Raw genomic sequence first — 57,671 nt, forward strand, 5'->3', positions numbered from 1 at the left:
GAGCTGTGCCGGAAAACCCATAAAAATCAAGGCTTCCAGTCTGAAATCAAACTGGCATCGACCTTGCGAAATAAAGCGCGTGGCCGCCACGGCCCGACAAAAAAGCAAGGAGACAAAATGTCCGATTTCCCTTCCCGGTATTTCTGAATTCGTCGTCTTTGCAGCGGTCCGCCAACGTGCGCCCGCGCGACGACGTTTCGTTCGCGTGTCGCGCCTCGCGGCGGGTCATCAGCTCATATCCCTCGCAGGAACCATCGTGAAGAAACCTATCCATAAAGTGCTGTACGTCCAGGTGATCGTGGCGATCATCGTCGGCATCGTACTCGGGCATTTCTACCCGAACCTCGCCGTTGACATGAAGCCGCTCGGCGATGGCTTCATCAAGCTGATCAAGATGGTGATCGGGCCGATCATCTTCTGCACGGTCGTGACGGGCATCGCCGGCATGGAGGACATGAAGAAGGTTGGACGCGTCGGCGGCAAGGCGCTGTTGTACTTCGAAATCGTCTCGACCTTCGCGCTGGTGCTCGGCCTCGCCGCCACGCACCTGCTGCGACCCGGCGCCGGCTTCAACGTCGACCCGGCCTCGCTCGACGGCCGCGCGGTTGCGTCGTATGCCGCGAAGGCGCACGGCCAGTCGACGGTCGACTTCTTCATGCACATCATTCCGGACACGCTGTTGTCGGCGTTCGCGCAGGGTGAGATCCTGCAGATCCTGCTGATCGCGCTGCTGTTCGGCGCCGTGCTCGCGACGGCCGGTGAGAAGGGCAAGCCGGTGACCAACTTCATCGAAGGGCTCTCGCACATCCTGTTCGGCATGGTGCGCATCATCACGAAGCTCGCGCCGATCGGCGCGTTCGGCGCGATGGCCTTCACGATCGGCAAGTACGGCATCGGCTCGCTGCTGCCGATGCTCAAGCTGGTCGGCACGTTCTATCTGACCTCGATCGTGTTCGTGGTGGTCGTGCTCGGCGCGATCGCGCGGGCGGTGGGCTTCAACATCCTGCGTTTCGTCGCATACATCAAGGAAGAGATGCTGATCGTGCTCGGCACGAGCTCGTCCGAAGCCGCGCTGCCGCAGCTGATGCTGAAACTCGAAAAGCTCGGCTGCTCGCGCTCGGTGGTGGGCCTCGTGGTGCCGACCGGCTACTCGTTCAACCTCGACGGCACCAACATCTACATGACGATGGCGGTGCTGTTCATCGCTCAGGCGACCAACACCGACCTTACGTGGGGCCAGCAGCTGACGCTGCTCGCGGTGACGATGCTGACCTCGAAGGGCGCGAGCGGCGTGACCGGCGCGGGCTTCATCACGCTCGCGGCGACGCTGGCCGTGGTGCCGACGATTCCGCTGTCAGGCATGGTGCTGATCCTTGGCATCGACCGGTTCATGAGCGAGTGCCGCGCGCTGACGAACATCGTCGGCAACGGTGTCGCGACGGTCGTCGTGTCGGCCTGGGAAAAGGAGCTCGATCGCAGCAAGCTGAACAAGGTGCTGCGCGGCGAGGTGGCGGTCAAAGAGCCGGCCGGCGTTTGAGTCGCGCCTCGCCAACCCTGTCGTGACCAGCGCGGACGCTTAAGCATGAAACCGGCGTCCGCGCGACCTTCCGAGGCGTCTGGCGGCGAGACCGCCGGCAAAAGTCGCGGCCCAGCCCTCGACGCGTCTGGCGGCGACGCCTTGCCGCCCTATGCCACAATGTCCGATGCACATCGTTCGGACTTTGCCAACGTGACCCGCCGCCTGCTGATTCTCTTCGCGCTCGCAGCCGGGCTCGCGGCGGCATGCTGGCTCACCTACAGCCTTGCGTGGAAAAGCGGTGTCGACACGCTGCGGCGCAACGCCGCCGTGCGCGCCGAGCGCACCGCGACCGCGCTCAAGAGCACGCTCGAACGCTACGAATCGCTGCCGTATCTGCTCGCCGAGCATCCGATCGTGCAGGATGTGCTGATCGATCCGAATCCCGCCAACGTCAAGCGCGCGAATCTCTATCTCGAAGACCTGAACCGCCACGCGCGCGCGACGGTCACCTACATCATTTCGCTCGACGGCTACTGCATCGCCGCCAGCAACTGGCGCGGGCCGGGCAGCTTCGTCGGCGCGGGCTATCAGTTCCGGCCGTATTTCGTCGATGCAATGAAAGGCGGCGTCGGCCGCTTCTTCGGCATCGGCACGATTTCGCAGGCGCCCGGCTACTACATCTCGCAGCCGGTGCGGCGCGATGGCAAGATCGTCGGTGTGGCGGTCGTCAAGCTCGATCTCGAATGGTTTCAGGGCGTGGACGCGTCCGAGCCGCTCGTCGTCACCGACGATCATGGCGTGATCTTCCTCTCGTCGGTGCCGGCATGGAAGTACCACACGATTCGGCCGCTGCCCGGCCAGATCGCCAATTCGATCTACCAGGCTCGCCAGTACGCGCAGCAGCCGATCGAGCCGCTACCGGTGACGGTCGAGCGCATACTCGAAGGCAATGCGCAGATCCTGCGCATCGGCGGCGGGCGCTCCGCGCCGCGCTTCCTCGCGTCGCGTCACGCCATGGGCGAGCCGGACTGGCATCTGATCACGATGTCGCCGGTCGATCCGGTCGATGCCGACGCGCGCAAGGCGACCATCGTCACCGGCTTCGGCTATGTATCGCTGGTGCTGCTCGCGTTCTACTGGCGCATGCGGCGCGCGCGCGTGCGCGAAATGATGCGCAGCCGCGCGCTGCTGCAGAAGGCCTATGCCGAGCTGAATCAGCGCGTCGCCGAGCGCACCGCCGATCTGTCCGAGGCGAACGAGCAGTTGCACACGGAAGTCGCCGAGCGTACACGCGCCGAGCAGGAACTGCGCGCCGCGCAAGACGAACTGATCCAGGCGAGCAAGCTGGCCGCGCTCGGTCAGATGGCGGCCGGCATCACGCACGAGCTGAACCAGCCGCTCGCCGCGCTGCGCAGTTTTTCCGATAACACGCGCGTGCTGCTCGAACGCGGCGATCAGGCATCGGCGCGCGAGAATCTCGAAGCGATCGCGGCGCTCACCGAGCGCATGGGCAACATCACGAACCAGTTGAAGCTGTTCGTCGGCCGCGCGCGGCCGCGCAGCGCGCGCGCGTCGATCGTGCGGGCCCTGCGCAACGTCGTCGCGTTGCTGCAAAAGCGCCTGCAGGGCGTCGAACTCGAGTTCGTGCTGATCGATATCGCGGCCGACATCGACACCGACGCCGCCGCTGCGGCAGGCGGCGCGCGCACGCCGCTGAATCTCGCCGACGATCATCCGGAGCTGGTCGCGAATTGCGACGATCTGCGGCTCGAACAGGTGCTGATCAACCTGCTCGGCAACGCGCTCGACGCAACCGCCGGCATGAACCCGCCGCATATCACGGTCGAGGTGGAGGCCGGCGTCGCGACCCTGTCGATCGCGGTCGGCGACAACGGCCCCGGCATTCCCGACGACGTGTTGCCGCACCTGTTCGAACCGTTTTTCACGACGAAGGAAATGGGCCAGGGGCTCGGCCTTGGCCTCGCGATTTCATCGTCGATCGCGCGCGATTGCGGCGGCTCGCTCGTCGCGCGCAACGCGCCGCACGGTGGCGCATCGTTCGTGTTGACGCTGCGTCGTGCGCGTGTGCAGACCAGCCCCTCGCACGATTCGCTGACCGCGGGCTCCTGATTTCACCCCGAAGCATCACCCGGAACACGCAATGAACGACGGCCTGCAAGTGCTGTATATCGAAGACGACGAACTGGTGCGCCGCGCGAGCGTGCAGAGCCTGCAACTGGCGGGCTTCGACGTGGTCGGCCATGCGTCGGTCGAGGCCGCGGCGAAGCTGATCAGCGCGGACTTCTCCGGCGTGATCGTCAGCGATATCCGGCTGCCCGGCGCGAGCGGTCTCGACCTGCTCGCGCAGTGCCACGAGCGCGCGCCCGACGTGCCGGTGATTCTGGTCACCGGCCACGGCGATATCTCGATGGCCGTGCAGGCGATGCGCGACGGCGCCTACGACTTCATCGAAAAGCCGTTCGCGTCCGAGCGGCTGATCGAAACCGTGCGGCGCGCGCTGGAGCGCCGCAAGCTCTTGCTCGAAAACCTCGCGCTGCGCCGTGAGCTGGCCGGGCAGAACGCGGTCGCGCCGCGCATCATCGGCCGCAGTCCGGCGATCGAGCAGGTGCGGCGGCTGATCGCCAACGTCGCGCCGACCGATGCGTCCGTCCTGATCAACGGTGATACCGGCGCGGGCAAGGAGCTGATCGCGCGCAGCCTGCACGAGCTGTCGCCGCGGCGTGACAAGCCGTTCATCGCGGTGAACTGCGGCGCGCTGCCCGAGCCGATGTTCGAATCGGAGATGTTCGGCTACGAGCCGGGCGCATTCACCGGCGCGGCCAAACGGCGGATCGGCAAGCTCGAACATGCGTCGGGCGGCACGCTGTTTCTCGACGAGATCGAGAGCATGCCGCTCGCGCTGCAGGTCAAGCTGCTGCGCGTGCTGCAGGACGGCGTGCTGGAACGGCTCGGCTCGAATCAGCCGATTCGCGTCAATTGCCGCGTGGTCGCGGCTGCAAAAGGCGACATGGCCGAGCACGTCGCGGATGGCTCGTTCCGGCGCGATCTGCTGTACCGGCTCAACGTGGTGACGATCGCGCTGCCGCCTTTGAGCGAGCGTCGCGAGGACATCGTGCCGCTGTTCGAGCATTTCCTGCTGGATGCTGCCGTCCGTTATCAGCGGCCGGCGCCGATGCTCACCGATCGCCAACGTGCGAGTCTGATGCAGCGAGACTGGCCGGGCAACGTGCGCGAGCTGCGTAATGCCGCCGACCGCTTCGTGCTCGGCATCGCCGACGAACCGGTGCTGTCGTTCGGCGAAGACGGCGGGGCCACCCATCCGCTGAAGGAGCGTGTCGAGCAGTTCGAGCGCGCGATGATCGCCGAGGCGTTGGAGCAGGCGGGCGGCGTGGTCGCGGTCGCGGCGGACCGGCTGCAGCTCGGCAAGGCGACGCTCTACGAGAAGATCAAGCGATATGGCCTTGCGGCCAAAGGGGAAGGGGAGCGGTGAGGAGGCGGACGCCGGCGGCGGGAGGTTGCGCCGGCGCGTGGGGATCTGCTTGCGCCGGCTTAAGCCGCGCCAGCCTTCAGCGCTTTCGCGAGCAACTGGTCGAGTTCCGCGAACTGCGGCTCGCCGACATAGCGCTTCAGGATCTTGCCGTCTTTATCGACGACGAAGGTGGTCGGCGTGAGCTGCACGTTGCCGAACCGCTTGGCGGCCGAGCCGTCGTCCATCGCGACCTTGAACGGCAGCTGACGCGTTTGCGTGTAATTGGTCACGTACATCGGCGCGTCGTAGTTCATTGCCACCGCGACGAATTCGAGGCCCTGGCCCTTGAAGCGGTTATAGGTCTCGACCATCTGCGGCATTTCCTTCATGCAGGTGTCGCAACTCGTTGCCCAGAAGTTGACCAGATAAACCTTGCCTTTGAGGTCCGCGGTCGTGAGCTTCTGTCCCGATAGCAGCGTGAAGGTCGCATCGGGTACGCGCTGCTGGCCGGCAAACGCGAAGTAACCGGCGACGGCGAGCGCCATGGCCACGGCCACCGCAATCAGATAGCGAAGCGGGTTCGTGCGCCGGACGGCGGTCGGTGAATTGGAACTCATGGACGGAACCTCGTGAGTCGCGCGCGGCGCGGAACAATGGGGCGGTGTGATGGCCCGCGGGCCGGTACTGAACAGCTTTTGTATTGTAGCTCCAATGGGTTCGGCTGCGCCGAAATGGCGGGACGGCTGCGCTCCGCGCGTCGGCCCGGCAGTCGATCAGCGGATAATGGCGCTTTACGCTCCGAGAAGCCCGCTCTTCCGTCCCATGCTCCGAACCGTTCTTCGCGTCTGCTCTTTAGTTGCCCGCGTTTCTTGCCGTTTTCCGTTGCTCAGCCGATTGTCCGCCCGCAGTGCGGGCGTGTTCCAACCGGCGGGCCTATTTCTCCGCGCATTCACGCGATCCGGTCACGCTCGAACCGTGATCGGCGCGGCGACGGCCGCGTTGGCGCTCGGCGTCGCGCTCAGCGCCTGCTCACCGACCTTCGACTGGCGCACCGTGATGAACAACGACAAGGGCTACACGGTCGACTTCCCAGCCAAGCCGGGCAACGATCAGCGCGCGGTGCAGATCGGCGGCACACCGATGCAGATGGCAATGCAGACCGCCGAAGCGGGCAATGCGGTCTTTGCGGTCGGCACCGTGATGCTGCCCGACGACAGCGACGCGACCCAGCGTGCCGCACTCGATTTCCTGCGCGCGGGACTGGCGCGCAATGTCGGCGCGACGCCCGATGCTCACCCAGCGCAAATCCCGCTGGCGGCGGGCGGCAAGATACCGGGGCTGGAAATGACGGTGAGCGGCGCGGCGGGCGCCAAACACGAGACGCGCACGGTGTATGCGCGGCTCGTCGCGCGCGGCCGGCACGTGTACCAGGCGGCGATCATCGCCGATCAACCGCTGCCGCAAGAGCAGGTCGACCAGTTTTTTTCGTCGTTCCAGCTGTACTGAATGCGGTATTTTTGGCCGGTCGGGCGCACCTCAGAGGGCCGAACGCAGTGAAAGTTCCTTCGCAGGTTTGTACGCTAATTGCCGGTTTACGTTGAGATTTTTGAGTTACGCGCACAGCCTGTGGATAACTCTGTTGAGAAGTCGGCCTCAATGGCCGCAAAAGCCCATCAGGCGGGCCTTCCGGCAAAATCCACAGGCGTAGGGAATTTAAAAAAATACATTGAAATCAATGGCTTGGCGAGATGCGCGTCTGCGCGCTTTTGAGTTGTATCAAAATCTAACAGGATCGCGCGTATGTGAATAAGTCAAGTCTTGACAGTCGTTTTTTCTCCTCATAACGAGCCAAAAGCGCGGCGGTATTGGATTGCCTCGGCGACCTGCGCGGCGCTCGGCATCGCCGCGCCAGTTAGGTCCGCGACGGTGCGCGCGACCTTCAACACCCGGTAGTACGCCCGCGCCGACCAGCCAAAGCGCTCGCCGGCTTCGCGCAGCAGCGCCTCGCCCGCTGCGTCCGGGCGGCATACATCGTCCACTTCGCGTCCGTCCAGCTCGCGGTTGGTCTTGCCTTGCCGGGCCAGTTGCCGCTCGCGCGCAGCGCTCACGCGCTCTGCGATCGCCACGCTTGCTTCGCCGGTGGTGGCGGCGCGTGCCGCGAGTTCGGTGGCGGTCAGTGCTGGAATTTCGAGCTGGATGTCGATGCGGTCGAGCAGCGGTCCCGACAATTTACGCAAATAGCGCGCCGCAACTTCAGGCGTACAGCGGCAGCGCCCGCCCGGATCGCCGCGCCAGCCGCACGGGCACGGGTTCATTGCGGCGATCAGTTGGCAGGCGGCGGGGAAATCCGCTTGCCAGGCGGCGCGCGAGATCGTGATGCGGCCAGCTTCGAGCGGCTCGCGCAGCGTTTCGAGCACCACGCGATCGAATTCGGGAAGTTCGTCCAGAAAGAGCACGCCCAGATGCGCGAGCGTGATCTCGCCAGGCTGCGGCGGATTGCGTCCGCCGACCAGCGCCGCCGCGCTCGACGAATGGTGCGGCGCGCGAAACGGCCGCTGGCGCCACTGCGACGGCTTGAAGCCGATGCGGCTCGCGGACAGTAGCGCGGCGGAGGCGAGCGCTTCGTCGTCGGTCATGGGCGGCAGCAAGCTGGGCAGGCGTGCCGCGAGCATCGACTTGCCGGCGCCGGGCGGTCCGATCAGCAGCACGTGATGGCCGCCGGCCGCCGCGACTTCGAGGGCGCGCCGAGCGGCGCGCTGGCCAATCACGTCGGCCATGTCCGGCGCCGGGGCAGCGGCGTGCTCGTTGAGCTCGGGCGCGGCGACAGGACTAAGACGCGCGTCCGGCGAGCCTGCGAGATGCGCGCATAGCGACGGCAGATCGGCGGCGCCGAACACGTCGACGCCGGGCACGAGCGCCGCTTCCGCCGCGCTCGCGGCCGGCAGGTAAAGCTGTGGGGTATGGAAGGCCGGTGCGGCTAGTTGATCGAGGAGGGCGGGCAACGCAGAACGCGCTTCAGATGAAGCGTCGGCGTCGCCGGCGTTCGCCAGAGCGCCGCGCGCGGTGCCGCAGGCCATCGCGAACGCGCCGCGCATCGGCCGCAGCGCGCCGGTCAGCGAGAGCTCGCCGGCAAACTCGCGATGGAGCAGCGATTCGACGGGAATCTGCCCGCTTGCGGCGAGGATGCCGAGCGCGATCGGCAGATCGAAACGACCGGATTCTTTCGGTAGATCGGCCGGCGCGAGGTTGACGGTGATGCGGCGGACTGGAAAATCGAAACCGCAGTTCTGCAGCGCCGCGCGCACGCGTTCACGGCTCTCGCGCACTTCCAGATCGGGCAGGCCGACGATCGAAAAGGACGGCAGCCCATTGGCGAGGTGAACCTCGACGGTCACTTCGGGCGCACGGCCAGCGGCCGGCGCGCGGCTGCGCACCACGGCAAGCGACATATTCTCTCCCGTCGGACGGCGCGCTCACATCGCGCGCAAATCCCCTAAAACGCTGATGACGTCACGGCCCGCTTGCCTGTGATGGGCGGCACTGCGCAGCGAAGGCTGCGAGCAGCGCTTACGGCGTCTGCGTGAGCGGCAATTTCTGTTCGAGCTCGGCGACGCGGCGCTCGAGTTCTTCGAGGCGCGCGCGCGTACGCACGAGCACCTGGGTCTGCGTATCGAATTCCTCGCGCGTGACCAGATCGAGCTTCGAGAAGCCCTGCGACAGCATTGCCTTGACGTTGCGTTCGACATCCTTGGCCGGCGAATTCTTGAACAGATCGCTGACGCGAGCCTGGAAGTCGTTAAAAACGTCGTTCGGTTGTTTCATCGTGTTCCCCTTGGTGCACAAAAAAAGTGCATGTTTCATTGCGCCCGTGCCCCGTTACGGCGAACGGGCGATCCTGGTGCGCGCGACGTATTGGTTGCCGCGGCCGCGTGAGCGTGTTTGGTGCGCGCCCTCGCGTTCAGAACGTTCGAACACTCTAGCAACGATCCCCCCGGCGCGCCACCGCCCGCCGCGCCGCTGGCCGTTCGGACAAGGCCGCTCGGGCGCGCTGCGCCACGCGCGCGAGGCGCGCTCCGACACAACATGGCATAGGAGTTGCTGTTACTGCCCCGCGCGCGCACTGCCAGGGCGCTTTTCCCGGTAGCGCAGGAGACACCGTCACGGGTACGCCACGGGGCACAACGGATCAGCAATAACTAGCGAGGATTTCATGAAACTCATTACCGCAATCATCAAGCCGTTCAAGCTGGATGAAGCGCGCGAAGCCCTGTCGGCGATCGGCGTGTCGGGCATCACGGTGACCGAAGTCAAAGGCTTCGGACGGCAGAAGGGCCACACCGAGCTGTATCGGGGCGCCGAATACGTCGTCGACTTTCTGCCGAAGGTGAAGATCGAAGCGGCGGTATCGGACGACATCGTCGATCAGGCGATCGAGGCGCTCGAGCGCGCCGCGCGTACCGGCAAGATCGGCGACGGCAAGATCTTCGTCACGCCGATCGAGCAGGTGGTTCGGATCCGCACCGGCGAGACCGGCGCGGACGCACTGTAAAAGACCAGAACATAGCGACACGGACAGCGACAAGAGGAAAACCAAGATGCGCAAACTAATGATGTCCCTGCTGATGGCCGGCTCGCTGCTCGCGGGCGGTGTCGGCACCGCCCTCGCGGACGATGCGTCCGCTCCCGCAGCCGCCTCCGCTCCCGATACGACGGCGAGCGCGCCCGCACCGGACGCCTCCGCCGCAGCCGCTGCCCCGGCGGCCTCGGCTCCCGCCGCCGATGCATCGGCCGCCGCCGCGGCCGCGCCGGCCACCCCGACCGCGCCGTTCTCGGTCGATTCATCGAAGATCAACTCCGGCGACACCGCGTGGATGCTGACCTCCACCGCGCTGGTGCTGTTCATGACGATCCCGGGTCTCGCGCTGTTCTACGGCGGCATGGTCCGCAAGAAGAACGTGCTCGCGACGCTGATGCAAAGCTTCGCGATCACCTGTGTCGTGACGATCGTCTGGACCGTGGTGGGCTACAGCCTCGCGTTCACGCCGGGCAACTCGTTCATCGGCGGCTTCTCGCGCGTGTTCATGACGGGCATGAACTACATCAAGGGCGACAAGGCCACGACGCTGACCGTCAGCCACCTCGCGCCGACGATCCCCGAGACGGTCTACTTCGTCTACCAGATGACCTTCGCGATCATCACGCCGGCGCTGATCACCGGTGCGTTCGCGGACCGCATGAAGTTCTCGGCGATGCTGGTGTTCATGACGCTGTGGTCGATCATCGTCTACTCGCCGATCGCGCACATGGTGTGGGAGCCGAGCGGCTGGCTGGCTAGCGCGGGCATCCTCGACTTCGCGGGCGGCACGGTGGTGCACATCAACGCCGGTATCGCAGGTCTGGTCTGCTGTCTGGTGCTCGGCAAGCGCGTCGGCTATGGCAAGGAAGCGATGGCGCCGCACAACCTGACGCTCACGCTGATCGGTGGCGCGATGCTGTGGGTCGGCTGGTTCGGCTTCAACGCGGGTTCGGCCGTGGCAGCGGATGGCCGTGCCGGCTTCGCGATGTTCGCGACGCAGGTGGCGACCGCCGCGGCGGCGCTCGCGTGGATGTTCGCCGAATGGGCAGCCAAGGGCAAGCCGTCGGTGCTCGGTATCGTGTCGGGCGCGGTCGCGGGTCTGGTGGCGATTACGCCGGCGTCGGGCTTCGTCGGCACGCTCGGGGCGCTCGTGATCGGTATCGTCGCGGGTGTGGTCTGCTTCTGGTCGGCCACGTGGCTCAAGCACAAGCTCGGTTACGACGATTCGCTCGACGCGTTCGGCGTGCACTGCGTGGGCGGGATCGTCGGTGCGCTGCTGACCGGCGTGTTCGCGGTCAAGGACATCGGCGGCGCGGACGGTAACGTGATGCTGCAACTCAAGGGTGTCGCGACGACGCTGATCTACAGCGGCGTGGTCTCGTTTGTTCTGCTCAAGGCAATCGACGCAGTGATGGGGTTGCGTGTCGCCGAGGAAGAAGAGCGCGAAGGACTGGACCTGGTGCTGCATGGCGAGGCGGTCGAATAACGCTTGCGCCGCGGATGGAGCGGGTACGACGGTCACCGCCCCTCCTTTGGGGTGCCGCGTACCTGCCGGCATCGCTGCCATGCGGGGCAGGGCGCCTGCGTGCCTTGGGTTGGGGCCTGGCGCTTACAGCGGCCAGGCCGCGACAGAAGTCGGAGCACCCTTCGTACTTGAGAGCATGCGGGTGTCTGCCAGGTACGCGCCCGTACTGCCGAAGCTCGCTCGGACGAGCGAGGAGGTCGTGCCGGGTTCGAGCAACCGGATTTCCGCCAGCCGATGAAAAAGAATAATCAGCAGCATGTTGTCGTACTGGTTGTTCTCATATCGCAAATCGCCTTTTTGGCAATGTTCGCATTCGCCGAACCTGTCGTCAGGCATAACAGATGGCTCGCCGCAGGATTCGGATTCGACTTTTTATTCGGGCTGATTCTGTCGGTCGGCTTTGTCGGGATGTGGCGCACGCGCGCCGTCGATTCAGATTTTCTCGGATTTCTTCTGGCCAATCCGGTTGATCTGGCGATCGTGATTGCGACCGCCGGTCAGCTTGTGGCCATTCTGCTTGTTTGATGCGATTGGAAAGCGCATTTCGATTTAGAAGCAGCTCGGCGCGAGCTGACCATCCCAGGTGGAATGTCCCGGGATGGAACTCCAATTAAGAAAAAGCTGTTCTATTTTTCTGTAATCGAAAATGGGGCATAAAGACATGAAAAAAACCTTGCTGGCAATCGGGGTCCTCGGCGCATTTTCGGTTTCCGCGTATGCGCAAAACAGCGTGACCCTGTACGGTCTTATCGACACGGGACTCATCTATACCAACAACCAGGCCGGTCATAGCAATTGGCAAATGGCGACCAGCTCCACGCAGAATACGGTGTTTGGCCTCAAGGGTACTGAAGATCTGGGAGGTGGTGTTCGTACGATCTTCAAACTCGAGCAGGGCTTCAATCTAAACAACGGTAGCCAGGCCTTTCCGGGTGACGCCTTCGGTTCTCAGGCCTGGGTCGGGTTGCAAAGCGAGAATCTCGGCACCGTGACGTTGGGCCGCCAGTTCGATGTGCTGAACGACCAGCTCGGACCGATCACCGCGGGGAGCAACACGTGGGGTGGCAACCTCGCCGCACACCCGTTCGAGAACGACAACCTGGCGGCTGATTCGGTGGTCGTCAACAACTCGGTCAAGTATGTAAGCCCGACCTATGCCGGCGTGACGTTCGAAGGCATGTATTCGTTCAGCAACAAGGCGGGAGGATTCGCTGACAATCGCGCGTACGGCTTTAGCGTGGGTTATGCGCACGGCCCAGTGAATCTTGCTGGCGGATACCTGCAGTTCAATAACGCAGGCGGCGGCGTATCGGGCACGAATCCGAATGGGGCAATCGCGCAGGCCGACGGCAGCGCGAACTTCATCGCGGAGCGCCAGCGTATCTGGGGCGCCGGCGGCAATTACACGTTCGGCCCCGCAACTGTCGGATTCGTGTGGAGCCATACTCAGATCGACAACATGGCGGGCGTCATCTCGCTGGGCCTCGGCAGCTATCTGCCGCTTGGCGGTAATCTGCGATTGGACAATTACGAGGTGAACGCACACTACTCGGTGACGTCTGCGTGGAGCGTATCCGGTGCCTATACGTTCACTGACGGTGCTTACAACCAGGGGGCCACGAAGGCCTCTCCAAAATGGAATTCGGTCATGCTGCAGACCGACTATTCGTTGAGCAAGCGTACCGACGTGTACCTGGAAGGCGTCTATCAGCATGTTCATGGCGCGCCGGCGGATTCCGTGCTCGCAGATGCGATGATCAATACCCTCTCGCCATCGTCGACGGGCACGCAGGTCGCGGTCACCGTGGGACTGCGACACCAGTTCTGATCTTCTGATTGCACGAATCGTGCGCTGTAGCGATGCGGCTGTGGGCGTAACGTGATGCACGGACACAGCCGCGTTGCAACAGAGGTCGCCTGACTCGCAACTCGTCGCCCCGGGCCAGGAGACCTATCGCGGTCTCGGCCGGGACGGGTTATCCGTCAACGTCTCACGCAGGTCGGATCGACCGTAGGCAGCGCGCGGACTCAGCGAGTGCGGACGCTCAGCTATCGGGATGGCTCGCGACAAAACTCGCGAACGCATTGTACGGAAGCCCAAGCGCCGTGCCGTTGATCATCAGACCGTAGGTTGCGTCCCCGCTATCGAGCTCGTAATACATCGCCGATTGAATGTTCTTCGTCTTTCTCGCCTGATAGTAAGTGAGCAGGCGCGACGTGATGTAGTTGGCCCGGTACGCCTCGGTCTTCTCCGGTCCTGTGTTCCATTCCGAGATCACGAAGGGGACGCCATATCGGGCCTTGCAATAGGTGGGCAAATCGAAGCCCGGGCCGGACCCGTCGGAGCCGATATCGAAGATGTCGCCGTACACGTCGTAGTTGTGCCACGTAGTCAAGTCCCACCTGACGGTCGGATGGCCGCTCGTGCCATCGGGCTGCTTGCCATCCCACAGAGCGTCGGATGCGCCGGTGTCCGCGACGCAAAAGTTGACGCCGCATTTAGCATCCGCCTGCACCGACTTGACGCCATCGATCATGCCGCGCATCACGCCGCGCATCAGCGGCCAGTTCGCATTGTTGAAGTCGACGACGCTCGTTCCTGCGTTGGTGGAGTCGAGAATGATCCCGTTCGCGCGCGTCAGTTCGTTGCCGCATTCATACAGGGTCACGCCGTGGGGTTGCAACGCCGTCGCGACAGTTACCGCGCAATTGAAGCCGCGTGTGTAGGCGGCCGATTCGCTCGTGAACAGGTTGCCGTTACCGTCGTAGATGCCGGCATCGATCAGCACGAAAAGGGTCAAGCCCGCTGGCTGGAATGCTTGTGCCAACGCCACGACCGCGGCGAGTTGCGGTGCGTAGTCGGTACAGCTGAGCCGGTACGTCGAGCAGCCCAGGGCTTGCATGATCGACACGAACTGCGACGTCGAATACAAATAATCGTAATGCCCGTTGATACCGTGAAACGAGCCGGCCGGCGCCGCGGTCGCGATGCGCGGATCGTTGCACGGCAACCATTCATCCGCATCGGCGCACACGTAGAACTGACCGCCGGTCGATTGTGCCCAGAACTTGCCGCCGTACCACAGCAGAAGCGCAGCATTCGACATCGTGCCGACGGCACTCCGATTGCGGTACACGACACCGTTCACGACGGTCCATATCGCGCCGACCTTGTCGATCAGATACGACGCGGGCGGGATCATGGTGCCGTCGGCGGAGGTGCCGCCCAAACGTGGGTCATTGCACGACTGCCATCCCGAACCATTCCATCCGTAAAATTGGCCGCCGGTTCCCTCGTGATAGATCGTACCCCCGTACCAGAGTATCAACGAGACGTTGTAGGTGTTGCCCGCCGCGACAGCGTTCCTGTAGACAGATCCGCCGACCAGGGTCCACGACGCGTTCTGACTGTCGATAATCACCGTCGCCGGGGGGATGGTCGTGTTCTGTGGCGAAGCGTTCGAAGCGTTGCCGGGTGACCCCGAGTTCGGGTCCGATGGAGCGCCAGAACTGTCGCCCGAGGTCGAGCCGGAGGTACCGGTGGAGGCCGTTCCAGTCGAGGCGGTTGGCGACGAGCCGTTCGCCACCGTCATCGAGCCGCTAGTCGAAGTCGTAATACCGGAACTGGTCGTGCCCGTCGAGGTCGCGATACCGGAGGTTGCCGTGCCCGTAGAGGGTGCCGCCGTCGTGCTCGACGGGTTCGTGGAATTGCCCGTGGACGAGCCGCCGGCATCCGCAGTACCGCTATCACCGCCACTACTACCACCACCACCGCCGCCGCACGCGCTCAATACGACGCTTCCGCCGAGCGCAGTGAGACAACCAAGAAATTGACGTCGCGCAGTCATGACAATAGCGCGAGCTGCCGCGAGGCGGCCCGCAAGGAATCCGGAGAGAAGTTGGGGAGTCCTTCGGGTCGCGAGTGCGTCGCGTGAGCCGTTCAGGACATTCGATGCGCGGTCGTGGGTGGTCTCGCGTTGCGACCGATCACTGAGTCCGGCAAGTCATGCCTGTCTGTCGGCACAAACTGCGCATGGGAGCAGGGTTGTGCCGAAATAAAATCTTTTCGCTCGCGATAGACGAACCGCGAAAAGATTTCACTCTGCGGGTGGGGGCGTGGGAATCGGACGCTGTCTGCACAGCGGCAGACTCAGACGGGCGATCGCAATGCCGCTTATGTGCGATGCGGCCCGACGATGCCCAGCCGCGCGATGCGCCGGTACAGCGTCGCGCGCGATATGCCTAATGCCAGCGCGGCGGCGTTAGGCCGCCACTGGCAACGCGTGAGTGCCGCGACGATCCGTGCCCGCTCGTCGTCGGCGCTGGCCGGCGACGTTGAGTTCGCCGCGAGCGCCGGCGTGACGGCGGGCGCGAGTTGCGCCGCGAAGTCCGGCGACACGTGCCGCAACTCGACGCGAGCCGAATCGCAGACCGCGCACGCATAGCGCAGCACGTTGCGCAGTTGCCGGATGTTGCCGGGCCACGAAAAAGCGGCAAGACGCCCGGCGAATTGCGGATCGAGCATCAGCACATGCGTGGCCGCCTGGGCTTCCTCGTTGAACACCGTATCGATCACTTCGCGGATATCGGTGCGCTCGCGCAGCGGCGGTATCCGCAGCGTTGCGCCGCTCAGGCGATAGTAGAGATCTTCGCGGAACGATCCAGCTTCGACCATCTGCATCGGATCGCGGTGCGTCGCGCAGATCACGTCGATATCGACGCGCACCGGCGTATCGCCGCCAAGCGGCACCACTTCGCCCTCGGCGAGTACACGCAGCAGGCGTGTTTGCAGGCCGAGCGGCATGTCGCCGATTTCGTCGAGAAACAGCGTGCCGCCATGCGCGAGGGCGATCTTGCCGCGCGCGCCGCGATTGCGCGCGCCGGTGAACGCGCCAGGCGCATAACCGAACAGCTCGCTCTCGATCAGCGGCTCCGGAATCGCGCCGCAATTCACGGCGACGAACGGCCGCGTGCGCCGCGAACCCGAGTCGTGCACCGCGCGTGCGAACACCTCCTTGCCGACACCGGTTTCGCCGAGCAGCAGAACCGGGAGCCGCTTGCCGGCGATCCGCAATGCGACTTGCGCGTTGCGCGCGGTCCGTTCGTCCGAGCTGTGCAAAAAGCGGCTCATCGCGCCGATGCTGCCGTCCGCATGCGGATCGGCCGGCCGTGTCGCGACGAGCGGGCGAGCCGCGCGTCTCATCGGCGCGCGAATGCGGGCATACAGCATCGCGCCGGTCGCGCGCAGCCGCAGCGCCACGATCATGTCGGTGCGCGCGACGTCGTGCAGACGGACCTCGGACGTGTCGAATATTTCGTCGATGTGACGCGGCCCGTCGAGCCCCGCGATGCTCTCGTGCGCCTTGCGGTTCGCGGCGGCGATGTTGCCGCATTCGTCGAATGCGATCAGTGCTTCGGGCTGTGCTTCGACGAAATGGCGGCTTTGATGGCCGAACAGGATCCAGTGCTGCGCGGTCTGATTCAGAAAGTAGCCATCCTCGATCAAACTCGCGCTTTGCCGCACCAACTGAAAAACCAGCCCTTGGCTGTCGCGGTTGTCGGGCGATCGAATCGCCGATGCATCGAGCACGCCGATCAATTCGCCGGTCGGCGCGAAGATCGGCGAAGCGCTGCACGTGAGCGTCGTGAACGCGGCCCGGAAGTGATCGGTCTTGTGCACGGTGATCGGCGCGAGATCGGTGAGTACGTTCGCGATGCCGCAGGTGCCTTCTTCGCGCTCGGACCAGCACGAGCCGATATACAGCCCCGCATGCTTGAAATCGTTGCGCCGGTCGCGGTCGATCCGATAGTCGATCGTGACGCCGTGCGCGTCGGACAGCATCACGCAATAGTCGGCGACACGAATCATTTCGTGCAGCCGCGTCAGACACTGGCCCGAGGCGCGCAGAAAGGCTTCCTCCTTGCCCTGGACTTCGCGCAGTTCGGCGGACGTCAGCACGCGCGGGCCGATCACCGAACTGGGGTCGAGCCGGTACTGCTCGTACGAACGCTGCCACGACGACACGAGGCGCGACGAATTGGCAGGGGCCGGCAAGCGTCCTTCGATGGCCCCGCGTACGCGATCGACGTGCTGCGTTTGAGAAACATAGGGCATGGCCGGCTCCAGGCGAGCGGCACCGAGTAGGGCGCGTCCCTGTCTTGTAGCACATCCACACTGAGCGATCACATTGCGGCGCAGCACGTCAGGGGCGTGAGACGAACGTCTCAGAGACGAGCGAGACGCTGGTCGCATCGAGCAAACCCTTGTCTGGCGCGGTACCGCGCAAGCGTCGCGACGTGCTGTGAGCCGCGCACCACGTCGCGGGACGGGCCCGTGAGACACAGTGAACTGCGCGGCGCAGGTCCGATGAAAGCGGCCGCGACCGTCCGACCTCCGCGTCCACCCTGTGAATACGGCGCTTTCGGCGCGTACGCACGACGCGCAAGCAACTGGCCCGACCTTTGCAGTATCGCTGGCAGACAAGCAAACGCGAAAGCAAGCGCGCTTCATCACAGCAAGTCGCTTCGCTACTCGCGCACAGGAGACAAGCCAGTGTCATCACCCATCACCGTCGGCGTGATCGCGAACCCGGCATCGGGCCGTGATATTCGACGCCTCACCACGCACGCTTCGGTGTTTCCGACCGCCGAGAAGGCGAACATGGTCGTGCGCCTGCTCGCGGGCCTCGGCATGCTCGGCGTCGCTCGCGTGCTGACCTTGCGCGACCGGACCGGTGTCGCTGCACTGGTACTGCGTGCGCTTGAAACGCACGCGGCCGTGGCCGAGCCGCAGCCTTGGCCGACCGTCGAATTTCTCGAACTGCCGATCACGGACAGCGCGGCCGACACCCACGCGGGTGTCGCGCGGATGGTCGGGTTGGGTGTCGATCTGATCGCGGTGCTCGGCGGCGACGGCACGCATCGCGCGGTTGCCGCGCATTGCGGCGAGGTGCCGCTGCTGACGCTGTCGACGGGTACCAACAACGCGTTTCCGGAACTGCGCGAAGCGACGGTGGCGGGCCTCGCGGGCGCGCTCGCCGCTTCGGGGCTCGTGCCGCCCGAGGTCGCGCTGACGCGCAACAAGCGTCTCGTGGTCCGTTGCGTCGCGGGCCCGAACAAGGGGCGCGAGGAAATCGCGCTGGTCGATGTGTGCCTGAGCCGGCAGCGTTTCGTCGGTGCGCGCGCCGTCTGCGAGCCGGCTGATATCGAAGCGCTGTTTCTGACCTTCGCGGCGCCGGATGGTATCGGCCTGTCGTCGATCGGCGGCGCGTGGGCGCCGGTCGAGCGCGGCGCGCCGTACGGGCTGCATCTGACGTTCGCGCGCGCGGGCGAATCCGGCGTGCCGATCTTCGCGCCGCTCGCGCCGGGCCGTGTCGATCGGGTGACGATGCGCACCTGCGAGCGCTTCGAAGCGGGCTGCTGGACGCCGCTGCATACCGAACAAGGGACGCTCGCCTTCGACGGCGAGCGCGAGATCGAGTTCGAACGCGACGACCGCTACGAGATCGCGCTCGACTGGGCGGGACCGCTGAGCGTCGATGTCGGCCGCACGCTGCGCTATTGCGCGTCGCGGCAGTTGATGCGCGAAGCGGCGGCGCGTCGGAGGTAATCAACTCAGGAGGAAGCGAACGCCTGAAGCACAGCTGGCTGAAGTAGCAGTGACCATCGAGATCATTCCCTGGAGACACACCATGTCTGTATCGACGCAGTTGAGCAAGGAAAAGCTGCTGGAAGCGTACCGGATGATGCGCACGATCCGCGAGTTCGAGGAGCGCCTGCACGTCGAATTCGCCACCGGCGAGATACCCGGCTTCGTGCATCTGTATGCCGGCGAGGAAGCGTCGGCGGTCGGCACGATGATGCATCTGAACGACGCGGACTATGTCGCCACCACGCACCGTGGTCATGGCCACTGCATCGCGAAGGGCGTCGACGTGCCCGGCATGATGGCCGAAATCTACGGCCGTAGCACCGGCGTGTGCCGCGGCAAGGGCGGCTCGATGCATATCGCCGATCTGTCGAAAGGGATGCTCGGCGCCAACGGGATCGTCGGCGCGGGTGGTCCGCTCGTGTGCGGCGCCGCACTCGCCGCGAAGCTCAGGAAGACCGGCGGCGTCGGCGTGTGCTTCTTCGGCGACGGTGCGTCGAACCAGGGCGTGATCTTCGAATCGATGAATCTCGCTTCCGTCTGGCGCCTGCCGGCGATCTTCGTCGCGGAGAACAACGGCTATGCGGAGGCGACCTCGTCGACGTGGTCGGTCGCGGCCGACAACATCGCCGACCGCGCGAGCGGCTTTGGCATGCCCGGCGTGATCGTCGACGGCTTCGATTTCTTCGCGGTGCACGAGGCGCTCGGCGCCGCGATCGAGCGGGCACGCGGCGGTGGTGGCCCGACGCTCGTCGAAGTGAAGCTGTCGCGCTATTTCGGTCACTTCGAGGGCGATGCGCAAACGTATCGCGCGCCCGGCGAAGTGCAGAAGCTGCGCGACGAAAAAGACTGCCTGAAGCGTTTCGAGGAGCGCGTGGTGCGCGCCGAAATGCTCAGCGCGGACGAACTGCGCGGCATCGATGCCAAGGTGAAGCAACTGATCGATGGCGCGGTGACGGAAGCGAAGGCCGCGCCTCTGCCGACGGCCGCCGACCTGCTGACCGACGTCTACGTGTCCTATCCGTAACCCGCGGCGCGAAACCATTCAATCTTCAGCTTTGCAAGGGATCGGAATAAGTGCGTTGCATGGGACCAGAGTAAGCGCTAAAGCGCCAACTCTGTTCGACAGCTAAAGCGCTAACTCCGATCGACAGGAGACAGTCATGGCAAGGAAGATCACGTTTTCTCAGGCGATCAACGAAGCGCTGAGCCAGGAGATGGCGCGCGACGAAACCGTCATCGTGATGGGCGAGGACAACGCGGGTGGCGCCGGGTCCCCAGGTGAACAGGATGCGTGGGGCGGTGTGCTCGGCGTGACGAAAGGACTCTTTCACAAGTTTCCGGGGCGCGTGCTCGACACGCCGTTGTCCGAAGGCGGCTTCATCGGTGCCGCGGTCGGCGCGGCCGCATGCGGCATGCGGCCGGTCGCCGAGCTGATGTTCATCGATTTCATGGGCGTGTGCTTCGACCAGATCTTCAATCAGGCCGCGAAGTTTCGCTATATGTTCGGCGGCAAGGCGCTGACGCCAGTCGTGATCCGCACGATGCAGGGCGCTGGCCTGCGCGCGGCCGCGCAGCACTCGCAGATGCTGACGTCGATGTTTACCCATATTCCCGGCCTGAAAGTGGTGTGCCCGTCGACGCCGTACGACGCGAAGGGTCTGTTGATCCAGGCGATTCGCGACAACGACCCGGTGATCTTCTGCGAGCACAAGCTGCTGTATGGCCGCGAGGGCGACGTGCCGGAAGAGTCGTATGCGATTCCGTTCGGCGAAGCGAACGTGGTGCGCGAAGGCGACGACGCGACCATCGTGACGTATGGCCGGATGGTTCACCACGCGTCGGATGCGGCCGAAAAGCTCGCGAAAGAGGGCATCCAGGCCGAGGTGATCGATTTGCGCACGACCTCCCCGCTCGACGAGGAAACGATCCTGGAAAGCGCCGAGCGCACCGGGCGCGTCGTCGTGGTCGACGAGGCGAATCCGCGCTGCTCGATCGCGACCGATATCGCCGCGCTGGTCGCGCAGCGCGCGTTCCATTCGCTGAAGGCGCCGATCGAACTCGTGACCGCGCCGCATACGCCCGCGCCTTTCGCAGGCGTGCTCGAAGATCTGTATATCCCGTCCGCGGAGAACATCGCCGTGGCCGTGCGGAAAGTAAGGAGCTGAGCAATGCCGATTCACATGATCACGATGCCCAAGTGGGGGCTGTCGATGGAGCAGGGACAGGTCAACGGCTGGCTGAAGGAGGTCGGCGAAAAAGTCGCGAAGGGCGACGAGATACTCGATGTCGAGACCGACAAGATTTCGTCGGGCGTCGAGTGCGCTTTCGACGGCACGCTGCGCAGGCAGATCGCGCAGCCGGGCGACACGCTGCCGATCGGCGCGCTGCTCGGCGTCGTCGCCGACGAAGCGAGCTCCGAGGCCGATATCGATGCGGCGGTCGAGGCGTTCCAGCGCGACTTCGTGCCGGCCACCGCGGACACGGCGGAGGCGGGACCGCAGCCGCAAAAGGCGCAGATCGGCGGGCGCACCGTGCGTTACCTGAAGATCGGCGACGGCGGCACGCCCGCGGTGCTGATCCACGGCTTCGGCGGCGATCTGAACAACTGGCTCTTCAATCATGCGGATCTCGCCGCGCACCGCGCCGTGTGGGCGCTCGATCTGCCGGGGCATGGCGAGTCGGGCAAGGCGGTCGACACGGGCAGCCTCGACGAACTGGCCGACAGCGTAATCGCGTTTCTCGACGACCGGGGCATCGAGCGCGCGCATCTCGTCGGCCATTCGATGGGTGGCGCCGTGTCGATGACGCTCGCCGCGAAGGCGCCCGAACGCGTCGCCTCGCTGGCATTGATCGCGGGCGCGGGGCTCGGCGAAGAGATCAATCGCGAATACATCGAAGGTTTCGTCGAGGGCAGCAGCCGCAACGCGCTGAAGCCGCATCTGGTGAAGCTTTTTGCCGACGGGTCGCTGGTCACGCGGCAACTGATCGAAGACATCGTCAAGTACAAGCGGCTCGAAGGCGTGAACGACGCGCTGCGCAAGATTGCCGCGTCCGCGTTCGAAGGCGGGGTGCAAAGCCGCGTCTATCGCGAGCGGCTCGACACGCTCGCGCCTCGCACGCTGGTGATCTGGGGGGCGCAGGACCAGATCATTCCTGCCGCGCACGCGCAGGGGCTGCCCGCTCAGGTGCGTGTGCACGTAATCGACGGCAAAGGGCACATGGTGCAGATGGAGGCTGCATCGGAGGTGAACCGCCTGCTCAACGAGTTCTTCGGATAACCGCAATGGACGCCGCTCCTCATACCGACAGCCTCACGGCGCTTGGCCAGCATGGCAAGCGCAACCGCGACAAGCTCGCCCGCATTCCGGTGAAGATCGTGCCGGCGGACCATTCGACCGTATTGCCGAAGCCGCCCTGGCTGCACGCGCGGCCGATGATGAGCGAAACCGTCGCGGGCATGGCGGCGGTGCTGCGCGAGCACAGCTTGCATTCGGTCTGCGAGGAGGCGATGTGTCCGAACATCGGCGAGTGTTTCGCGCAGCGCACGGCGACATTCATGATCATGGGAGGGATCTGCACGCGGCGCTGTGCGTTCTGCGACGTCGCGCACGGACGGCCGCAAGCGCTCGACGACGACGAGCCCGCGCGGCTTGCCGACGCCGTCGCGGCGCTCGGGCTGCGCTACGTCGTGATTACATCGGTGGACCGCGACGATCTGCGCGACGGCGGCGCCGCGCACTTCGCGCGTTGTATTGCGCTCGTGCGCGAGCGCGTGCCGGGCATTCGCGTGGAAATCCTGACGCCGGATTTTCGCGGGCGAATCGACCGCGCGCTCGATGCCCTGTCCGTGGCGTGGCCAGACGTTTTCAATCACAACATCGAGACGGTGCCGTCGCTGTACCGGGCGGCGCGGGCAGGCGCGGACTACCTCGGCTCGCTCGACCTGCTATCGCGCGCGAAACGCCAGAACGCGGCGGTGTTGACCAAATCCGGCCTGATGGCCGGGCTCGGCGAGACCGACAGCGAACTGCTCGCGACGATGCGCGATCTGCGTGCCCACGACGTCGACGTGCTGACGATCGGCCAGTATCTCGCGCCGTCGCGGTTTCACATGGCGGTGCGGCGATACGTGCCGCCCGCGACGTTCGACATGTTGCGCGACGAAGGCTTGAAGATGGGGTTCGTCGAAGTGGTCTCGGGGCCGCTCGTGCGGTCGTCGTATCACGCGGATCGGATCGCCGGAAAGCTCTGAATGCATGTGTGCCGGACCTTTGGTGGCGCAATCCGACGAATACCTCCCCGTAACCTCGGCTTTTCGAACGATTGACCGCCGGGGAAGTACTCGACAATTCGTAGGTATGCGAGGCGAGTCCCAGCGCGGGGCCGCCTCCCGAACGACGAAACGGTATTCGTCACCACGTGCACTTTGTCGAGGCAGGCATGTCAAGCAACATTACGATCACGGACGAACTCGTCGCTGAAATCGCAAACCGGTTGGCCGAAGAAGGCGAGAAGGTGTCTCCGGTAGCCATCTGGTCCGAAGTCCATACAGGCTCGGTGGTCGCGGTGGCAGCGGCATTGCGCAAGTGGCGTGAAACGCGCGCCCCGCGGGTGCCGCAGGTCGTCGAACGTCCGGCTTTGCCGGAGACCGTGACCGACACCATGCGCGATGCGCTCGACCGGCTATGGAGCTCAGCGCAGGACGAAGCGGAACGCGCGGTGGCGCGACGCCTCGCCGCGATGCGCCAGCGCGTCGAGGACGCCAGCAACGAGCGCGACGACGCGCTCGCGGAACTGCAAACCACCGTCCAGGAACTCGATGCGCTGCAAGTCCAACTGGATAAGATGACGAGCGCCTACGAGGAGAAAGTCGACGCAGTAGCCGGGCTCGAAGAGGACATTGCGCTCGCCGTGCAACGGACCGACGCGGCGGAGAAGCGCGCGCAGGAACTTGCCGAGCGCGTTTCGCTCCTCGAAGCGGAACTGCAGAGCGTGGAACTGGCCGCGGAGCGCCGACCGGTTTCGCACGAGGAGACCGACGCCGCGGGCGAGGGCGAGGTGGCGGACGAGTCGGCTGGGTCAGTCGTCGAAACGCCGGCCGACGAAACGGAGCGTGCGGCGCTGGAAGCGGCGCATTCCGAAGCGGTCGCTCGTCTTCAAAGCGAACTCGAAGCGATTCGCGCGGAGCTGCAGGCCGAGCAGGAAGCGCACGCGGCCCGCCGGGAAGAGGTCGCGGGCGCGCAGGCTGAACGGAATGCCGCCGCACTTGAATTGCAGAATGTCCAGACGCAGATCGCCAGCCTGACCGATGAGCGTGACGCGGGCACCTCCGAAATCGCGAGACTGTCGGCCAGCTTGTCGGAGGCGCAGGAGCGTGCCGACGCGGAGCAGCAGCGCGCGGCCGAACTGGCCGAAAGCGCGGTGGCGAGCGAGAACGTCGCGGGCCTGGAGTCGGCGTCGCCGGTGACTGCCGACTCTCAGCAGCTCGAGGCATTGAAGGCGCAGATGACGCGCGACGCGGACGCGCATGCCGCCGCAATTGCCGAAGCGCGGGAGACCGTCAGGAAATGGTCCGACTACTCGAACGCACTGAAGCAGCAACTGGCTCAGGCGAATGAAAAAATGGTGGTCGTCCTTGCCCGCGGTGCAGGCGAAGCGACATTGAGCCGCCGGCTTGCCGCTGAACTGGCCCAGCTCAAGCCGGAGCATGAATTGCTGCGCAAGGAGATTCAGCAGCAGGTGATCGTTGAAACGATCAGCGCTCAACTCGAGAAACAAGGCTACCGCTACGACGAGAAGACGGGTGCGGTGTCGAAGCTGAACACCGAAACCTCGCCAGCGTGACGGGATCGTTGATGGGATGGCGCGCGTCGCGAGCATGGCGACGCGCAATGGGCTCGTAGGGAGGGCTCGCATTACGGGATCGTTGATTACCTCGTGATCAAGTACCTGTGCATGGCGGTTTGACGCCGGTCCGATAGTCAGCGTGCGGCACGGCCAGGCGTAGAATTGCGGGCGCGGCGGCGAGTCCATTCGTCGCCGGACCGGAGAGCGATGGCTGATGGAAATCAAGTGGATCGAAGACTTCATCGCGCTCGCCCGCTATCAGAGCTTTTCCCGGGCGGCGGAGTTTCGCAACGTCACGCAGTCGGGTTTCAGCAGACGGATCCAGTCGCTCGAACAATGGGTCGGCGCCGATCTCGTCGATCGCAGCGGCTTTCCGCCGACCCTGACCCCGGCAGGGCAACTGTTTCGTGACGCGGCCGAAGACATCCTCGACAAGCTGTTCGACACGCGCGCCATCATTCGTACCGAACAGCGCATCGCCGGCACGAGCCTGCAGATCGCAGCCGGCCACACGATCGCGCTCAACTTCCTGCCCGCGTGGCTGCGCACGCTGTCCAAGCATGTCGGCGAAGTGCGCGCGCGCGTGATTCCGGCGAACGTGCACGATTCGATACTGATGCTGGTCAACGGCAACTGCGAGCTGATGTTCGCTTATCACCATCCGCAGCTGCCGTTGCATCTCGATCCGACCAGGTATGAATGCGTGACCGTGGGCGTCGATACTTTCATGCCGGTTTGCAGGCCCAATCAGCGGCTTGCGCACGTGTACCGTCTGCCCGGCGTGATCGAACATCCGATGCCGTTCATCGCCTATACGGAGACGAGCTACTTTGGGCGCTGCTTCGCGTTGCTGATGGAGCAGAGCAAAGCGTCGCCCGCCTTGCATCTTCACTATGAATCCGACATGGCCGAGGTCGTGAAGAAGCTCGTGCTGGAAGGCGAGGGTGTCGCCTGGCTGCCGAAGAGCTCGATCGCCGCCGAACTCGACAGCGGCCAGCTTGTCGCCGCCGGCCGCTCCGAATGGCAACTGGAGCTGGAGTTGCGCGTGTATCGCGATCTCACGAACCGCACTGAACTGCTCGATACGCTGTGGCGGCATCTGCGGGCCTCGTCGGGGTCAGCCGAATAGCGCCGCTAGGGTTATCCCGCGTTATGCGAAACTTGCATAGCCGTATGCAACACTAGCATTCACGTCTTTTCTGCCGTCTCTAGAATTCCGTCCAGTCACAAATAATCTCAGGACGGAGACACATGAAGAATCGGCTTACCCTCTACATCCTCGCCGGCATGCTGCTCGGCGTGGCCGTCGGTTATGTCTGCCATCGCACGGCGGCCGATGCCGCGCAGGCGAAGGAGATCGCCGGCTACTTTTCCATCGTCACCGATATCTTCCTGCGGCTCGTGAAGATGATCATCGCGCCGCTGGTGTTCGCCACGCTCGTGTCAGGTCTCGCCGGCATGGAAGGCACGAGCGACGTGCGCCGCATCGGTCTTCGCTCGATCGCGTGGTTCCTGTGCGCGTCGCTGTTCTCGCTCGCGCTCGGCCTCGTGCTCGCGAACCTGCTGCAACCGGGCGCGGGCTTGCACATGTCCCAGACGAGCGCTGACGTGGCCACCGGCCTCAACACGTCGAGCCTGAACTTCAAGGACTTCGTCACACACGCGTTCCCCACCAGCATCGTCGATGCGATGGCGCGCAACGATATCCTGCAGATCCTCGTCTTCTCGGTGATGTTCGGCATCGTGCTCAGCGTGATCAAGTCCGACCCGCGCGTCGCGCCGCTGATCGCGGGCGTCGAAGGGCTCGTGCCCACCATGCTGAAACTGACCGACTATGTGATGCGTCTCGCGCCCGTCGGTGTGTTCGGCGCGCTGGCATCGGCGATCACGGTGCATGGCCTCGACGTGCTGACGACGTACGGCAAGCTCGTGGCCAGCTTCTATACGGGGCTCGCGCTGCTGTGGGCGGCGCTGATCCTCGCCGGCTACGCGTTTCTCGGCAAGCCGGTCTGGGCCTTGCTCAAGGCGATCCGCGAACCCGCGATGCTGGCGTTCTCCACCGCGAGCAGCGAGGCGGCGTATCCGCGCCTGACGGAGAAGCTGGAGGAATTCGGCGTCGACAAGAAAGTGGTGGGCTTCACGTTGCCGCTCGGCTATGCGTTCAATCTCGACGGCTCGATGATGTATCAGGCCTTCGCCGCGATCTTCATCGCGCAGGCGTTCGGCATCGACATGCCGATCGGCACGCAGATCGTGATGCTGCTCGTGCTGATGGTGAGCAGCAAAGGCATGGCGGGTGTCGCGCGCGGCTCGGTAGTGGTCGTCGCGGCCGTGGCGCCGATGTTCCATTTGCCGCCATCGGGCGTCGTGCTGGTGCTCGCGATCGACCAGATTCTCGACATGGGGCGCACGGCGACCAACGTGATCGGCAACAGCATCGCGACGGCAGCCATCGCGAAGTGGGAGGGCCAGCGCGTGACGCGGCAGGAACGCCGCACGGCGATGGCGACGGCTTCGTTCGGCCAGCTCGAAGGCGAGACGAAATGAGCGGCATCGACGCAACGGCTGCCACGAGCGCGCGCAAGTTCGGCGTGGTGGGCGGGCTCGGCCCGCTCGCGAGCGCGGACGTGTTCTTCAAACTGATCAAATCGACGCCGGCCACGCGCGACGCCGAGCACTTCGATGCGATCTTCGAGCAGCAGCCGTTTCGCAGCGCCGATGCCGACAGCGAGACGTTGACGCAGCGCAAGCTGTACATCTTCGATCTGATCAGCAGCTTCGAGAAGCGCGGCGTGACGACGGTCGTGCTGCCGTGCTTCCTGAGTCACACGTTCATCGACGAACTGAAAGCCAATTCGCCGCTGCAGATCGTCGACATGATCGATGCGGTGCGCAGCCACGTGCGCAGAAGATTTCCCGCGGTGCGCCGCGTGGGCGTGCTCGCGTCGGCGCATACGCGGCGCAGGCGCCTGTTCGAGAAGTACTTCGCGGCGCCCGAGTTCGAAGTGATCCACCCGCGCATCGGCGACGGCATCGATTTCGTCACCGAGGCCGTTTATGGCGAGGATGGCGTGAAGAGCGGCAATCTGCGTGGCCGTCCGGCCGAGTTGCTGCGGGCGGCGTGCGAGGACCTGATCGAACAGGGCGCCAACGTCATCGTGCCGGGGCTCACCGAGATCGCGCTGGTCGCGGACGAACTCGGTGCGTTGCGCGTGCCGCTCGTCGATTCGAACCTGGCTTATGCGCAGTACGTGGTGTCCGGCCAGTACCACACGCCCGAGACGATCTTCAAGGTCGGCGTGGTGGGCGGCGTGGGTCCGGCGGCCACCGTCGATTTCATTCACAAGATCGTGCGCGCGACGCCCGCGCGGCGCGATCAGGACCACATCAAGCTGCTCGTCGAGCAGAACCCGCAGATCCCGGATCGCACGGAGAATCTGATCGGCGACGGACCCGACCCGACCATCTCGCTCTATGCGACCTGCAAGAAACTCGAAACGGGCGGCGCGGATCTGATCGCGATCCCGTGCAATACGGCGCATGCCTTCGTCGAGCGGATACAGCCTTATCTCGGCGTGCCGATCGTCAATATGCTGACGGTGACGGTGCGTTATCTGCGCGAGTCGTTTCCCGCGCTGCGCTCGGTCGGCGTGCTCGCGACTTGCGGCACGCTCGCAAGCGGCGTCTACGAAAAGGCGCTCGAATCGCACGGCTTGCGGCAGGTCGTCCCGGCACCCGCGCTGCAGGCGCGCGTGATGGACGCGATCTACGGCAAGGAAGGCGTGAAGGCCGGATTCACGGCGGGGCAGTGCCAGCAAGACCTCGCCGCGGCGATCGACGGGCTTGTCGCCGACGGCGTCGAAGTGATCGTTCTCGGCTGCACCGAACTGCCGCTGCTGATTCGCGAGCCGTATGTGATCGGCGCGAACGGCGCGCGCGTGAGCGTGGTCGATCCGACCGACGTGCTCGCGAAGCAGTGTGTCGCCTGCGCGACAGCGCCGCCTCAATAACCCAACCGCTTCACCCAGTCAATGCGACGGACCTGCACACGAGGTGTGCCTGATGACCCCGCTCGCCTGTCGATTTCAGAACCTCAGAGGTAATCATGCTTGCACCGACCGAACGTATCGAACACGACCTTCTCGGCGATCTCGCCGTGCCCGCGACCGCGCACTACGGCGTACACACGCTGCGCGCGCTGCAAAACTTTCCCATCACGGGTATTCCGATCTCCGTGTATCCGAACCTCGTCAACGCGCTGGCGAGCGTGAAAGAAGCCGCCGCGCTCGCGAATTACGATCTCGGCCTATTGAGCGCAGTGAAGATGCAGGCCATCGTGCACGCATGCAGGCAAGTGCGCTCAGGCACCGCGCACGAGCATTTCGTCGTCGACGTGATTCAGGGCGGCGCGGGCACGTCGACCAACATGAACGCGAACGAGGTCATCGCCAATCTCGCGCTCGAACATCTCGGGCAACAGCGCGGCGAATACGCGGTTCTCCATCCGAACGAGGACGTGAATCTCGGCCAGAGCACCAACGACGTCTATCCGACCGCGCTCAAGATCGCCACGTACGCGGGCATCATGCAACTGGTCGACGCGATGGGCGTGTTGCGCGCATCGTTCGAACGCAAGGCGGTGGAATTCGGCAACGACCTGAAGATGGGCCGCACGCAGCTTCAGGACGCCGTACCGATGACGCTCGGCCAGGAGTTCAGCACCTTCGCTGTGATGCTCGGCGAAGACGAAGAGCGGCTGAAGGAAGCGGCCCAGCTCATCTGCGAGATCAATCTCGGCGCGACGGCGATCGGCACCGGCATCAACACACATCCGGAATACGCGCAGCTTGCATGCAGGCACTTGAGCGAAATAACCGGTATCGCGTTGACCACGTCGCCGAATCTGATCGAAGCGACGCAGGATGTCGGTTCGTTCGTGCAGCTCTCCGGCGTACTGAAGCGCGTCGCCGTAAAACTCTCCAAGACCTGTAACGATCTTCGCCTGCTTTCGAGCGGTCCTCGCGCGGGCCTCGGCGAAATCAACCTGCCGCCGGTGCAGGCGGGTTCGAGCATCATGCCGGGCAAGGTGAATCCGGTGATTCCGGAGGTCGTCAACCAGATCGCGTTCGAAGTCATCGGCAACGATGTGACGGTGAGCTTCGCCGCCGAAGCGGGGCAGCTCCAGCTCAACGCGTTCGAGCCGATCATCGCGCACAGCCTGTTCAAGAGCGTCGCCCATTTACGCGCAGGGTGCCTCACGCTCGCGTCGAAATGCGTCGACGGCATTACCGCGAATCGCGAGCGGCTGCGCGCGATCGTCGAGAGCTCGATCGGCATCGTGACCGCGCTGAACCCATACATCGGCTATACGCACTCGACCGAAGTCGCGAAGGAAGCGCTTGCGTCGGGCAAAAGCGTCGCGCAGATCGTGATCGACAAAGGACTGTTGAGTCAGGCGCAGCTCGACGAGATCCTTCAACCCGCCATGCTGACGCAACCAAGAAAGATGTCGTCGGCGGCATGAGCGACGAAGGTTGTTCCGGTCACAGGTCGCGTGCATACGCACGCGACTCTTTTAAACGATGGAGGAGAGAAAGATGAACGCCAACACGATCGATCGAAAAGCAAGGCGGCTGTGCGGTTCGGCGGCACTGCTGATCGCGGCACTTGCCGCGGGTACCTGCGCACAGGCTGCCGACGCGCCATCGCAACAGGCAAGCGCCGTCACGGCAACGCCGCGTGTTCTGGTGCTGGCCACCGGCGGCACCATCTCGGGAACCGCCGATCCCCGTTCGGCGATCGGCTACAACTCGGGCAACGTGAAGGGGCAGGAACTGGTGCGCGGCGTGCCGGGCATCGAGAAGCTCGCGAGCATCAGCGCGGAGCAGATCTCGAACGTCGGCTCGCAGGACATGAACGACAAGATCTGGTTGCAGCTTGCGCGGCGGATCGACGAGGTCTTCGCGCGGAACGAGGCCGACGCCATCGTGATTACGCACGGCACCGATACGATCGAGGAAACGGCGTTCTTCCTGAGCAACGTGCTGCGCTCCGACAAGCCGGTGGTGCTGGTCGGCTCGATGCGACCGGGCGGTTCCGCGAGCGCCGACGGTCCCGGCAATCTGTACGAAGCCGTCGAAGTGGCGGCGAGCCCGCAGTCGCGTGGCCGAGGCGTGATGGTCGTGATGAATGACCAGATTCACGCGCCGCGCTGGATCACCAAGACCAATACCACGGCGGTACAGGCGTTCGCGTCGCCGAATGCCGGCGCGATCGGTTATGTCGATCCGGCGAGCGTGCGCTTCGTGATGCCGGCGGTGCAATCGACGCGCGCTGCGCTGAGCCTGCCCGCGAGTGGGCAATTGCCGCGCGTCGATATCGTCTACGCGCATAGCAACATGGATGGCCGCCAGATCGATCATGCGATCGCCGATGGCGCGAAGGGCATCGTCGTCGCCGGCGAAGGCGATGGTGACATGTCGAAGGAAGCCCTCGCGGCGCTCGACCGCGCGGCGGCAAAAGGCATCGTGGTGGTTCGCTCGACGCGCCTGGTGTCGGGGTTCGTGAACCGCAACGTCGAGGTGGACGACGACAAGCGCGGTTTCGTCGCATCGCTCGATCTGAATCCGCAGAAGGCGCGATTGCTGACGCAATTGCTGGTGGCCAACGGCGTGACCGATCCCGTCAAGGTACAGCAGGCGTTTAGCGGGACGTGGTGACGGGTTGGGGGCGCCGCCGGTCAGGGGCGCTGCCGCTTATAAAGCCGCGCGTAATGCCTCGTCGGCAACGGCAAGACGCAACGCGATGGTCTTCACGAGAAACCGATGCAACTGTTGCGCCGTCGCCGGATCCTGCTGTTCGAGTTCGAGCAGCCGGGAGATCGACAGGCGGTACACGCGCGTCGGTGCCTCGGCAATCACATCCGCGCTGCGCTGTTGCTGCGTGTACACCGCCATTTCCCCTACGACCGTGCCCGGGCCGAACGAGCGCAGACGCGCCGAGCGGCCATCGCCGAGCGGCAGCGAGACCGCGACACGTCCTTGCTCGACGAAATACAGCGCGTCGCCCGGCTCGCGATGACGAAACAGCGCCTGCCCCGAAAGCAGATCCTGCACCTCCAGACACGCGATCAAGCCGTTCAACGCGCCGGCCGTGAAATGCGGCTCGAGCATCGCCCGCAAATCGCCGCCATGCGCGATCGCGAGCGAGTTCGACGCGAGCAGTTTGTCTTCGATCCATTCGAGACCCGCATCGAGCGTATCGAATTCATGGATCTTCAGATTGAGCGTGCCGGTCTTCACGAGCAGATCGCGCGAGCGCGGCGGCAGCGCGGTCAACACGAGGTCCACGCTTCTTGCGGCGCAGAGCTGCCTGAGTTTGACGAAGCTGATCGATACGGATGCATCCATGCCATGTGTCGCCGCAAAGTCGAGCACGACGAAGCGGACCTGCGACGGATTCCCGGCGCCGAATCGCTCGCGAAGGCGCTGCAGAATCGAATTGGCCGTGCCGAAGAACAGAAACCCTTGCAGGCACATTCCGCATACCTGGGGGCCGATTGCGCGCAGAGCCTGGGTGTCTTCGATGCTGCGCTCAACATTCGAGGTCCGCGCGCGCAGGTCGAACTCCATGCGTATGCAGCCGACCCGACCGTAGAGCAGCGTGAACATCACACATGCTGCAACGACGCCCACCCCTACGCCGACGATCACGCCATACGCCGCGATAGTGCCGAGAATCACGGGCACGAGCAGATACTCATACCAGTTGAGCTTGGTCCAGGCGCCCGCGAGCCAATGCACGAGCAAGCGCAGCCCCATGAAGAGCTGAAGGCCGACCAGCACCGGCACCGGAAAGAGCGCCACGATGCCCGGTGAAGTGGCGAGCACGACCACGCACGCGAGCGAGGCGAACACGCCCGCCACCCGGCTCGTCGCGCCCACCCGCGCGTTGAGCATCGAGCGATTGAACGACTGGTAGCCGACCATGCCGCCCAGCAGTCCGCTCGCGAGATTGGCGAGGCCGGCGGCGCGCATCTCGCGATTGAGGTCGACGTCCTCCCCGGTGGCCGCGCCGATCGCCGTTGAATTCATCAGGATCGTCACGGCCGACACCGAGGTCACCACCAGACTCTCGGGAAGATGCGCGCCGACCGCCGACCAGTCGATGCCGCCCCGTCCGAGCCTCGCGGCCAGGTGCAACTCCGGCAGCCCGGATAGGTGCAGCTTGACGCGCGGCAGCAGCAGACCCATGCCGCGCGCGTCGTCGATCGAAACTCCGGCAACCTGCAGCAGAACGTAGAAAAGCACGACGCCGAAGGCCAGCGTGAGCGGCAGCGCGGCAATGTGCTGCCACGTGCGCATCAGTACCGTGGCCAGCACGCCGACGACCAGCGCCGGAACCCATGTGAGCCAGTGAAGGTGCCCGAGCAACCCGAGCGTGTGCCACTGCAGCGGCTGGCCCGTCAGCACGCGGAACGCCCCGGCGAGCAGCAGGTAGCCCGTGCCCGCGAGAAATCCGCCGAGCACCGGATAGGGCAGGAACTGCAAGGAGCGGCTGCGCTTCGACGAGCCGATCGCATAGAGCACGATGCCCGTCATGAGCGAACAGAGCGCGATGGCGATCAGCACAGTGAGGATCAGCGTCTGCGGTGAACCGCCGTCCGCGCGCACGCTGCTGGCCACCCCCGCCGCCACGCCGGCGAGAAAGGCGGCGGCGTTGCTGTCGGGGCCGCCAATGTTGACGCGCATCGAACTCGTCAAGGCGATCACGAGCGCCGTGACGACGCAGCTCACGAGCGCGGTGGGCACGCCCAGCATCGCGTAGCGGGCAAGATCGGCGCTAAAGATCATCGTGCCGAGGCTCATCGCATAGCACAGCATGACGAGCGTCGAAACGGCGCCCGCCGCCACGTCGCCTGGCAGACCCGCCAAACGCGAGCGCAGCGGGATCTCGGAGACGGAAACGGTCTTGCCCGGCTTCACGTGGATTCCCGGTCGAATGCAAGGGCGCCGTGAGGCGCGCCAGCCAGTATCCTGCGCGGCTCGAACGGCTGTCAAACGCGATGCAGCGTGCTTATCGGACACCTACACTGGTTATTCATCGGCCCCGTACCTGGCGAGCTCCACGCAAAGGCCGTGCAGTTCCGGAGCCGTTCACACCGGCGGTCGGCAGGCGCGCTATTCGTCTGAGCTTTTGCCCGCGGGGCCACGCATCGGAGGCGGGGCGACGAACATGGATATCGAGAAATGGCTGCGGGACCTCGGGCTCGAGCAGTACGCCCAGGCGTTCGCGGCAAACGACATCGACATGTCGCTGCTCGGGCAACTGACCGACGTGGACCTGAAAGAGCTGGGGGTACAGTCGCTCGGCCACCGTAAGCGCATTCTGGCCGCGGCGGCAGGCGCCCTAACGGCGGCCGCGCCGCTACCGTCCCAGACCTCCGCCGACAACGAGGTGCCCGCGGACGAGCGCAGGCAGGTCACGATTCTGTTCGCCGATCTCTGCGGCTACACGATGCTGTCGCGCTCGCTCGATCCCGAAGACTTGCGCGCGCTGATCGGACGCTACACGGCGCTGGTCGACGGGATCGTGCTCGCCTATGGCGGCACGATCGACAAGCACATCGGCGACGCGGTGATGGCGCTGTTCGGCGCGCCCCGCTCGCACGAGACGGACACGCTGCGCGCCGCCCGTGCCGCTCTCGACATTCACGACGGCCTGGCGCGGCTGGCCGCGCAGACCGGGCGGCCGTTGCAGGCGCATATCGGCATTGCGAGTGGCGAGGTCATCGCGGGCGCGCTGGGCCGCGCCGACGCGCAGGACTACACCGTGCATGGCGATCCGGTGAACCTGGCCGCTCGGCTCGTGGCAGCCGCGGCCGCCGGCGAAACCTGGATATCCGACGACGCGGCGCGCACGCTCGGCGACGCCGCCAGTTGCGAAGCAATCGGCGAGCGGCGCTTCAAGGGCATCGACACGCCGGTGCGGGCATGGCGGCTCCTCGCGCTAGGCAGCGACCCCGTCAGGACGAGCCGCAGCCGCTTCGTCGGACGCGAAGCCGAGCTCGAACAGTTTCACGGCATCCTTCATGCGTGCATGGCAAGGCGAGCAGGGCATGTCGTTCATGTGCGGGGCGAAGCCGGGATCGGCAAGACGCGGCTCGTCGACGAGATGCGCCGCCATGCGCAGGCACAGGGCTTCACGCTCCATCGGAGCCTCGTGCTCGATTTCGGCGTCGGCAAGGGCCAGGATCCGGTGCGGACCATCATTGGAAGCCTGCTCGGCTTACCGGCCGGTGCATCGAGTGAAGCGCGGCAGGCCGCCGCCGCGCAGGTCGCGACCCAAGGTATCGTCAAGGCCGAGCAGATCGTGTTTCTGCACGACTTCCTCGATCTTCCGCAGGCCGCCGAATGGCAAACCATCTACGAGGCCATGGACCACGGCGCGCGCAAGCGCGGCAAGCAGGCGCTCGCCGTGAGGCTGACCGAGGACGCTTGCGCCCATGCGGCGACGCTCATCGTCGTCGAAGACCTCCATTGGGCCGATGCCGAAGTCATCGGCTACCTGTCGGCGTTCGCGTCAGGCATTGCCAACGGCACGGGCCTGCTGGTCACGACTTCGCGCGTGGAAGGCGATCCGATCGATGCAGGCTGGCGCGCACGTTGCCGCGACACCCCGTTCGCCACGATCGATCTCGGACCGCTTCGCAAGGACGAGGCCCTGAGCCTGGCGGGCAATTTCATCGATGCGACCCAGCGCGTCGCGGTGGCCTGCATCGAGCGCGCGGGCGGCAATCCGTTGTTTCTCGAACAACTGCTGCGCAACGCTGAAGAAGGCAGCGGCGGCAACGTGCCCGCGTCGATCCGCAGTCTCGTGCTCGCGCGGATGGACCGGCTCGCGCCCCGTGACCGCCTGGCGTTCCAGGCGGCCGCCGTGATCGGCCAGCGTTTCGATCTCGCACTGCTGCGAGAGCTGGTGGACGATCCTGGCTACGTCTGCGACGGCCTGCTCGTCAATGCACTCGTGCTGCCGGAAGGCGACGACTTCCTGTTCGCCCACGCGTTGATCCAGGAGAGCGCTTACTCGACGTTGTTGCGCGCGCGCCGCCGTGAACTTCATCTGCGCGCGGCCGAATGGTTCGCACAAAGCGATGTCACGCTGCACGCCCAGCATCTCGACCGCGCCGAAGACGAGCACGCGCCGCACGCCTACCTGGGCGCGGCGGCCGCACAGCGTGCCGCCCATCGTTTCGAAGCGGCGCTGCGGCTGGCCGAGCGCGGCATCGAAATCGCGCAGTCGGAGGCAGACCGCCATGCACTGAGCTGCTGCAAGGGCGAACTTCAGCGCGACCTGGGCGACATCGCAGGATCGATCGTGACGTACCGCACCGCACTCGCCGCCGCCACCGACGACGCCGCCCGATGCGACTGTCAGCTCGGGCTCGCGGAAGGTCTGCGTGTCAGCGAGGGTCTCGACGAAGCACTCGGCTTACTCGCGCAAGCGCAAAAGATCGCGGAGCGAGACAACCGGCTGGCGGAGCTTGCAAGCCTCCACTATCTGCGCGGCAACATTCTCTTTCCGCTCGGCAAGATCGACGCCTGCAGCGCCGAGCATGAGCGCGGTCTTGGCTACGCGCGGCGCCTCGGTCTGCCCGAGGCAGAGGCTCGCGCGCTCGGCGGCCTGGCGGATGCGGCATATGCGCAGGGGCGCATGCGGACCGCGTTCCATCATTTCAGCGAATGCGTCGCGATGAGCCGCGAACACGGGTTCGGCCGCATCGAGGTTGCCAATCTGTCGATGCAGGGCTTCAGCCGCATTTACCTGAACGACGCAAGTCAGGCTCGCGAGGACGCAAGCGCCGCCGCCCGCGCCGCCGAGTTGATCGGGCAGCCTCGCGCGCAATTGCTGGGGGAGACGCTGGGGGTGTTCGCCTGCCAGGAACTGGGCGATGCGCAGGCGGCCAGCAAGCATCTGGTGCAGGAAATGCGTGTGATCCGGCAATTGGGCGCGCGCCGCTTCGAAGCGCAGAATCTGGAGATGCAGGGTCGCCTGTTACTGGACGAAGGATGCCGTAGTGAAGCAGTGGTTGCGCTGCGCGAAGCACTCGCCATCTCACGCGAGGTAGGGACTCAGTTTTCCGGGCCAAAGGCCTTGAGCGCACTGAGCCGCGCGGTTGACGATAACGGCGAGCGTACGCGGCTACTGGCTGAAGGCGAGGCGCTGTTGCGCCTCGGCGCGGTCGGCCACAATCACCTGTGGTTTTACCGCGACGCCGTCGAAGCGATGCTGGGGGCGAGCGATCCTGCTGGCATGCTGCACTACGTGGACGCACTCGAGGCCTATACGCAGCGCGAACCGTTGCCGTGGTCCGAGCTTTTCGCGGCGCGTGGCCGTGCGCTTGCACTCGCGCTTCAGGCGCCGCTCAGCGAAGCCACGCGACATGAACTGCTGCGGCTGCGAGAGGCGCTGCAGCAGGCCGGCTTTCGCAATTACGTAAGCGCGGTCGAAGCGGCCCTTGCGGCTTGAGGCACGCGCGTAGCCGATCCTCAGCGTGGCGCGGAATCGTCGTCGGGCGGGTCCTTGTGGACGACCTCCATGTCGATGGTGCGGGCGTCGTCGCCATGCGCGACCGTCTGCCGGCGCAACGCGCGCATCTTCCACCACAGATACCCGACGACGATCGTGCCGACCGCGAACAGCACGGCGAACAGCACGATCGACAGCATCGCGGCCACCACGAACAAGATCGCGCTCAGGGCGACGGCCAGCAACCGGCCGAACCAGCCGGGGCCGCCGATCCGGATCCCTTTCTCATATGTCACCCGCCGCGGCGGCGGTCTGTCGTTTTGCATCGCTCGTCTCCCGGCCGCCGTCCGGCGGATGATGCGGGTAAATCCTCATGCGTGGTCATTATGCAGGATGCGAACCGCTAACGTCGTCGGCGCGGCTCAGCGTATAGTCGACTGACGTCGTTAAGAAGCCCGCGCGTTGGCTCGTTTAAGTTCGGTAGTAAGTTGCCGCTCCCAAGGCTGACAGGCGTGGTGTTTAGCGTGCAGGCCTTCTCTGTCTACCCGGTTGCACACTGCCAGGGCACGTTATGAAATCCGCCGGTTTTCAGTTACCTCGGTTGCCCGCGTGATCATGCGACGCCTGCATCTGCTCGAAATCGAAGACCAGCCGTGGTGCCCACGGGCGATCCGTGACGGCGGGACGGACTGGCTGCATTTCCTGGCCAATACCCTCGAGGGCTTCAACGTCATCGCGGGCAAGCTGCGCGAAGCGATGCGGCGGGTCGGCAACGACCGGATCGTCGATCTATGTTCGGGCGGCGGCGGCCCGTGGCTGACGCTTGCACCGTTGCTCGCGCAGTCCGGACGCGTCACGGTGCAACTGACCGACTTCTATCCCAATCGCGCCGCGTACGAGCGCGTATCCGCCGGGGCAGCCGGCCGCGTCACCTATGTGAGCGAACCGGTGGACGCGATGGACGTGCCATCGGGATTCGACGGTGTGCGCACGATGTTCAACGCTTTCCACCATTTTCGGCCGGACGATGCGCGGGCGATCCTCGCCGACGCGGTGACGAAGCGTCGCGCGATCATCATCGTCGAGGGTGCCGACCACCGGCTGCTCGGTGTCGTGTTCATCCTGGCGATGCCGCTGATGATGCTCGCGCTGACTCCGCTGATCCGGCCGTTTCGCTGGTCGCGACTAGCGCTCACCTATGTGCTGCCGGCTATCCCGCTGCTGTGTCTGTTCGACGGCATCGTGTCGATGATGCGCATCTACAACCCCGACGAATTGCGTGAGATGGTGGCGCGTATCCCGGACCAGCAGAGCTTCGAATGGGACATCGGCACACTGCCGGTGCAGGGCTCGCCGATCGGTCTGACTTACCTTGTGGGCGTTCCGCGGGGACGCGCCGGCTGAACGCAAGCGGGCGCCGTCGGCAGCGGCGGGCCGATCACTTGCCGGCCAGATGGTCAGGTGTCTGGCTGCTGCCCGTCGGCAGCTCGCCCATCGCCTGAAACAGCGTCGCCGTATCGGCCAGGCGCCGGCCGATCAGGCGGATTTCTTCGAGCCTCGCTGCTTCGTACTGCTGCTCGCCGCCGCGGGCGGATGCAGCGGGCAGCGCGCCGAGCCGGTGACGTGACGTGGCATCGTCGAACGACTCGCGTGCCTCACGGGCAGCGCTGCTCGCGGCGTCGAGCGCCTGCGCGTCGTGTTCGAGCGACGCAAGCGTGTCCGCGACGTTTTCGAACGCCGCCAGCACGGTCTGCTTGTACTCGAACACGGCGGCCTCGTAGGTGTCGATTGCCGCGCGCCGCTGTGCGACGAGCGCGCCGCCATGAAAAAGCGCCTGCGACATCGTCGCGGCGATGCTCCAGATCGCGCCTGCGCCCGACAGCGCGAGCGGCCAGTTGAAGCCGCCTTGTCCCATCGAGGCGTTCAGCGTCAGGCTCGGAAACAGCTGTGCCGTCGCGACGCCGACGTCGTCTGCGGCGGCCTTCAGCGCCGCCTCGGCGGCCGCGATATCGGGCCGCGCGCGCAACAGGTCCGATGGCAGCACGACGGGCAGGTCCTGCGGCAAGTGCAGGTTTGCCAGCTCTGGCTCGGGCGGCGCCGCGTCGGGCGTGCGGCCGAGCAGCACCGCAAGCGCATGTCTCGTCACCGTCAGCCGTTGCCGCAGATCGGCCACGCTGACCTCGAGCGCGGCGATGCTTTGCCGCGCAGTCGACACGTCGCCGCGCGTCAGCGATCCGAGTTCGTAATGCCGTTCGGTATCGTGAGCCTGATCGCCCGCAAGCGCGATCAATCGCTCGGTCGCGTCGATCTCGGCGCGCAACATCGCCGCCCCGATCGTCGCCGTGACGATGTTGGTGGCCAGTGCGCGGCGCGCGGCTTCGCGTTGATACGCGTCGATCTCGACACGCGCTGATCGGGCCGCGTTGGCTTTACGCACCGCGCCGAACAGGTCGAACGTATATTGCGCCTGGACTACGCCGATGAACTCGTTGTAAAGCAGCGTATTCGGGCCGCCGGGGACCGGAATGCCGAGATCGCGCCCGCGCGAGGCCTGCCCCACCAGATCGACCGACGGCAGCAGCGAGGCGCCGATCTGCGCCCGCAGTTGTTCGTGCGCGGCGGCCAGGTGCTTGTCGGCGGCAGCGAGCGTCGGGCTGTTGCGCAAACCTTCTTCGACGAGGTCATTCAACGCTGTCGATTCGAACAGCCGCCACCATTGCGGCACAGGCTGCGCGCCGGTGGTGAAGTGCTGCGCGACACCGAGCGCGGCGACCGTTTGCGCGGGCTGAGGCTCGACGCCGTAATGGGCGGGAGAGGGCATCGCGGGCGGCTCGCCGCCCGGACCGAACGAGCATGCGCCAAGCGCGATCGTCGCGGCCGCGCCGAACGCCGCGCGCCAACCATGGATCGCCGCTGCCCGCGTTCGACCCGGCGCGCCGGCGAAATGCGGCGCGCTCGCGAGCGCCGGCCCGTCGACGGGGTTGCAGTCTGTGCCCACGATCAGCTCCACGTAGATTCGATTGTCAGGGTCGCGGTTCGCACACCGCGTTCGAAGTGCCGCACCTTGAACGCGGTCGCGTACAGCGCGGGAACGAAGAACAGCGTCAACACCGTGGCGCCCGTGATGCCGCCCATCAGTGCGGTCGCCATCGGTCCGAAGAAGGCCGAATGCAGCAGCGGGATCAGCGCGAGCACGGCCGCCGCGGCGGTCAGCATGATCGGGCGGAAGCGCCGGACCGTGGCACCGACGATCGCATCGAAGCGCCCCTGGCCCGCGGCGATATTGCGTTCGATCTGATCGACCAGAATCACCGAGTTGCGCATGATGATGCCGGACATCGCAATGACGCCGAGCATCGCCACGAAGCCGAACGGCTTGCCGAACAGCAGCAGTGCGGCGACCACGCCGATGAGCCCCAGCGGCGCGGTGAGCACGACCATCAGCACGCGCACGAAGCTGCGCAGTTGAATCATCAGCAGCGTCAGCACCACGACGAGCATCAGCGGAAGCTGCGCGATCACCGACGCCTGCGCCTTGCCGCTGATCTCGCCGGCGCCGCCGGTCTCGATCCGGTAGCCGATCGGCAGCGATGCGCGTAGCGGCGCGAGCGTCCGATCGATCGCCTGGGTCACGTCGATATCCAACGCGTTGCCGCGCACGTCGGCCTGGACCGTGATCGTCGGTTGACGGTCGCGGTCCCAGATCACCGCGTATTCGAGTTCGTTGTTGAGGTGGGCGAGCGCGCCGAGCGGCACCGGGCCGTTCGGCGTCGGCATCGCGAGGTTCACGATCTCGTCGGGGTCGACCCGCTCGCGCCGGGGCGCACGCAGATCGACACTGATCGAGCGGTCGCGGACCCGGTACTGCGTGAACGTATAGCCCGACAGCGTCATTGCGAGGAAGCTCGCCACGTCTTCCGAGGTGACGCCGAGCTCGCGCGCCTTCTGCTGGTCGATCTCGAAGCGCACCGAGCGTTCGCCGGGTTCGTCCCAGTCGAAATGGACGCCCGTTGTGCGGGCATCGGCTTTCATCGTCGCCGCGACCTTTTCCGCGATCTCCCGCACGGTGGCGAGGTCGCTTCCGCTGACGCGAAACTGCACTGGATAGCCGACCGAGGGGCCCGTCTGGAGCGGCGAAACGCGCGCGCGCACGGCGGGAAAGCTGTTTTGCAGCGTGCTCGCGAGCCAGCGTTCGAGCTTTGCGCGGTCGTCGACGGACTTCGCGGTGATCACGAGCTGCGCGAAGTTGGGCTGGGGCAACTGCACGTCGAGCGGCAGGTAGAAGCGGGGGGCGCCCGCGCCGACGAAGTCGACCAGATGATCGATCTCGGGCCGGCCGGCCAGCGTCTTTTCGAGGCGCGCGGCTTCGCGCAGCGTCGCTTCGAACGACGCGCCTTCGGGCAGCCGCATGTCGACGAGCAGTTCGGGCCGTTCGGAGCTCGGGAAGAACTGTTGCGGCACGAACGCGAAGCCGGCCAACGCGGCAACGAACAAGGCGGCCGTGACGCCGAGCACGACGAGGCGCCGCTTCACGCACCACGCGATGCAGTCGCGCAGGCGGTCATGAAAGCGGCTGGCGCGCGGCGCCGCCACCGGGCTCCGGCGCGTCTGCGCGTCGGCGCGCCGGCGGAGCTTGCGAAGCGCGCGCCGAGGCGTCTCGCGTGCGGTGTCCTTGCGTTCGGGTAGCAGGTGATAGCCGAGCAACGGAATCAGCATGACCGCCGCGAACCACGAAGCGATCAGCGCAATCGCGGACACCTGAAAGATCGAGCGCGTGTATTCGCCGGTGGCCGATTTCGCCAGCGCGATCGGCAGGAATCCCGCCACCGTGACGAGGGTTCCCGTCAGCATCGGAAATGCGGTACTGCTGTAGGCGAACGCCGCGGCCCTCGCGCGGCCCCAGCCCTGCTCGAGCTTCACGGCCATCATCTCGACCGCGATGATCGCATCGTCGACGAGCAGGCCCAGCGCGAGGACCAGCGTGCCGAGCGAGATCTTGTGCAGGCCGATGTCGAAGCCGTTCATGCATAGCGCGGTGACCGCGAGCACGACGGGGATCGAGATCGCCACCACCACGCCGGCGCGCCAGCCCAGTGAGATGAGGCTCACGGCCAGCACGATCACGATCGCTTCGGCGGCGGCCCGCAGAAAACCGTTGACCGAATGCGAGACCGCGTGCGGCATGCTCGACACCTCGACGAGTTCGAGCCCCGCGGGCAGACGCGCACGCAATTCCGCTGTCTGCGCATCGAGCCGCTTGCCGAGCTGAATCACATCGCCGCCAGTCTGCATCGTGATGCCGATGGCGAGCACCGCGCGGCCGCCGGTGCGAACCTGCGAGACCGGCGGATCGTCGTAGCCGCGCCTGATCGAGGCAATGTCACCGAGACGAACCAGGCGGTGATTGATGTCGATCAGCGTGTCGCCCATCGCCTTCAGGTCGGTGAACTGGCCGCTCGGACGCACGTACACGCGGTCGAACGCGGTGGTCAGCGTGCCGCTCGGCGTGACCGCGTTTTGCGCGTTGATCGCCCGCGCGAGCTGTTGCGGCGTGATACTGAGCCGGGTCAATTGCGCGTTGGGAATCTCGATCGTGATGTGCTCGTCGGGGTCGCCGAAATAATCGACTTTCGCGACCCCGGGCACGCGCAGCAGCACGCCGCGCAGTTCGTCGGCATAGTCGTGCAATTGCGCCGGCGAGAACCCGTCGCCGGCGAGCGTATAGATGTTCGTGTAGACGTCGCCGAACTCGTCGTCGAAGTACGGCCCCCGCACGCCGGGCGGAAGCGTATCCGCGATGTCGGCCATTTTCTTGCGTACCTGGTACCACGTCTCGCGCACTTCGTTCACCGGCGCGGAGTCTTTCATCGTAAAGACGATCAGCGATTCGCCGGGACGCGAGTAGCTGCGCAGATAGTCGAGATGAGGCGTTTCCTGGAGCTTGCGGCCGATCCGGTCGGTCACCTGTTCCTCGACCTGGCGTGCGGTCGCGCCGGGCCAGAAGGTCCGGATCACCATCGCGCGGAACGTGAACGGCGGATCCTCGGATTGTCCGAGCCGGGCATAGGCGAGCCCGCCGAACAGCGTTGCGAGCACGACGGCGAAGATGACCAGCGCCTGGTTACGGATCGCCCACGCGGACAGATTGAAGCGGCCGCTATCGTCCGCTGCCGGCCGCCTCGGTCCGCCCGCTCCACCGGGTCCACCGGGTCCACCGGGTCCACCCGCGCCGTCGGGCCCCTGGCCGAACGGCGCTCTCATGACGCGAAGTCCTCGGGATGCAACGGCGCTATCGCCCGCACGGTTTCGCCGGCGCTGACGGTATGCACCCCTTGCAGCACGACGCGCTCGCCGTCGTTGAGGCCTCGCGCGACCGAGATCGTGCGGTCGTCGTAGCGGCCAACCTGGACCCGGCGCAGTTCCAGCGCCTGGTCGCCCGGCCGAACGACCCAGACGGCCGGCGCGTTGCCGTCGTGAAAGAGCGCGCTGGCGGGCAGCGTGATCGGGTCGTCCGCTTGCGCCTCGCCGGCCGCGGCGAACGTGACGGTGGCCGTCATGCCGAGGCGGACCTCGGGGCCTGGCGCATCGAGCGTCAGTTTCGCGCGATAGGTGCGGCTGCCGGGGTCCGCGGCCGGCGACAGCTCCCGCACGTGTGCCGTGAAGCGTCTGCCCGTGGCGGCCGGCAGCGAGACGCTGGCCGAGCTGCCGATCGCCAGCGCGTTCAGCAGACTCTCGGGCACGTCGCAGAGAATATCGACCTCGCCGGACCAGGCGAGATGGTAGACCGCTTGTCCCGCCGCGACGTTCTGCCCGGTATCGGCGTCTTCGGCGGTGATGACGCCGGCATGGTCCGCCGTGAGGACCGTGTACTGCGTCTGATTCTGCAGCAGCGCGAACTGTTGTAGCGCCTGATCGCGCTGCGCGGCGGCCGCCACATACGCATCCTGGGTCTGCTCGAGCTGCGCTGTCGAGATCAGCTGTTCCTGCGCCTGCGCCCGGTCGCGATCGAGTTGCTGCTCGGCGAAGGTGAGCCGATGCTGCGCCGCCATCAATTGGGCCTGCGCGCTCGCGAGGCTGCGTTGCGCGTCGTCGGCATCGAGCCGCGCGATCGCCTGGCCGGCCGTGACCGTATCGCCGAGCCGCACCTTCCGCTCGATCAGCTTGCCCGCGATGCGAAACGACAGCGGCGTCGCATAGCGTGCGTTGACTTCGCCTGGCAGCGTCGCGAGCACGGGCTTGCTGTCCCGATGCACGACCACGGCGATGACCGGGCGCGGCAGTGTCACCTCGGCGTCTTTCGCGTGACAGGCGGCGAGCGTGAGCGCGCCCGACAGCGTCAGCATGATCTCGCGCCAGCGCATGCTCACGAGTGTTCCTCCAGCTCGCCGGCTTCGAACTGTGCCTTGGTTCGGCGGCGCTGTACCTTGCCGCTGGAGGTCCGCGGCAAGCTGCCCGCCTGCACGATCGCAACGTGACCGACCTGCAGGCCCGCGCATTCGGCGACCTTCTGCGCGATCGCACGCCGCAGCGCCGTGGCCTCCGCCGGCTTGCCCTCGGCACAGACGACCAGTGTCTCGTCGCCGTCGCGCATCACGCTGAACGCGATGACACCGCGGCTTTGCACGCTCGGCAACTCGGCCACCGCCCATTCGATGTCCTGCGGATAGAGGTTCGAGCCGTGAATGACGATCAGGTCCTTGCTGCGGCCGCAGATATAGAGCTGGTCGCCGGCGAGGTAGCCGAGATCGCCGGTCTGCAGCCAGCCGTCGCGGTACGCGTCGGCGCTCGCGTCGGCCTGGCCGTAATAGCCCACGGTGATGCTGGGCCCGCGCGTGACGATTTCGCCGACACAGCGTTCGGGCAACGCGCGCCCGGATTCGTCGACGATCCGCAACTCGTGGCCGGGAAAGCAATGGCCGCAGCCGACCAGTTCGATCGTGCGTAAGCCGTTATCACGCGCAGCCGGTATCGCTCGACCAAGCCCCAGCGCGGCCGCATAGACGACGTCGGTAACGAGCGGCTGGCCGTGGTCGTGAAAGGTGATCGCGAGGGTTGCTTCGGCCATCCCGTAGCACGGCAGCAGCGCTTCGGCACGAAAACCGGCCGGCTCGAAGCGCGCGCAGAACTGGCGCAGCGCTTGCGCGTTGATCGGCTCGGCACCGCAGCCGGCGACGCGCAGCCGCCGCAGATCGAGGCCTTCGAGGTCCTGGTCGCGGCTACGGCGAGCGGCGAGCGCGTACGCGAAGTTCGGCGCGAAGCTGATGGTGCCGCGGTATTTCGTGATCGCCTCCATCCAGAGGCCGGGCCGGCGCACGAACGCTTCGGTTGCCAGCAGCACGCACGGCAAGTCGCAGATCAGCGCGCCGAGCACGCTGATGAGCCCCATGTCGTGGTGCAGCGGCAGCCAACTGACATAGACGTCCTGCTCGCGCAGATCGATGCCGCGGGGTCCGAGGAACGCTGTCGCATTCGCGACCAGATTGCGATGCGTGACCATCACGCCTTTCGGCAGCGACGTGCTGCCCGACGTGTATTGCAGGAAGCACAGGTCATCGGGATGCAGCGTGGGCAAATCGCACGCGGGCGGCTCGCCGTCGAGCAGCGCTTCAATGGTCACGATACGTTCGAGACCGGTGTCGACGGCGAGCACGTCCTCGATGGTCTCCCTTGTCGAGTTCGACGTGAGCAGCATCCGGGCGCCTGCCGAGCGCACGATGTGACTGACGGTTTCGGCGTAACGTGTGCGGGTCCTGAAGTTCAGGCTTCCGCGCGGAAATATCGGTACCGGGACGAGACCGGCGAACGAGGCGCCGAGGAAGCTCAGGATGAACGCTTCCGGGTCGAGGACCACGAGCGCAATGCGGTCGCCCTTGTTCAGCCCCAGTGCCACGAGCTTTTTCGCGTGGTTGCGCGCCTCGCGTTCGAGCGCCTCGTAAGGATAGTAGTGCTCGTCGCCGTGCGTGGAGACGAAGCGAAGGCCTCGAGCGTCGCCGCGCGGCAGCGCTGCAACGGCATCGACTAGCGTCTGGTTCATGGTGACGGGTCCCGGTCAGGTAATCGAGATTCAATGATCGAGCGAAGCAGCGGGCGTCCAGTCGCGGATCGGCTGCAGACGGCGACGCAGCAGCGCGATCACCTCGTCGTCGCTGCGCACCGGCGCGCCCGGCAAGCGCACGAAATGCGCGGCGAGCTTGCGGTGCTGGCGCGTGACGAGCAGCAGCCAGATCTGCGCGATGTCGATGCGATCGAACACGACCGCGTCCTCGCGACCGTACTTCTCGAGGTTCGCCGCGAATTCCTTCGTGAGCTCGCTGAAGTGCGTGCCTTTGCGGACGTGGTGGTAGATGTGATAACCGGCGTTGAAGACGCGCGCATTGAAACGCGAGTCGATCGTATTGGTGCTGCTCGTGTACGGGTTGTCAGGCTGATCGGGGTCGATGAACGCGTGCTGGACCCAGTTGCCGATCATCATCATCAGCCGCACGAACACGAACGGAAACACGAACACGACGAGCGTCGCCCGCAGGTTCCAGTACGCGGCGGCGGCAACCGCCGCGTAGAACGCGACCTCACCCACGAGCAGTTGCCTGATCAGCTTCGTATTGCGCGAGCGCCACAGATAGACGGACAGATCGAGCGGCACCAGCGCGGCGAAGCGCAGGTAGTAGTGCAGAAAGCCGATGACGCTATCGCGCTGAAACCGCATCGTGGAGCTCAGGTCGCGTGGCAGGTTGTCGTCGATGTGATGCATGCCCATGTGATGGACATAGAACGTGCCCGGCGTCTGACCGAAGAACGGACACAGCACCCAGTCGAGCAGGATCTCGAGCGCCCGGTACTGCTTCCTGAAGAGCCGCCGATGCAGCGTGCAGTGGTAGCTCATCGTGAAACGGTCTCCGAACGCGTTCCAGACGAGCACGTATGCAACGCCCAGCCACCAGGGAAAGCGGCCGAGCCCAAACAGCACGGCTGCGGCGGGAATGAATATCAGCGCGCACTGGAGGTAGAGCCGCAGATGCGGCAGGTCGCGACGATCGTTGAGCAGGCGGTACATGGTGGCTTCCTTCAGGGGCGGTTTCAGTGGTCAACGGGCGGTCAATTCATGTCAGGTCGGCTCGGGCAGTTCGATCACGCCGCTATGGCCATCGACCTTGAGCTGCATGCCCGACTGCACGCGCGTGGTGAGGCCCGGAATCTGGACGACGGTCGGGATGCCGATTTCGCGGGCGACGATCGCGGCGTGGGTCAACGGACTGCCACGCTCGATCAGCAGCCCGGTCGCCGACGCGAATACGGGCACCCAGCCGGGGTCGGTCCGATAGGTGACGAGGATGCCGCCGTCGAACTCGTTCGCTTCGCGCACGACCTTCGCCCGTCCTTCGGCGAAGCCCGGCGAGCAGGGCGTGCCGCGCAGCGTCGCGCCGGCCGCGTGGGCAGGCGCCACGCGCAACGCGGCGAGGTTCGCCGGGTTGCTGAGCCAGGCCGCCACTGGGCCATGCGTGACGAAGCGTGGCGGCAGGTCAGCCATGTCGCGATAGCTGGCATCGTCGCGCTTGCGCTGCTCGATGAGCGGGCGCAGTTCGCGGTGGGAGACGGTGCCTTCGAAGCACCCGCGAATTTCCTCGAGGCGCAGATGGAAGATGTCGCGGCCCGTCGCCAGCACGCCGTCGGCGGCGAGACCCTCGCCGATTGCGCGGAACATCCGGCGCGCGACCCCGAACGCGCGCGAACGGCAAAAGCGCACGGTCTCGCGCGCCCGGATCGCGGCGCGCACGCGGCCGCGCGCGCGTGCAAAAATCCAGCGCTGCAGCGGATTGAGCCGCTCACGCAACATCGCGTCGATGCGCGCTTCGGTGGCGCTGCGATCGATCGACGCGGCACCATGCGCGAGCGTGGCCTTCAACATATCGAACAGCACGCCCGGGTCTTCGCGCAGATCGGGCTCTTCGAGCTTCAGTTCGTTGTTGCTGCGGTACGCGAAGTCGGCGAGGTAGCGCTCGATGTCGGCGACGATCTCGGGCGCGCCGCATCCGCGCAGCGCCGCATACGCAACGGCAGACGGCGTGCTGCGGATCAGCGCTTCGACCTGAGGCTTCGCCCGCACGGCTTGCGCAATCGCGCTCAGCCTGCGGACCGGCTCGATCGACTCGAGGTCGTCCATGCCGCCGATCACCGCCACTTCGAGCCAGTCGGGCGCACCGGGCATCCACCGCTTGATCAGCCGCCGGACGACGCCGTAACTGAGCCCGATCGCCGACTCGAGCACGATCATCATGCCCCAGCGTGCTAGCAGCGCCTGCTCGAAGCGGCAGTAGTGCGCATAGACGGCGTCGGCGGGAAGCGAGCGATAGTCGAGCGCGTTGAACTCGTCGTAGACCGGATAGAAAAACGCGCGGAAGCGCTCGACGTTGCGCTCGAGACGCGCGAAGTGCCACGCGAACTTCGTGCCGCTCAAGGCCCGGATGCAGGCGAGTCCGGCGCGCGAGCCGGTCTTGTACGGCGCGATCAGCGCGGCGAAGCTCGCCAGATCGAGCGGCTCGTCGACGCCCATCTGGACTTCCATCATCTTGCGCCCAAGGTTTTGGAACGGCGCGAGCCCGGAAAGCTTGTACCAGTGCAGCAGGTTGTAGTACACGCGCCCGTTCAGGAACGCGAGCGTCGAGCCGAGGAAGCCATCCATCTCGCGCCGCTGCTTGTGCGGAATCGCGAGCAGCCGGCAGAACTCGCGGAACACCTGCGCATAGACGTGCTGCGCGAAGGTGAAGGTCAGTTGCGTCGTCACGCCGGGATAGTTCTCGACGATGTTGGAGTTGTCCCACAGCTGAAATTCGCCGGTCCGCGATGGGGCCGGTGCGATCGGCGTGGTCACGGGGCGCGCCTGCAGAATCCACAGCTGGTGCTCCGCGATACACCATTCGATATCGAGCGGCTCGCCGAGCTCGCTTTCGAGCGTGCGGGCCGCCGCCACGACGCGCTCGATCTCGTCGTTAGAGAGGGCCGCTGCGTCGCGCAGCGCGGCCGGCACCTCGCGGATGTGGCGGCCGTCATGACGCTCGCGTTTTTCACCGATCACCACCTGCCTGGGCTGTCCGGTGTGGCGATCCACGGTGATCGTGTCGGCGTCGACCGCGCCCGACACGAGTCCCTCGCCGAGCCCGTAGACGGCGCTCAGCACGAGCTCGTCGCGGCTGCCGTTGGCCGGGTTGATCGTGAACACGACGCCGCTCGTGTCCGCCTGAACGAGGCGCTGCAGGATCACGGCCATTCCGGCGCCGGCGATATCGAGTCCGTGCTGATGCCGGTAGCGCAGCGAGCGCTCGGAATACGCGGAAGCCCAGCACCGGCGTACGTGTTCGAGCGTCGAGTCGAGCCCGCGGACGTCGAGGAACGTGTCGAACTGGCCTGCGAACGAGAAGCTCGCGCTGTCTTCTTCGATGCCGGACGAGCGCACCGCGAGCGGTCCGTCTCCAATGATGTCGTGCGCGCGTTCGATGTCGGTGCGCAACGCGGCGCTGATGTCGCACGTCAGCACGGCCTCGCGGATCGCGCTCGCGATCGCGGCGGCGTTCGCAGGCGTGAAGTCGCGCAATAGCGCGGCGATGGTCTGATCGAGGCCGCCGTCGCGGCGGAACTCCGCGAAGCAGTCGGTGCCGAGAATCGCCCAGTGCGGCACCGCCACGCCGAGGTTCGCAAGCCGATGGAGCGATCGTCCCTTGTTGCCGGCGAGCCGCTCGATCATTTCGGCCGGACTCGCCGCGGTCAGGATCAGGCGTGGCGATGCTGTCGGGGCGGCGCAGCTGTCGGCCGATTCGAATTCGCCGCGTGCGCGCGTAATGGTGTCGAAAGTCATTGAGGTCCCCGTTGCTCAGGTGCTCGACGAAGCGAGCAGGTCTCTTGCTTCCTCGGCTGTACCGCGCCCGCCGTGAGCGGTCTGCGGGAAGCGCGCGTGCAGATGCGCGCCGAGGTTGATCCAGTCGTAGGCGGCGTGGATCGTTCCGCGCCAGCCCGACGCCGTATCGAAGCTCGCCGGAAACCGCGGGTCGCCGCCGAGGTCGCGCAGACGCTGCGCGAGTTCATCGGCGAGCGCGACGTAACGCTGTGCATCGCGAGCCGATCCGATCGAGCACTGTTCGAGTTCGCGGATGCCGTCGATCAGCGCCGCATCGAGCGGCAGCAGCCGGATCGCGTCGAGCGTCGCTTCTTCCATCGTCGACTGCGGCGTCACGCCATGCGCGCCGAGCGTGACCATGCAGGCGGTCTGCATCATCCGTTGCAGCGCGTACTCGAGCACCTTCCATTGGCCGCGCTGGAGTGCGCCCTGGGCATCCTCTCGCGCGTTCTCGAGACCGATGTTGGCCCAGATCATCTCGAGACCCGCTTCGGCGAAGCGCCCGGCGGGCATCGGCAGCAACTGGGCACCGCTCGCGCGGCCGCCCGCGAGGCGCGCGCCGTCGATCGAAATCAACGGCGCGCGCGACACCGGCGTCGACGTCGCCTGCTGACGTGCGTGGATTTCTCCGCTGCCCTTCCAGCGCAGGCTGACGAGACCCAGCCGGCTGAAGTCCGCGATCAGCGCGCGCTGCCGGCTCGCCGCTTGCGCGTCGCCACGGCTGGCGATGGCCGTGCATGGCGTGTCGAAGGTGATCGCTCGCCAGGCCTCGGCCGCTTCGTCGTCGAGCGCAAAGACGTCGCTACCTCGCAGCACGTGGACCCGTTCGCCGATCTGCCAGGTCGTCGTGTCCTTGCCGGGGCCAATCAGCACGTTGTCGGCCATGAGGCTCACACCGTTGACGCCGAACTCGCGGATCAGCGCGACCCCCGCCGCGAGGAACCCGCTTTCGGCGCCATGCTCGCGCGGCGCGTGCAGCAGGCCCCACAGACGGCCGACGCGGCCGGCGTCGACGGCCGCGCGTTCGAGTTGCAGCGACAGCCATTTCGGGCTCATGTAGCACTCGCCGAGGCGCGCCACGTGACTCTTCGCCGCATGAAACGCGGCGGTCCTGATCCAGGCGCGTGCGTAGTCGGGCTCGCCGAGCGCGAACATCGCCACCGCATAACGGCCGGTCTGACGCGCGAAATCCTCGAACCACAGCGCCACCGCCTCGCACAGCGCCTCGCGGCCAAGCGCCGCTTGCAGCGTCTCGATCAACGCCGGGTTGTCGATCGGCAGCGCGCCGATAAAGCGCTGGCACCGTTCGAGCAGATTCCACGACAGACGCGCGACCGCGCGCCGGCCTTTGCCGAGCGCTGCGCGAACCTGCGCGAGTTCGCGGCGCAGCCGCGCCGGACTCAGCAACCTGACCTCGACGCGGCGGCCGTCGATGAACAGGATGTACGGCATCGTGGCTGGCTCTAGCCCGCTATCGACGATCGCGACGAAGTCGACGTCGGAGCGCTCGTTGCCGAAGCCTTCGGCGATCGAGCCTTCGAGAAACACGGCGCTCGGTGCCCGCTGTTCGAACTGGGCGCCGAGCGCGGCCCGCGCTTTTTGCCAGAGCTCGGCGAGCATCGGATCAGTCATCAACATGGTTAGGCTCCCTGAGCGTCAAGCCGTGCGCGGCACGAAGTAGCCCGCCGCGATCCCGTAACGAAAGATCCTGCGCAGCAGCGTTTTGCCCGTCGCGCGAGGCAGGGCCGGCAGGATCGCGGCGGTCGCGTCGCGTGCAAAGCGCACCTGGCGAGTCAGGTACGACTCGTACAGTTTCACGACCTCGTCGTAGTAGCGCCGCTCGAGCGGTTTCATCGCGGCGGCGTCGAACACATGCCGCGGCACATAGCGAGGCACGTGAAACGAGGGAAACTCCGCGCAGACGTCATTGATTTCGCGCAGCGTCGTCGGGGTGCCCGAGGTCAGATGCAGCGTGCGTCCGCGCACGAGCGGAAACTTCGCCAGCGCTTCGACGACGCAGTCCGCGACCCAATCGATCGGCACGATGTTCAGCGTCGCGCCGTAGTCGCCCGGCATCGTGCGCACGAGTCCCGCGGCCGTCAGGCGCACGACGGTGTACAGCGTGTCGAACTTGCGGATCACGCCGCTCGCCGAGTCGCCGACGATGATCGACGGGCGCAGCACCGCCGCCGGCAGACCGCTGCGCATCGCCGCTCGCACCGACTGTTCCGCGCGGTACTTGCTCTGCTCATACGGGTTGCCCAGACGCTGACCGAGTTCGAGATCGTCCTCGCGGAATACGCCGGGGCGCTCGCCGCAGACATAGGCGGTGCTCACGTAGAGCAGCGGAATCGGCGCGTCGCCGCTACCTTGCGCGAACTCGACGACGCGCTCGGTGCCGCGAAAGTTGATCGCGTCGTAGACCTCGGGCTTGCGCCCGAAGCTGGTTAGCGCGGCACAGTGGACGATCGCGCCCGTTGCCGCGCGCAGTGCGTCGTAGGTGTGCGGATCGAGCCCAAGCCGGGGCTCGGCGACGTCGCCCCGCACACATGCGAAGGTTCCGGCAGCGGGTGTGTGGCCGCCGTACGGTGTTGCCGCGAGCGGTGTGCCGTCGTTGCGGACAACCGGTCCATCGGAGCGCAAGAATGCGACGACCGGGTACCCCATTGCCGTCAGCCGGGCGATCACTTCGGCGCCCAACAGGCCTCGCGCACCGGTGACGAGAACGTGCTTATCCATCGTGGGTGACCATCCAGGGTTGCGTGTCATTTGAGGAGAAGCCCGGCCAGCAGTCCGAGCTCGACGGCGACGATGAAGCGGGTGCCAGCCCAGCGTGGCCGGCCCTGCCTGCTCGCGGGGCCCGGCCAACTCGCGTTCAGCCAGACGAGCCACACGAGCGGCAGCGTTGCGGCATAGATCGAATACGTTTGCGACAGGCTTGCCAGGCGCGAGAGCGACACGTTGATGCCGAGCGCCAGAATCAGCAGGGCATTCAGCGCGACCCGAATGGCGCGCGCCGACAGGAGATAGGGCTGCAGTGCGGTGGTGCCGACCTTGCGCGAGAACTTCCAGAATTCGTAGCCGGTCCACATCGAACCCGCTACGCACACCACGACGTAGAAGCTCAGTTCGCGCCCAGCAACGTCGCGCCACAAGAAAAAGCCGTACATGAAGATGGCGAAGGGCGCGCCCTCGAAAACGGGTAGGCACAGCAGCGGGTGGGTCGGGAGCAGCCGCTTGAAGACGAACGGCGCAGCGAAGGCCAGTGCGGTGGCGGCAGCGGCGGCCGTTCGCGCGTGCCCCATGCCGGTGTTCAGCGCGACGAGCAGGATCATGCTTGCCGCGATGCTGGCGACGAGGCGTGTGCGTCGCGCCTCGCGTCGCGCCGACAGCGCGTGCCCGGCGGGATAGTCGCGTTCGAGGTCGTCGAGGTCGTCGATCAGGCGAAGCTGGACGAACAGCAAAAAAAACGACGCAAGACCGGCCAGCAAGCGCCAGCCCGGTTCAATGGCGACGCCGGCTATCCGTCCGTATAGCAGCAGCGAGCAGACGAACGCGCCGGCGATCGGCACCGCCTCGGCCGCCAGCGGCAAGCGGCCGAGCGGGTTGCCGAAAGCGGCTGCCGCGGCGGCAAACCGGCCACGTCTCGCATGCGCGGTGACCAGCGAAAGGCGCGGGCTCATGTGCGCATCCCCTCATTGGCGTCTATACGGACCGCCGCGTGCCGGATGCACAGGTCCACTAGCGAGCCGACCGTGAAATACGCTTCGGCGCGTTCTTCGTTCAACGCTTCTAGAGGCAGACGCTCGATGCCAAACGCCTGCTCGATTGCGACCACGGCTTCGACGAGCGACAACGAGTCGAGGCCAAGATCGGCGATCAGCGAACTGTCGAGGTGAATCTCAGTGTTGAAGTCGCGCTGATGCTCGCGGCAGACGCGCAGTAACTGCGTGCGTACGACGCCGAATACGGTGTTGCGCGTCGACGCATTTTTCGATGTGCTGGCCATGCTGGATCCTTGCGTTTACGCGTTGCTCGACGCGGCGTAGCGCCACGGCAGTGTCTGGCCGCCGGCCAGGATGCCCTGTGGATGCGCGAGCGCGACAGGCTCGATCGCCAGCTCCAGGCGGACGGCTTCGAGTGGCCGCTGCAACGCTTCTTCCCAGCGGTAGGAAAGGGGAATGCGCGCGCGCTTGCCGCGCAACCACGCGCGGCGCAGAAAACGATGGACCCAGAAGTTCGGCCACCACGGCGCGGTCAGCGCGGTGCCGAGCAGACCGACGATGCGCGCACGCATCGGTTCGAGCCCGCAGTCGAACGCGAGAAGCGAGGTCTCGCCGGCCCAGTCCTGGCCATAGCCCGTCAACACGTGCAGCAGGTCATGAATGCAGCCGGTGCGCTCGATGAACCACTGACGGTCCGGGCCGGGGAGGATTTCTTCGAGGCCCGCGGCAAGTCGGCTCGCCTGCAGCAGACCATCGGCGCTGTAGCCGCTGTGCTCCATCATCGCCATGTAAGCGCGGCCGAACGAGCCCGGCGTCAAGCGCAGCAGCGTGTCGGAATCCGCGAGCGTGCCGAGCAGTGACGGCTGCTCGGCAAGCAGCGCGCCGGCGCCGGGCTCGCCGAGAAAACGCTGGTACATCGTCTCCATCTGGCCGCCGTCGAGCGCGATCATCACTTCGTAGGCATGCTGAATATCGTCTACGTTCGCCCTCAACGCCTTGATCGCCCGCAAGGCCCGCGGCCAATCGATGTGGCGTCGCGCCAGCGCGTCGTCCTTCAAGGTTGCTGTCATCTGCGGCTCCCGGCAAAGATCAAGAGGGCGAGTCACGAGTGGCAATCGACCGGTGCCTCGCGATTCGGGTTCGGCTACGGCAAGAAGGAATCGAGGCAGGCCGGCCACCAACTGTGGATGCTTTTTGCAGGGTTCATGCCAGTCGTGCGTCGGCAGCACGAAGGTCCTCCTCATTCCCTGCAAGAACGGACCGAAGTGCCCAGATCTCAAAAGGCCGCGCGGGTATCGAGCCGATTGAAGCGGAGTCTGCGATTTGCCGACGCACGTTCGGGCGAGCCCGTCGCAGCCTGCTGGATGTCGGTGCCGGGCCAACACGTGAAGCGCATCTGTTGGTTGCAGATCGACTGCGGGACATTCGATACCGGCCCGGTACGCATGCCGACGTCCAAACATCTAAACGTGCGCATGTATCGCGCTGCCCTTTGAAATCTGGCTGCCCGCTTGCGTCATTGCTTCTGACGAGGACTCACGTCGCGCTGCAAGAGCGTGCCTGGCACGAACCGTGCGCCAGGAGCGCGAACAGTGAGTGGTGCGTATTGATGGTCGCGAAACGTATCGCTTGGGAATACTCACGAGGATGGAGGTAGAGCAATGAATCAGGCATGGAAGGCGAAAGCGGGGCAGTTCCTGCCGGGTGCGAATCTGACTGTGCTGCCGTACTGGGAGCGCGACGCGGTACCGAGCTACGATCGTGCCGAGGTCTCGGTGCCAGGGCGCCTTCACTTCGCGGTATTCGACTTTATGCAAATGGCGCCCGGCTTCGGCGGCGGCGGACTCGGCGTATCGACGAGCACGGTCGGACACCGGATCACCGTCACGAAGACGACCAACGGCGAGGGCGGCTGCGACGTGCCGAGCGGGCGGCACATGCTCGAGCTGTTCAAGCGAGCCGTCGGCTACGCACGTGACGACATCCGCGTCGATCGGGTGCGCAGCATCCAGCACCAGCACAGCGGCTTTGGCTCGAATGTCTCGTTCAACACCGCGACGCTCGCCGGCTTGAACGCGTTGTTCGGCTCTCCGTTTTCGCCGCACGACATGTGGGAAATCATCACCCGCAACTACGTCGAGACCGCGAAGGATGACGAGCACGTGTATTTCGGACTGGAGACCGGCGTCGGCGAAGCGTGCCTGTTCTTCGGCGGTCTGGTCTGGGTCGACGAGAAGCACGGCAACGGCCGTTTTCTCGGCAACCTGAGTTCGGAAAACCTGTGGGTGACCACCGCCGTTGGCAACTACGACACGCTATCGACCGAAGCGCTGCGCGCCCATGGCGAAGGCGCGGACATGTCCGGCACCACCGAGGCGGGCTTCGTGCCGACGCATTTTGTCGAGTGGCAGAAGCGCTACGGCATCGCGTGGCGCAACTTCATCGAACAGAAATTGCGGCCGGCACTGCATCGCAACGACCTGTTCGCGTTTCTGAAGCACGGCTGGGAACTCAACAGCATGAGCAACATGAAGGTGCTCGAAGGCATTTTCCGGACCGACGTGATGCGCGAGTTCGACGAGACGATGCAACGCGAGGGCGCGGTGTACGCGGGGATGAGCAGCGCGGGTCCGGGCTTCTATGCATTCTCCGACTGCGAGGACAAGGCAAAGCACCTCGCGGCGGTGATGATGCATCGGTTCAGCGATTTCATGAGCGAGATGACGGTGGCCCGCGCGGGCCAGAAGCTGTCCATCGACGTCGCCGTCTAGGCGCATTCCTGCGAGCCCTCGCGAACCTTTCCACCGAGACCGATCGAACATGGCCAAGCGCGTCACCTTCGTCAACACGAACCAGATCAAACCGGCGATTGCGCCGATTGCATTCGACTACCTGTCGGCGCCGATGGAGCGAGCCGGGTTCGCGCTCGATTTGCTCGACCTGTGCTTCTCCGACGATTGCGAGGCGGCCATTGCCGCGCACTGCCGCACCGCCGCGCCGGATTACTGGGGGGTGACGCTGCGAAATACCGACGACGTCTATTTTTCCAGCGGCTACAGCTTTCTCGACAGAATCAGGGACATCGTCGCGTTGCTTCGGCGCGCGCGCGCGGTTCCGGTCGTGATGGGCGGCGCGGGCTACTCGGTGATGCCGGAAAAACTGCTTGCTTACCTCGACGCCGACTTCGGCATCGTCAGGGAAGGCGAATTCAGCTTTCCCGAGCTGCTGACCTGCCTCGAAGAAGGCAGGAGTTTCACGCACATACCCGGCGTGGTCTACCGCGATACGGCCGGGGTGCGCGCTACGCCGCTCGCCCCGAACGCATGCGGACCGCTGGCCAGCATCGGGCCTCACAAACGCGAGCTGGTCGACAACCCCCACTACTTCGCCAAAGGCGGCCAGATCGGCATCGAAACGAAGCGCGGTTGCAATCGCTCCTGCATCTATTGCGTCGAGCCGCTGATCAAAGGCCGCACGGTGCGCATGCGCGAACCCGATGATGTCGTCGCCGAGATGGCATCGCTCGAAGAACGCGGGGTCAACGTCTTTCACATCAACGACTCGGAATTCAATCTGAGCGTCGCGCATCCTCTTGCGCTGTGCGCGGCCATCATCCGGCACGGGCTCGCCGGCAAAATCCAGTGGTATGCGTACGGGATGCCGCGGCCGTTTCCCGATGAACTCGCGGCCGCGATGAAAGCAGCCGGTTGCGTCGGCATGAACTTCGGCGTCGACACCGCCAGCGAAACGATGCTGAAGATACTGCGCCGCACCTTTAGCGCCGACGACATCGAGCAAGCGGTCAATACGGCGAAGCGCCACGGCCTCGAGCACATCATCGAGCTGCTGTTCGGCGCGCCCGGCGAGACGCAGGAAACCGCGCGCGAGACGATCGAATTCATCAAGCGGGTCGATCCGGAG

The 57,671-nt window shown here is 65.6% G+C and carries 41 protein-coding genes (1 of these 41 cut by a window edge); 23 read left to right on the top strand and 18 right to left on the bottom strand.

Annotated elements, in window-relative coordinates; all coding sequences use genetic code 11:
- Nucleotides 1-256: 256 nt before the first annotated feature.
- Genes HWY30_RS03645 through HWY30_RS03655 form a run of 3 tightly spaced genes read left to right on the top strand, consistent with a single transcriptional unit; the run spans nt 257 to nt 5,030 of the window.
- A complete protein-coding gene (locus HWY30_RS03645) occupies nt 257-1,537 on the top strand; it encodes a dicarboxylate/amino acid:cation symporter (RefSeq protein ID WP_090805567.1) in 1,281 nt (426 codons plus the stop codon).
- Between the two features lie 45 nt (nt 1,538-1,582).
- Nucleotides 1,583-3,649: a sensor histidine kinase gene (locus HWY30_RS03650; RefSeq protein WP_090802844.1), complete on the top strand. Its 2,067-nt coding sequence runs from the start codon at nt 1,583-1,585 to the stop codon at nt 3,647-3,649.
- Between the two features lie 31 nt (nt 3,650-3,680).
- The gene (locus HWY30_RS03655; RefSeq protein ID WP_090802846.1) at nt 3,681-5,030 is read left to right on the top strand and encodes a sigma-54-dependent transcriptional regulator; all 1,350 of its coding nucleotides are present in this window, start codon (nt 3,681-3,683) and stop codon (nt 5,028-5,030) included.
- A gap of 59 nt (nt 5,031-5,089) precedes the next feature.
- Here the strand turns inward: HWY30_RS03655 and HWY30_RS03660 are convergent, their stop codons facing one another.
- Nucleotides 5,090-5,626, bottom strand: coding sequence for a TlpA disulfide reductase family protein (locus HWY30_RS03660; RefSeq protein WP_090802848.1), 537 nt, complete (start codon nt 5,624-5,626; stop codon nt 5,090-5,092).
- Between the two features lie 166 nt (nt 5,627-5,792).
- On the opposite strand from HWY30_RS03660, the gene HWY30_RS03665 reads away from it, so the two are divergent.
- Nucleotides 5,793-6,515: a hypothetical protein gene (locus HWY30_RS03665; RefSeq protein WP_425199353.1), complete on the top strand. Its 723-nt coding sequence runs from the start codon at nt 5,793-5,795 to the stop codon at nt 6,513-6,515.
- Nucleotides 6,516-6,847: 332 nt separating this feature from the next.
- Here the strand turns inward: HWY30_RS03665 and HWY30_RS03670 are convergent, their stop codons facing one another.
- A complete protein-coding gene (locus HWY30_RS03670; RefSeq protein WP_090802850.1) occupies nt 6,848-8,458 on the bottom strand; it encodes a YifB family Mg chelatase-like AAA ATPase in 1,611 nt (536 codons plus the stop codon).
- A 118-nt stretch (nt 8,459-8,576) separates the two neighbouring features.
- The gene (locus HWY30_RS03675) at nt 8,577-8,831 is read right to left on the bottom strand and encodes an accessory factor UbiK family protein (protein ID WP_026228952.1); all 255 of its coding nucleotides are present in this window, start codon (nt 8,829-8,831) and stop codon (nt 8,577-8,579) included.
- A 388-nt stretch (nt 8,832-9,219) separates the two neighbouring features.
- Between HWY30_RS03675 and HWY30_RS03680 the strand changes: the two genes are divergently transcribed.
- The 4 genes from HWY30_RS03680 (at nt 9,220) to HWY30_RS03695 (ending at nt 12,938) form a co-directional block, all read left to right on the top strand.
- Entirely contained in the window at nt 9,220-9,558 is a 339-nt protein-coding gene (locus tag HWY30_RS03680) for a P-II family nitrogen regulator (RefSeq protein WP_013088261.1), read from the top strand.
- A 46-nt stretch (nt 9,559-9,604) separates the two neighbouring features.
- Entirely contained in the window at nt 9,605-11,071 is a 1,467-nt protein-coding gene (locus HWY30_RS03685) for an ammonium transporter (RefSeq protein ID WP_176078840.1), read from the top strand.
- Between the two features lie 273 nt (nt 11,072-11,344).
- Nucleotides 11,345-11,635: a hypothetical protein gene (locus HWY30_RS03690; RefSeq protein ID WP_090811592.1), complete on the top strand. Its 291-nt coding sequence runs from the start codon at nt 11,345-11,347 to the stop codon at nt 11,633-11,635.
- 136 nt (nt 11,636-11,771) lie between these two features.
- Complete coding sequence (locus HWY30_RS03695; RefSeq protein WP_090811590.1) at nt 11,772-12,938, top strand: porin; 1,167 nt, start codon at nt 11,772-11,774, stop codon at nt 12,936-12,938.
- Between the two features lie 217 nt (nt 12,939-13,155).
- Here the strand turns inward: HWY30_RS03695 and HWY30_RS03700 are convergent, their stop codons facing one another.
- Nucleotides 13,156-14,958 (bottom strand): hypothetical protein, encoded by a 1,803-nt coding sequence (locus tag HWY30_RS03700; protein WP_425199354.1) that lies wholly within the window; start codon nt 14,956-14,958, stop codon nt 13,156-13,158.
- A gap of 326 nt (nt 14,959-15,284) precedes the next feature.
- Nucleotides 15,285-17,225, bottom strand: coding sequence for a sigma-54-dependent Fis family transcriptional regulator (locus HWY30_RS03710; RefSeq protein ID WP_090811584.1), 1,941 nt, complete (start codon nt 17,223-17,225; stop codon nt 15,285-15,287).
- A gap of 438 nt (nt 17,226-17,663) precedes the next feature.
- Here HWY30_RS03710 and HWY30_RS03715 point away from each other — a divergent pair, with 438 nt between their 5' ends.
- The 11 genes from HWY30_RS03715 (at nt 17,664) to HWY30_RS03765 (ending at nt 31,327) form a co-directional block, all read left to right on the top strand.
- Nucleotides 17,664-18,719: an ATP-NAD kinase family protein gene (locus tag HWY30_RS03715; protein WP_090811583.1), complete on the top strand. Its 1,056-nt coding sequence runs from the start codon at nt 17,664-17,666 to the stop codon at nt 18,717-18,719.
- Nucleotides 18,720-18,801: 82 nt separating this feature from the next.
- Entirely contained in the window at nt 18,802-19,785 is a 984-nt protein-coding gene (locus tag HWY30_RS03720) for a thiamine pyrophosphate-dependent dehydrogenase E1 component subunit alpha (RefSeq protein ID WP_090811581.1), read from the top strand.
- A gap of 136 nt (nt 19,786-19,921) precedes the next feature.
- Entirely contained in the window at nt 19,922-20,926 is a 1,005-nt protein-coding gene (locus HWY30_RS03725) for an alpha-ketoacid dehydrogenase subunit beta (RefSeq protein ID WP_090811579.1), read from the top strand.
- Between the two features lie 3 nt (nt 20,927-20,929).
- Nucleotides 20,930-22,039: an acetoin dehydrogenase dihydrolipoyllysine-residue acetyltransferase subunit gene (locus tag HWY30_RS03730; protein WP_090811577.1), complete on the top strand. Its 1,110-nt coding sequence runs from the start codon at nt 20,930-20,932 to the stop codon at nt 22,037-22,039.
- Between the two features lie 5 nt (nt 22,040-22,044).
- A complete protein-coding gene (gene lipA / locus HWY30_RS03735; protein ID WP_090811575.1) occupies nt 22,045-23,013 on the top strand; it encodes a lipoyl synthase in 969 nt (322 codons plus the stop codon).
- Nucleotides 23,014-23,201: 188 nt separating this feature from the next.
- A complete protein-coding gene (locus HWY30_RS03740; RefSeq protein ID WP_090811573.1) occupies nt 23,202-24,605 on the top strand; it encodes a DNA-binding protein in 1,404 nt (467 codons plus the stop codon).
- A 217-nt stretch (nt 24,606-24,822) separates the two neighbouring features.
- Nucleotides 24,823-25,737 carry a LysR substrate-binding domain-containing protein gene (locus tag HWY30_RS03745; protein ID WP_090811571.1) on the top strand — a complete coding sequence of 305 codons (915 nt, stop codon included), beginning with the start codon at nt 24,823-24,825 and terminating at the stop codon, nt 25,735-25,737.
- A 122-nt stretch (nt 25,738-25,859) separates the two neighbouring features.
- Nucleotides 25,860-27,155, top strand: a complete 1,296-nt coding sequence (locus HWY30_RS03750) for a dicarboxylate/amino acid:cation symporter (protein ID WP_090811568.1) — start codon at nt 25,860-25,862, stop codon at nt 27,153-27,155.
- A complete protein-coding gene (gene cuyB / locus HWY30_RS03755; RefSeq protein WP_090811566.1) occupies nt 27,152-28,618 on the top strand; it encodes a cysteate racemase in 1,467 nt (488 codons plus the stop codon). The genes HWY30_RS03750 and cuyB overlap by 4 nt, the downstream gene beginning before the upstream one ends.
- A 95-nt stretch (nt 28,619-28,713) precedes the next feature.
- Nucleotides 28,714-30,132, top strand: coding sequence for an aspartate ammonia-lyase (aspA, locus tag HWY30_RS03760; RefSeq protein ID WP_090811564.1), 1,419 nt, complete (start codon nt 28,714-28,716; stop codon nt 30,130-30,132).
- A 73-nt stretch (nt 30,133-30,205) separates the two neighbouring features.
- Nucleotides 30,206-31,327: an asparaginase gene (locus HWY30_RS03765; RefSeq protein ID WP_090811562.1), complete on the top strand. Its 1,122-nt coding sequence runs from the start codon at nt 30,206-30,208 to the stop codon at nt 31,325-31,327.
- Between the two features lie 36 nt (nt 31,328-31,363).
- On the opposite strand, the gene HWY30_RS03770 is transcribed toward HWY30_RS03765, so the two are convergent.
- Nucleotides 31,364-33,592: an SLC26A/SulP transporter family protein gene (locus tag HWY30_RS03770; protein WP_090811560.1), complete on the bottom strand. Its 2,229-nt coding sequence runs from the start codon at nt 33,590-33,592 to the stop codon at nt 31,364-31,366.
- 250 nt (nt 33,593-33,842) lie between these two features.
- Between HWY30_RS03770 and HWY30_RS03775 the strand changes: the two genes are divergently transcribed.
- Nucleotides 33,843-37,136, top strand: coding sequence for an adenylate/guanylate cyclase domain-containing protein (locus HWY30_RS03775; protein WP_090811558.1), 3,294 nt, complete (start codon nt 33,843-33,845; stop codon nt 37,134-37,136).
- Between the two features lie 20 nt (nt 37,137-37,156).
- Here HWY30_RS03775 and HWY30_RS03780 read toward each other — a convergent pair whose 3' ends face one another.
- Nucleotides 37,157-37,462: a hypothetical protein gene (locus HWY30_RS03780; RefSeq protein ID WP_090811556.1), complete on the bottom strand. Its 306-nt coding sequence runs from the start codon at nt 37,460-37,462 to the stop codon at nt 37,157-37,159.
- A 289-nt stretch (nt 37,463-37,751) separates the two neighbouring features.
- Between HWY30_RS03780 and HWY30_RS03785 the strand changes: the two genes are divergently transcribed.
- Nucleotides 37,752-38,540, top strand: coding sequence for a class I SAM-dependent methyltransferase (locus HWY30_RS03785; RefSeq protein WP_244144771.1), 789 nt, complete (start codon nt 37,752-37,754; stop codon nt 38,538-38,540).
- Nucleotides 38,541-38,574: 34 nt separating this feature from the next.
- Here the strand turns inward: HWY30_RS03785 and HWY30_RS03790 are convergent, their stop codons facing one another.
- The 11 genes from HWY30_RS03790 to HWY30_RS03840 form a co-directional block, all read right to left on the bottom strand.
- Nucleotides 38,575-40,146, bottom strand: a complete 1,572-nt coding sequence (locus tag HWY30_RS03790) for an efflux transporter outer membrane subunit (protein WP_090811555.1) — start codon at nt 40,144-40,146, stop codon at nt 38,575-38,577.
- Complete coding sequence (locus HWY30_RS03795) at nt 40,137-43,397, bottom strand: efflux RND transporter permease subunit (protein ID WP_090811554.1); 3,261 nt, start codon at nt 43,395-43,397, stop codon at nt 40,137-40,139. Before HWY30_RS03795 ends, HWY30_RS03790 begins: the two co-directional genes overlap by 10 nt.
- Nucleotides 43,394-44,497 (bottom strand): efflux RND transporter periplasmic adaptor subunit, encoded by a 1,104-nt coding sequence (locus HWY30_RS03800; protein ID WP_090811552.1) that lies wholly within the window; start codon nt 44,495-44,497, stop codon nt 43,394-43,396. The genes HWY30_RS03795 and HWY30_RS03800 overlap by 4 nt, the downstream gene beginning before the upstream one ends.
- 2 nt (nt 44,498-44,499) lie before the next feature.
- The gene (locus tag HWY30_RS03805; RefSeq protein WP_090811550.1) at nt 44,500-46,170 is read right to left on the bottom strand and encodes a fatty acyl-AMP ligase; all 1,671 of its coding nucleotides are present in this window, start codon (nt 46,168-46,170) and stop codon (nt 44,500-44,502) included.
- A 30-nt stretch (nt 46,171-46,200) separates the two neighbouring features.
- Nucleotides 46,201-47,190 carry a fatty acid desaturase gene (locus HWY30_RS03810; RefSeq protein ID WP_090811549.1) on the bottom strand — a complete coding sequence of 330 codons (990 nt, stop codon included), beginning with the start codon at nt 47,188-47,190 and terminating at the stop codon, nt 46,201-46,203.
- A gap of 51 nt (nt 47,191-47,241) precedes the next feature.
- Nucleotides 47,242-49,986, bottom strand: a complete 2,745-nt coding sequence (locus HWY30_RS03815) for a phosphoenolpyruvate synthase (RefSeq protein ID WP_090811547.1) — start codon at nt 49,984-49,986, stop codon at nt 47,242-47,244.
- Between the two features lie 15 nt (nt 49,987-50,001).
- Nucleotides 50,002-51,663 carry a nucleotidyltransferase domain-containing protein gene (locus HWY30_RS03820; protein ID WP_090811545.1) on the bottom strand — a complete coding sequence of 554 codons (1,662 nt, stop codon included), beginning with the start codon at nt 51,661-51,663 and terminating at the stop codon, nt 50,002-50,004.
- Between the two features lie 18 nt (nt 51,664-51,681).
- Nucleotides 51,682-52,764: an SDR family oxidoreductase gene (locus tag HWY30_RS03825; RefSeq protein WP_090811543.1), complete on the bottom strand. Its 1,083-nt coding sequence runs from the start codon at nt 52,762-52,764 to the stop codon at nt 51,682-51,684.
- 26 nt (nt 52,765-52,790) lie between these two features.
- The gene (locus tag HWY30_RS03830; RefSeq protein WP_244144773.1) at nt 52,791-53,618 is read right to left on the bottom strand and encodes a hypothetical protein; all 828 of its coding nucleotides are present in this window, start codon (nt 53,616-53,618) and stop codon (nt 52,791-52,793) included.
- Between the two features lie 86 nt (nt 53,619-53,704).
- Nucleotides 53,705-54,034, bottom strand: a complete 330-nt coding sequence (locus HWY30_RS03835) for an acyl carrier protein (protein ID WP_090811539.1) — start codon at nt 54,032-54,034, stop codon at nt 53,705-53,707.
- Nucleotides 54,035-54,049: 15 nt separating this feature from the next.
- On the bottom strand, nt 54,050-54,820 hold the full coding sequence (locus tag HWY30_RS03840) for a Coq4 family protein (protein WP_090811537.1): 771 nt from the start codon (nt 54,818-54,820) through the stop codon (nt 54,050-54,052).
- A 591-nt stretch (nt 54,821-55,411) separates the two neighbouring features.
- Here HWY30_RS03840 and HWY30_RS03845 point away from each other — a divergent pair.
- A complete protein-coding gene (locus HWY30_RS03845; protein WP_090811533.1) occupies nt 55,412-56,521 on the top strand; it encodes a hypothetical protein in 1,110 nt (369 codons plus the stop codon).
- 49 nt (nt 56,522-56,570) lie between these two features.
- A protein-coding gene (locus HWY30_RS03850) for a B12-binding domain-containing radical SAM protein (protein WP_090811531.1) crosses the window boundary here: on the top strand, nt 56,571-57,671 show its 5' portion. 432 nt of this gene lie beyond the right edge of the window; only the first 1,101 of its 1,533 coding nucleotides appear in the window; it begins with the start codon at nt 56,571-56,573; its stop codon lies beyond the right edge, outside the window.

Source organism: Paraburkholderia tuberum STM678 (genome assembly GCF_902833905.1).
GTDB lineage: Bacteria > Pseudomonadota > Gammaproteobacteria > Burkholderiales > Burkholderiaceae > Paraburkholderia > Paraburkholderia tuberum.

Excerpts from the sequence above, each read along its gene's own strand:
- HWY30_RS03650 (WP_090802844.1), top strand. The coding sequence starts at position 1,583 with ATGAAACCGGCGTCCGCGCGACCTTCCGAGGCGTCTGGCGGCGAGACC.
- HWY30_RS03655 (WP_090802846.1), top strand. The coding sequence starts at position 3,681 with ATGAACGACGGCCTGCAAGTGCTGTATATCGAAGACGACGAACTGGTG.
- HWY30_RS03660 (WP_090802848.1), bottom strand. The coding sequence starts at position 5,626 with ATGAGTTCCAATTCACCGACCGCCGTCCGGCGCACGAACCCGCTTCGC.
- HWY30_RS03665 (WP_425199353.1), top strand. The coding sequence starts at position 5,793 with ATGGCGCTTTACGCTCCGAGAAGCCCGCTCTTCCGTCCCATGCTCCGA.
- HWY30_RS03670 (WP_090802850.1), bottom strand. The coding sequence starts at position 8,458 with ATGTCGCTTGCCGTGGTGCGCAGCCGCGCGCCGGCCGCTGGCCGTGCG.
- HWY30_RS03675 (WP_026228952.1), bottom strand. The coding sequence starts at position 8,831 with ATGAAACAACCGAACGACGTTTTTAACGACTTCCAGGCTCGCGTCAGC.
- HWY30_RS03680 (WP_013088261.1), top strand. The coding sequence starts at position 9,220 with ATGAAACTCATTACCGCAATCATCAAGCCGTTCAAGCTGGATGAAGCG.
- HWY30_RS03685 (WP_176078840.1), top strand. The coding sequence starts at position 9,605 with ATGCGCAAACTAATGATGTCCCTGCTGATGGCCGGCTCGCTGCTCGCG.
- HWY30_RS03690 (WP_090811592.1), top strand. The coding sequence starts at position 11,345 with ATGAAAAAGAATAATCAGCAGCATGTTGTCGTACTGGTTGTTCTCATA.
- HWY30_RS03695 (WP_090811590.1), top strand. The coding sequence starts at position 11,772 with ATGAAAAAAACCTTGCTGGCAATCGGGGTCCTCGGCGCATTTTCGGTT.
- HWY30_RS03700 (WP_425199354.1), bottom strand. The coding sequence starts at position 14,958 with ATGACTGCGCGACGTCAATTTCTTGGTTGTCTCACTGCGCTCGGCGGA.
- HWY30_RS03710 (WP_090811584.1), bottom strand. The coding sequence starts at position 17,225 with ATGCCCTATGTTTCTCAAACGCAGCACGTCGATCGCGTACGCGGGGCC.
- HWY30_RS03720 (WP_090811581.1), top strand. The coding sequence starts at position 18,802 with ATGTCTGTATCGACGCAGTTGAGCAAGGAAAAGCTGCTGGAAGCGTAC.
- HWY30_RS03725 (WP_090811579.1), top strand. The coding sequence starts at position 19,922 with ATGGCAAGGAAGATCACGTTTTCTCAGGCGATCAACGAAGCGCTGAGC.
- HWY30_RS03730 (WP_090811577.1), top strand. The coding sequence starts at position 20,930 with ATGCCGATTCACATGATCACGATGCCCAAGTGGGGGCTGTCGATGGAG.
- lipA (WP_090811575.1), top strand. The coding sequence starts at position 22,045 with ATGGACGCCGCTCCTCATACCGACAGCCTCACGGCGCTTGGCCAGCAT.
- HWY30_RS03740 (WP_090811573.1), top strand. The coding sequence starts at position 23,202 with ATGTCAAGCAACATTACGATCACGGACGAACTCGTCGCTGAAATCGCA.
- HWY30_RS03745 (WP_090811571.1), top strand. The coding sequence starts at position 24,823 with ATGGAAATCAAGTGGATCGAAGACTTCATCGCGCTCGCCCGCTATCAG.
- HWY30_RS03750 (WP_090811568.1), top strand. The coding sequence starts at position 25,860 with ATGAAGAATCGGCTTACCCTCTACATCCTCGCCGGCATGCTGCTCGGC.
- cuyB (WP_090811566.1), top strand. The coding sequence starts at position 27,152 with ATGAGCGGCATCGACGCAACGGCTGCCACGAGCGCGCGCAAGTTCGGC.
- aspA (WP_090811564.1), top strand. The coding sequence starts at position 28,714 with ATGCTTGCACCGACCGAACGTATCGAACACGACCTTCTCGGCGATCTC.
- HWY30_RS03765 (WP_090811562.1), top strand. The coding sequence starts at position 30,206 with ATGAACGCCAACACGATCGATCGAAAAGCAAGGCGGCTGTGCGGTTCG.
- HWY30_RS03775 (WP_090811558.1), top strand. The coding sequence starts at position 33,843 with ATGGATATCGAGAAATGGCTGCGGGACCTCGGGCTCGAGCAGTACGCC.
- HWY30_RS03780 (WP_090811556.1), bottom strand. The coding sequence starts at position 37,462 with ATGCAAAACGACAGACCGCCGCCGCGGCGGGTGACATATGAGAAAGGG.
- HWY30_RS03785 (WP_244144771.1), top strand. The coding sequence starts at position 37,752 with ATGCGACGCCTGCATCTGCTCGAAATCGAAGACCAGCCGTGGTGCCCA.
- HWY30_RS03795 (WP_090811554.1), bottom strand. The coding sequence starts at position 43,397 with ATGAGAGCGCCGTTCGGCCAGGGGCCCGACGGCGCGGGTGGACCCGGT.
- HWY30_RS03800 (WP_090811552.1), bottom strand. The coding sequence starts at position 44,497 with ATGCGCTGGCGCGAGATCATGCTGACGCTGTCGGGCGCGCTCACGCTC.
- HWY30_RS03805 (WP_090811550.1), bottom strand. The coding sequence starts at position 46,170 with ATGAACCAGACGCTAGTCGATGCCGTTGCAGCGCTGCCGCGCGGCGAC.
- HWY30_RS03810 (WP_090811549.1), bottom strand. The coding sequence starts at position 47,190 with ATGTACCGCCTGCTCAACGATCGTCGCGACCTGCCGCATCTGCGGCTC.
- HWY30_RS03815 (WP_090811547.1), bottom strand. The coding sequence starts at position 49,986 with ATGACTTTCGACACCATTACGCGCGCACGCGGCGAATTCGAATCGGCC.
- HWY30_RS03820 (WP_090811545.1), bottom strand. The coding sequence starts at position 51,663 with ATGTTGATGACTGATCCGATGCTCGCCGAGCTCTGGCAAAAAGCGCGG.
- HWY30_RS03825 (WP_090811543.1), bottom strand. The coding sequence starts at position 52,764 with ATGGATAAGCACGTTCTCGTCACCGGTGCGCGAGGCCTGTTGGGCGCC.
- HWY30_RS03835 (WP_090811539.1), bottom strand. The coding sequence starts at position 54,034 with ATGGCCAGCACATCGAAAAATGCGTCGACGCGCAACACCGTATTCGGC.
- HWY30_RS03840 (WP_090811537.1), bottom strand. The coding sequence starts at position 54,820 with ATGACAGCAACCTTGAAGGACGACGCGCTGGCGCGACGCCACATCGAT.
- HWY30_RS03845 (WP_090811533.1), top strand. The coding sequence starts at position 55,412 with ATGAATCAGGCATGGAAGGCGAAAGCGGGGCAGTTCCTGCCGGGTGCG.